General features: G+C 49.1%; 36 protein-coding genes and 1 pseudogene (1 of these 37 cut by a window edge). 11 read left to right on the plus strand and 26 right to left on the minus strand.

What is annotated here, in order from left to right:
* Nucleotides 1-626, minus strand: the 5' portion of a protein-coding gene (locus tag BM257_RS10390) for a PhoH family protein (RefSeq protein WP_092072042.1). Its footprint begins 352 nt before the window's first position; 626 of the gene's 978 nt are visible here — the first part of the coding sequence; the start codon lies at nucleotides 624-626; its stop codon lies off the left edge, out of view.
* Nucleotides 627-776: 150 nt separating this feature from the next.
* Here BM257_RS10390 and BM257_RS10395 point away from each other — a divergent pair, with 150 nt between their 5' ends.
* The gene (locus BM257_RS10395) at nucleotides 777-1,532 is read left to right on the plus strand and encodes a DUF5715 family protein (RefSeq protein WP_092072045.1); all 756 of its coding nucleotides are present in this window, start codon (nucleotides 777-779) and stop codon (nucleotides 1,530-1,532) included.
* Between the two features lie 41 nt (nucleotides 1,533-1,573).
* Here BM257_RS10395 and thrC read toward each other — a convergent pair whose 3' ends face one another.
* From thrC to BM257_RS10440, 9 genes are all read right to left on the minus strand, one after another.
* Nucleotides 1,574-2,917, minus strand: coding sequence for a threonine synthase (gene thrC, locus BM257_RS10400; protein WP_092072048.1), 1,344 nt, complete (start codon nucleotides 2,915-2,917; stop codon nucleotides 1,574-1,576).
* Nucleotides 2,914-4,158, minus strand: a complete 1,245-nt coding sequence (locus tag BM257_RS10405) for a cofactor-independent phosphoglycerate mutase (RefSeq protein WP_092072051.1) — start codon at nucleotides 4,156-4,158, stop codon at nucleotides 2,914-2,916. The genes thrC and BM257_RS10405 overlap by 4 nt, the downstream gene beginning before the upstream one ends.
* A 97-nt stretch (nucleotides 4,159-4,255) precedes the next feature.
* Nucleotides 4,256-6,733: a bifunctional aspartate kinase/homoserine dehydrogenase I gene (thrA, locus tag BM257_RS10410; RefSeq protein WP_092072054.1), complete on the minus strand. Its 2,478-nt coding sequence runs from the start codon at nucleotides 6,731-6,733 to the stop codon at nucleotides 4,256-4,258.
* Nucleotides 6,734-6,920: 187 nt separating this feature from the next.
* Nucleotides 6,921-8,582, minus strand: coding sequence for an AMP-binding protein (locus BM257_RS10415; RefSeq protein WP_092072057.1), 1,662 nt, complete (start codon nucleotides 8,580-8,582; stop codon nucleotides 6,921-6,923).
* 11 nt (nucleotides 8,583-8,593) lie between these two features.
* Nucleotides 8,594-10,252, minus strand: a complete 1,659-nt coding sequence (locus BM257_RS10420; RefSeq protein WP_092072060.1) for an AMP-binding protein — start codon at nucleotides 10,250-10,252, stop codon at nucleotides 8,594-8,596.
* Between the two features lie 124 nt (nucleotides 10,253-10,376).
* Nucleotides 10,377-11,999, minus strand: a complete 1,623-nt coding sequence (locus tag BM257_RS10425; RefSeq protein ID WP_092072063.1) for an ABC transporter ATP-binding protein — start codon at nucleotides 11,997-11,999, stop codon at nucleotides 10,377-10,379.
* Nucleotides 11,996-12,265 (minus strand): PqqD family protein, encoded by a 270-nt coding sequence (locus BM257_RS10430; RefSeq protein WP_092072066.1) that lies wholly within the window; start codon nucleotides 12,263-12,265, stop codon nucleotides 11,996-11,998. The genes BM257_RS10425 and BM257_RS10430 overlap by 4 nt, the downstream gene beginning before the upstream one ends.
* Nucleotides 12,262-12,690: a S24/S26 family peptidase gene (locus BM257_RS10435; RefSeq protein WP_255405755.1), complete on the minus strand. Its 429-nt coding sequence runs from the start codon at nucleotides 12,688-12,690 to the stop codon at nucleotides 12,262-12,264. The genes BM257_RS10430 and BM257_RS10435 overlap by 4 nt, the downstream gene beginning before the upstream one ends.
* 3 nt (nucleotides 12,691-12,693) lie before the next feature.
* Entirely contained in the window at nucleotides 12,694-13,554 is an 861-nt protein-coding gene (locus tag BM257_RS10440) for a hypothetical protein (RefSeq protein WP_255405756.1), read from the minus strand.
* A gap of 559 nt (nucleotides 13,555-14,113) precedes the next feature.
* On the opposite strand from BM257_RS10440, the gene BM257_RS10450 reads away from it, so the two are divergent.
* From BM257_RS10450 to BM257_RS14590, 3 genes are read left to right on the plus strand one after another with little or no spacing between them, the layout of a single operon-like run.
* A complete protein-coding gene (locus BM257_RS10450) occupies nucleotides 14,114-19,252 on the plus strand; it encodes a hypothetical protein (RefSeq protein WP_143096827.1) in 5,139 nt (1,712 codons plus the stop codon).
* Between the two features lie 26 nt (nucleotides 19,253-19,278).
* Nucleotides 19,279-21,648, plus strand: a complete 2,370-nt coding sequence (locus BM257_RS10455) for a hypothetical protein (protein ID WP_143096828.1) — start codon at nucleotides 19,279-19,281, stop codon at nucleotides 21,646-21,648.
* Between the two features lie 13 nt (nucleotides 21,649-21,661).
* On the plus strand, nucleotides 21,662-21,841 hold the full coding sequence (locus BM257_RS14590; RefSeq protein WP_143096829.1) for a hypothetical protein: 180 nt from the start codon (nucleotides 21,662-21,664) through the stop codon (nucleotides 21,839-21,841).
* Nucleotides 21,842-22,736: 895 nt separating this feature from the next.
* Here BM257_RS14590 and nifJ read toward each other — a convergent pair.
* From nifJ to BM257_RS10490, 7 genes are all read right to left on the minus strand, one after another.
* Nucleotides 22,737-26,315: a pyruvate:ferredoxin (flavodoxin) oxidoreductase gene (gene nifJ / locus BM257_RS10460; protein WP_092072078.1), complete on the minus strand. Its 3,579-nt coding sequence runs from the start codon at nucleotides 26,313-26,315 to the stop codon at nucleotides 22,737-22,739.
* 91 nt (nucleotides 26,316-26,406) lie between these two features.
* Complete coding sequence (locus BM257_RS10465) at nucleotides 26,407-27,594, minus strand: ATP-binding protein (RefSeq protein WP_092072081.1); 1,188 nt, start codon at nucleotides 27,592-27,594, stop codon at nucleotides 26,407-26,409.
* Nucleotides 27,595-27,734: 140 nt separating this feature from the next.
* Nucleotides 27,735-30,233 carry a TonB-dependent receptor domain-containing protein gene (locus BM257_RS10470; RefSeq protein ID WP_092072084.1) on the minus strand — a complete coding sequence of 833 codons (2,499 nt, stop codon included), beginning with the start codon at nucleotides 30,231-30,233 and terminating at the stop codon, nucleotides 27,735-27,737.
* Nucleotides 30,230-31,060 carry a sensor histidine kinase gene (locus tag BM257_RS10475; RefSeq protein ID WP_092072087.1) on the minus strand — a complete coding sequence of 277 codons (831 nt, stop codon included), beginning with the start codon at nucleotides 31,058-31,060 and terminating at the stop codon, nucleotides 30,230-30,232. The genes BM257_RS10470 and BM257_RS10475 overlap by 4 nt, the downstream gene beginning before the upstream one ends.
* Before the next feature lie 3 nt (nucleotides 31,061-31,063).
* Nucleotides 31,064-33,913, minus strand: a complete 2,850-nt coding sequence (locus BM257_RS10480) for a sensor histidine kinase (RefSeq protein ID WP_092072090.1) — start codon at nucleotides 33,911-33,913, stop codon at nucleotides 31,064-31,066.
* Nucleotides 33,910-35,475 carry a WD40 repeat domain-containing protein gene (locus tag BM257_RS10485; RefSeq protein WP_092072093.1) on the minus strand — a complete coding sequence of 522 codons (1,566 nt, stop codon included), beginning with the start codon at nucleotides 35,473-35,475 and terminating at the stop codon, nucleotides 33,910-33,912. Before BM257_RS10485 ends, BM257_RS10480 begins: the two co-directional genes overlap by 4 nt.
* Nucleotides 35,472-36,641, minus strand: a complete 1,170-nt coding sequence (locus BM257_RS10490; RefSeq protein WP_092072096.1) for a PP2C family protein-serine/threonine phosphatase — start codon at nucleotides 36,639-36,641, stop codon at nucleotides 35,472-35,474. Before BM257_RS10490 ends, BM257_RS10485 begins: the two co-directional genes overlap by 4 nt.
* Nucleotides 36,642-36,751: 110 nt before the next feature.
* Between BM257_RS10490 and BM257_RS10495 the strand changes: the two genes are divergently transcribed.
* On the plus strand, nucleotides 36,752-37,846 hold the full coding sequence (locus BM257_RS10495; RefSeq protein ID WP_092072099.1) for a hypothetical protein: 1,095 nt from the start codon (nucleotides 36,752-36,754) through the stop codon (nucleotides 37,844-37,846).
* On the plus strand, nucleotides 37,843-39,534 hold the full coding sequence (locus tag BM257_RS10500) for a glycoside hydrolase family 43 protein (protein WP_092072102.1): 1,692 nt from the start codon (nucleotides 37,843-37,845) through the stop codon (nucleotides 39,532-39,534). Before BM257_RS10495 ends, BM257_RS10500 begins: the two co-directional genes overlap by 4 nt.
* On the opposite strand, the gene BM257_RS10505 is transcribed toward BM257_RS10500, so the two are convergent.
* Genes BM257_RS10505 through BM257_RS10515 form a run of 3 tightly spaced genes read right to left on the minus strand, consistent with a single transcriptional unit; the run spans nucleotide 39,527 to nucleotide 41,613 of the window.
* Nucleotides 39,527-40,180 (minus strand): MBL fold metallo-hydrolase, encoded by a 654-nt coding sequence (locus BM257_RS10505; RefSeq protein WP_092072105.1) that lies wholly within the window; start codon nucleotides 40,178-40,180, stop codon nucleotides 39,527-39,529. The genes BM257_RS10500 and BM257_RS10505 overlap by 8 nt on opposite strands.
* Nucleotides 40,174-40,794 (minus strand): 16S rRNA (guanine(527)-N(7))-methyltransferase RsmG, encoded by a 621-nt coding sequence (gene rsmG, locus BM257_RS10510; RefSeq protein WP_092072108.1) that lies wholly within the window; start codon nucleotides 40,792-40,794, stop codon nucleotides 40,174-40,176. Before rsmG ends, BM257_RS10505 begins: the two co-directional genes overlap by 7 nt.
* A 24-nt stretch (nucleotides 40,795-40,818) precedes the next feature.
* Nucleotides 40,819-41,613: an RsiV family protein gene (locus BM257_RS10515; protein WP_092072111.1), complete on the minus strand. Its 795-nt coding sequence runs from the start codon at nucleotides 41,611-41,613 to the stop codon at nucleotides 40,819-40,821.
* A 194-nt stretch (nucleotides 41,614-41,807) separates the two neighbouring features.
* Here BM257_RS10515 and BM257_RS10520 point away from each other — a divergent pair, with 194 nt between their 5' ends.
* The 3 genes from BM257_RS10520 (at nucleotide 41,808) to feoB (ending at nucleotide 45,922) form a co-directional block, all read left to right on the plus strand.
* A complete protein-coding gene (locus BM257_RS10520; RefSeq protein WP_177216090.1) occupies nucleotides 41,808-42,323 on the plus strand; it encodes a DUF4890 domain-containing protein in 516 nt (171 codons plus the stop codon).
* 73 nt (nucleotides 42,324-42,396) lie between these two features.
* Nucleotides 42,397-43,458 (plus strand): UDP-N-acetyl glucosamine 2-epimerase, encoded by a 1,062-nt coding sequence (locus BM257_RS10525; protein WP_092072116.1) that lies wholly within the window; start codon nucleotides 42,397-42,399, stop codon nucleotides 43,456-43,458.
* An 88-nt stretch (nucleotides 43,459-43,546) separates the two neighbouring features.
* The gene (gene feoB / locus BM257_RS10530) at nucleotides 43,547-45,922 is read left to right on the plus strand and encodes a ferrous iron transport protein B (RefSeq protein ID WP_092072119.1); all 2,376 of its coding nucleotides are present in this window, start codon (nucleotides 43,547-43,549) and stop codon (nucleotides 45,920-45,922) included.
* Between the two features lie 21 nt (nucleotides 45,923-45,943).
* Here feoB and BM257_RS10535 read toward each other — a convergent pair whose 3' ends face one another.
* Nucleotides 45,944-46,573 carry a hypothetical protein gene (locus BM257_RS10535; protein ID WP_092072122.1) on the minus strand — a complete coding sequence of 210 codons (630 nt, stop codon included), beginning with the start codon at nucleotides 46,571-46,573 and terminating at the stop codon, nucleotides 45,944-45,946.
* Nucleotides 46,574-46,771 (minus strand): annotated as a pseudogene (locus BM257_RS15315) (hypothetical protein); the annotation flags it as partial. It abuts the gene before it with no gap.
* A 207-nt stretch (nucleotides 46,772-46,978) separates the two neighbouring features.
* Here BM257_RS15315 and BM257_RS10545 point away from each other — a divergent pair.
* Together BM257_RS10545 and BM257_RS10550 are read left to right on the plus strand one after the other, a co-directional pair.
* The gene (locus BM257_RS10545; protein ID WP_092072127.1) at nucleotides 46,979-48,166 is read left to right on the plus strand and encodes an ATP-binding protein; all 1,188 of its coding nucleotides are present in this window, start codon (nucleotides 46,979-46,981) and stop codon (nucleotides 48,164-48,166) included.
* Nucleotides 48,167-48,184: 18 nt separating this feature from the next.
* Complete coding sequence (locus BM257_RS10550) at nucleotides 48,185-48,766, plus strand: hypothetical protein (RefSeq protein WP_092072130.1); 582 nt, start codon at nucleotides 48,185-48,187, stop codon at nucleotides 48,764-48,766.
* 40 nt (nucleotides 48,767-48,806) lie between these two features.
* On the opposite strand, the gene BM257_RS14895 is transcribed toward BM257_RS10550, so the two are convergent.
* The 4 genes from BM257_RS14895 to BM257_RS15035 all read right to left on the minus strand — a co-directional run.
* Nucleotides 48,807-48,896, minus strand: coding sequence for a smalltalk protein (locus tag BM257_RS14895; RefSeq protein WP_177216091.1), 90 nt, complete (start codon nucleotides 48,894-48,896; stop codon nucleotides 48,807-48,809).
* A gap of 38 nt (nucleotides 48,897-48,934) precedes the next feature.
* Entirely contained in the window at nucleotides 48,935-49,402 is a 468-nt protein-coding gene (locus tag BM257_RS10555; RefSeq protein WP_143096831.1) for an HU family DNA-binding protein, read from the minus strand.
* 392 nt (nucleotides 49,403-49,794) lie between these two features.
* Nucleotides 49,795-50,967, minus strand: coding sequence for an ATP-binding protein (locus BM257_RS10560; protein WP_177216092.1), 1,173 nt, complete (start codon nucleotides 50,965-50,967; stop codon nucleotides 49,795-49,797).
* A gap of 140 nt (nucleotides 50,968-51,107) precedes the next feature.
* The coding region (locus BM257_RS15035; protein ID WP_218154505.1) for a hypothetical protein at nucleotides 51,108-51,323 on the minus strand (216 nt) is incomplete at its 5' end.

A 51,323-nucleotide genomic window follows, 5' to 3' on the forward strand; every position in this document is an offset into this window, starting at 1 on the left:
ATCTGGATGATATGTTTCTCCATCATCTCCTGCAACTTCATCTGTGGCAGCATGTCCTCCAGTGCGTCGTACAGCGGTTGCAGATACGGGTCAATCTTATCCTTCATATCACCGGGGAGGAATCCCAGCTTCTCACCAGCCTCTACGGCAGGGCGCGAGAGGATGATCTTCTTCGCCGTCTTCTCCTTCAGAGCCTTTACGGCAAGGGCGATGGAGAGGTAGGTCTTTCCCGTTCCGGCAGGCCCTACGGCAAACACCATGTCGTTCTGCTCGTAGGCATCGATGAGCCGCTGCTGGTTCTCCGAGCGTGCCTTGATAGGTCGCCCCGACATGGTATAGCATACGACACCCTCCGGCACCTCGTCCTTCGTGCGATGTCCCTTCACGATGTCCAGGATGTCCTCCTCGTTCAGCGCATTAAACCGCAACACGTGCTGGCGCAGTTTCTCGGCACTCTCCTCGAAGGCAGCCATCTGCTCCTCGTCACCCAGGATGCGGATGACATTGTCTCGTGCCACGATGCGCAGCTTTGGATACAGAGCCCGCAACATCTGCAAATGCCCGTTCCCTGTCCCGTAGAACACGACAGGGTCAATATCCTCTAATACAATATGTTTCTCTATCATAATAATGGTTGCAAAGATACGAATAAGTGAGAAGAAAACCAAATTTTATTTGGGTTTTCTCGAACTGAAGTATCTTTGGTGAAACCAAAGTTACGAATATTTTGGGAGAAATTCGTTTTTCCGCGAGAAAATTTGTACCTTCGCAGCCAAATGAAGATAACGAAGAATAAATATTTGCTTGGATTCGCCGTGGCAGTGGTGCTTTTAGCCATTATTAGGGCGGTATTTCCAGGGGTTGACAATAGTCAGCAGACAACAGATAATAGTCAACAGACGGAAATTGACAGTCAAGAAACGTCAACAGATAACGCTCCCTTGTCAATTGCCAACAGTCGACATACTATTTTTACAGGCAAAAAGCACCGCATTTTAGGTGTCCATAATTATAAGGAGTCGTTTCCTGACAGTCAGGCAGTGCAGATCGTAGCCGCGGAGAAATGGGGGGTGCGTCCCGTCAAGAACCGTGAGGATGCGGAAAAGCGTATGAAGGAGTTGGTGTATGTGGGGGCAAGTCCGTACTATCATATCGACCCGTTGTACAGCAGTATTCCGTATCTGGTGCCTCGTGCCGCTGTGTTACTGCAGGACATCGGTCAGGCATTCTACGACAGCCTGTATGTGAAGGGTGTCCCCTTCAACCAGTTGATAGTTACCAGTGTGCTGCGTACGGAAAACGATGTAGTAAAACTGCGCCGAAGAAACGGCAACGCAACGGAGCGCAGTTGTCATCTCTTCGGCACGACTTTTGATATTTGCTATAACCGGTATCACCCTGTTACTCAACCTGTTCGTGACGACACGTTAAAGTGGGTGTTGTGCGAGGTGCTGAGGGATATGCGTGAACAGGGACGCTGTTATATCAAGTATGAGGTGAAGCAAGGTTGCTTCCACATGACCGTTAGGTAAAAGCCTCACCCCCAACCCCTCTCCTTCTGAGAGGGGAGTGATTATCTTGACATGAGGAACGCCTTGAAGTCTTCGAAGTTCTTACTGAGTTCAACACTTTGTTTCTGACCTCTCATGAAAGCGGCAAGGCGTTCAGGTATCTCAACGTCACCACCGATGATGCGGTCTACAGTCTCCTTGAACTTAGCAGGGTGGGCAGTCTCGCAGAACACTCCGACCTCACCATCTTTCAGTCCTTCCTGTAAGGCACGATAGCCACAGGCACCATGTGGGTCGAGGGTATAGCCCGTCTCCTGATAACACTGGCGCATGGTCTCCTCAATCTGTGCGTCACTATAGGTGGCACCACTGATCAGGCTGCTGATGCGCTCGTGGCTCTTGCCGTAGAGGTCGTAGATACGGGCGAAGTTAGAAGGGTCGCCCACATCCATCGCATTGGCAAGGGTCTGCACGGAAGGTTTCGGCTCGTACTTTCCTGTCTGCAGATACTTATAGAAGATATCGTTGGCATTATTGGCAGCAATGAAACGCTTGATGGGCAGTCCCATGGCATGTCCGAACAGAGCGGAACAGATATTTCCGAAATTACCAGATGGCACACACATCACGAGGTCTTCCTCAATATTTACATTATTACATTTTCCAGTTTTTACATTTTCCTTCATGCGGGCATAGGCATTGAAATAATAGAATGCCTGTGGCAAGAAACGGGCGACATTGATGCTGTTGGCAGAGGTGAGTCTCATGTGCTTGTTCAGTTCCTCGTCCATAAAGGCGTTCTTCACCAGTGCCTGACAGTCGTCGAAGACACCGTCCACCTCCACGGCAGTGATGTTCTTGCCAAGGGTGGTAAACTGGCTCTCCTGAATCTTGCTGACCTTTCCCTTAGGATAGAGCACATAGACGTGGATGCCGTCCACTCCGAGGAAGCCGTTGGCAACAGCACTTCCCGTATCGCCGCTGGTGGCTACGAGGACGTTGACCTCTTTGTCCTCCTGACTCCTGTCTCCTGACTTCTTGATAAAATACTGCAACAGTCTTGCCATGAACCTGGCACCCACATCCTTGAAGGCGAGGGTAGGACCATGAAAGAGTTCCAGCGTGTAGATATTATCTTTCACCTTCACTACGGGGCAGTCGAACGACAGTGTGTCATAGACAATCTTCTTCAGTGCCTCTGCCTCTACATCCTCACCGAAGAAAGCATCGGCAACGGTATAGGCTATCTCCTGGAAACTCTTCGTCTCGATGGTGTCGAAGAACTCTTTGGGCAGTTGTTTGATACGTTCGGGCATGTAGAGTCCCCGATCTTCTGCCAGTCCTTTCACGACGGCTTTCTGCAGGTCGGCAATGGGTGCCTTCCCATTTGTGCTATAGTATTTCATATCTTCATAAATTCGTTCATAAATTCATTTAATCTCAGCAGACCGTAGGAACCATTGACACATGAAACTTCGTCATACTCTTGTACGTCATCGGGCTCAATGCCACGATGCCATATCAGGAACGGAACGGGCTGACCGACGTGGATGCGCTGCTCAACAGGTGTCAAATGGTCGGGGAGTACAGCGATACAGACATCATCCTGCCAGTCCTTCACCTCATGATAGATAGGGGCAATAAGTCGTTGGTCAAGATACTCGATGGTCTTGAGTTTCAAATCAAGGTCACCATCATGACCAGCCTCGTCACTTGCCTCCACATGAACAAAGACGAAATCGTCTTGTCGGAGTGCGTCAATAGCAGCCAGTGCCTTTCCTTCGTAGTTGGTATCAGCGAGTCCTGTGGCACCAGGAACTTTGATGATACGCAGACCAGCGTATTTGCCAATGCCTTGGATCAGGTCGACAGCCGAGATAACAGCACCACTCTTGATCTCAGGATATTGCTGCATCAGTGTCTCCATGGACGGACGATAACCTCCGCTCCACGGCCAGATACTATTTGCCTGTCGTTCACCCTTGGCAGCCTTTGCAAGATTGTAAGGGTGTTTGGCAAGAAGTTCCTGTGATCTCAGGATGAGGTCATTGATGAGGTCGGCAGTTTGTTGAGGGGTGAGACGGGAGTTCTCAGAGTTCTCAGAGTTCTCGGAGTTCTCTGGTTTTACAAGTAATGGTCTCCACTCCTCATTCGGATGGTCATGGGGTGGGGCACAAACGATGTGCTTGTTACCTCCCTTGATGACCAATAGGTGACGATATTGAATACCGGTAATGAACCTCACACGGTCACTGCCTAAGTGTTCGTTGAGATACTCAATGAGAACACGGGCATCATCTGTCTCTAAGTTGCCACCATTATGCGTGATAATTTTTCCATCCTCAATGGTGATGATATTACAGCGGATGGCGAAATCGTCATCAGCCATCTCATAACCGATAGAGGCAGCCTCCAAGGGACCACGCCCTTCATACACTTTATTTAAGTCATAGCCAAGAATAGCGGTGTTAGCCACCTCACTACCGGGAGGAAACCCTTCAGGTACAGTCACTAATCGTCCACAACGACCTTCCTTTGCCAGTTGGTCCATCATCGGCTTATGGGCATATTGCAGCAACGTCTTTCCACCGAGTCGCTCGACGGGAAGATCTGCCATACCATCTCCTAAAATTATTACTCGTTTCACTTCGTAATGATTTTACAATTTAATAATTATAAAATGTAAAAATTACAGTTTGGCATTCTTACATTTTTAAATTATATCATTTTTACATTGTCAATCGCTAAATATTAGCGATTGACATGATGTTGGCGAAGACACCAGCGGCAGTCACAGCGGCACCGGCTCCATAACCCTGGATCAGCATCGGGTACTCCTTGTAACGCTCAGTGGTGAGCAATACGATGTTGTTAGAACCTTCCAGTCCATAGAAAGGATGACCATAAGGAACTTCCTTCAGTGCGACGCTCGTCTTGAAATTCGATGGGTCGTTCTCGTCGGCTTCCATCGTTGCGACGAAACGCCAGCGCTTATTCTCGGCTTCCAGTCTCTGACGGCGAGTCTCGAAGTCAGCATCGAGTTCCGGCAGTTTAGCCCAGAAGTCATCGAGACTTCCCTCAAAGTAACTGTCAGGAACGAAGAGGTGTTTCTCCACGTCAGCCTGTTCCACTTTATAACCAGCCTCACGGGTGAGGATCACCAGTTTACGGATCACGTCCGTACCACTGAGGTCTATACGTGGGTCAGGCTCAGAGTAACGCTGCTCCTTGGCACGACGTACCGTCTCAGAGAAAGGAACGTCTGCTGCTATCTCGTTGAAGATGAAGTTCAGCGTACCACTCAGGATTGCCTCAATCTTCAGAATCTTATCACCAGAATTACAGAGGTCATTGATGGTACCGATAATCGGCAAACCAGCACCTACGTTCGTCTCATAGCGGAACCAGACACCACGATCACGGGCCGTCTGTTTCAGTTTCAGATAACTGTCGTAGTCACTGGAGGCGGCAATCTTATTGGCAGCCACCACGGATATATTATGCTCCAAGAATGTCTGATAGAGTTGTGCGATCTGACGACTTGCCGTACAATCGACGAAGACGCTGTTGAAGATGTTCATCTTGATAATCTCCTCACGCATGTGCTCTGTGTCTGCCTTGAATCCTGCACGCAGGATCTTCTCATAGTTGTCAAGGTCAATACCATCGCGATCCAGTACGAAGTTGTCCACATCGGAGATACCCACCACATTCAGTTTCAATCGTCTTGACTGCATGAGGAACTGCTGCTGGGTACGAATCTGTTCGAGCAGCATACCCCCCACGGTACCAATACCACAGATGAAGATGTTCAACACCTTGTATTCTGACAGGAAGAACGAGTCGTGCAGTACGTTGAGTGACTTGCGCAGGAACTTGCCGTCCACTACGAATGAGATATTCGTCTCAGAGGCACCCTGAGCACAGGCGATCACACTGATACCAGAACGTCCGAGGGTACCGAAGAGTTTACCAGCGATACCTGGTGTCTGTTTCATATTCTCACCCACGATAGCGATGGTAGCAAGACCGCTCTCCACCTGCATGGGGAACATGGCACCCGTCTCAATCTCCTTGGCGAACTCAGCGTTGAGTACTTCTGCAGCGGCAGCGGCATCCTCGTCACGTACACCAATAGAGGTGGAGTTCTCAGAAGAAGCCTGTGATACCATAAACACAGAGATGCCTTTATTGGCAAGGGTGGTGAAGATACGGCGGTTCACACCGATGACACCCACCATCGACAGACCAGTGACAGTAATCAAAGAAGTACCCTTGATACTGGAGATACCCTTGATAGGTTTCTGGTCGTCGTCAATCTTTGCCTTGATAAGTGTTCCCGGATGCTCGGGATTGAAAGTGTTCTTGACCCTGATAGGGATATTCTTGACACAGACAGGGTATATCGTCGGGGGATAGATGACCTTCGCACCGAAGTTACAAAGCTCCATCGCCTCGATATAAGAAAGCTCATTGATGGTATAGGCTGTCTTGATGACTTTCGGGTCGGCAGTCATGAAACCGTCCACATCCGTCCATATCTCCAGACATTCAGCATTCAATACAGCGGCTATGATAGAGGCGGTATAGTCTGAGCCACCACGTCCCAGGTTTGTTGTCTCATGGGTATCACGGTCGCGGGCAATGAAGCCAGGTACCACATACACCTTGTTTGTTGCGGTAGGGTCGCTACCTACTGAACTGAAAGACTCCTTTACCAGTTGTGTGGTCAGGTCAGCGTCAATCACATGCTTGCCCTGTTTACGCTCTGTACGGATGAAGTCACGGGCATTCATACGGATACCGTTCTTCACCATGGCGGCGACGATGTGTGACGACAGACGCTCACCATACGATACGATGGTGTCCTCTGTCTTCTTCGACAGGTCGTGAATGAGATACACACCATAGTAGATACTCTTCAACTGGTCGAAGAGCTGGTCTACATTGTTGAATAAGTCTACGCGCTTTTTGTCATCGGAGATGATGGCATCAATCATCTGGTGGTGGCGTGTCACCATCGCGTCGAATTCCTCACGATAGCGGTCGTCGCCCTGTTTTGCCATCTGTGATGTGGCGATCAGTTTGTCGGTGATGCCGTCAAGTGCACTTACTACTACTACGACAGGTTGCGTCCGAGCCTCTGTCTCCACAATTTTCTTCAAGCTAAGAATGCTTTTTACGGAACCTACGGACGTTCCGCCGAATTTCATTACTTTCATATCTCTATGCAATTTATCTTGCCAGACGGTACCCTTTAACAAGCAGGGCTTACTCCATTGGCGGTGCAAAGGTAATGAAAAATGTAATAATGTAATAATGTAAAAATGTAAAAAATGTAAAAATGCGAGTTTCCCCGCATTTTTACTTATTAATTATTGCCTTTTATAATTTTCTAATTTTTACATTCTAACTATACAGGAAACGTTTGATACTACGCTTGGGGGTCTTGGCGAACTCCTCCGTGCGGATCTCTATTTCCGTAATCTTCTCATAGGCAGGCAACTGTTCGTTCAGTTGCTGACGGTTCTGTTCCATGATATTCTTGATATCCTCCTCGTTGAAGTTCATGTTCTTCGCCTCGTCATAGTCGGGATATACCAGTCCGACGAGTTTCGTGTCACGCTGTACCACAACACTCTCGACGACCAGTGTCAGAGAGTTCAGCTTGTCCTCAATCTCCTCTGGGTAGATATTCTGTCCATTAGGACCTAACAGCATGTTCTTTGAACGTCCGTTAATAAACACATTTCCGTCATAGTCCATCGTGCCGAGGTCACCAGTATGGTACCAGCCTTCCTCGTCGAGCGTCTCCTTGGTGGCTTCCTCGTTCTTATAGTAACCCAGCATCACATTAAGTCCCTTGGCGAGAATCTCACCAGGTTTATGGGCAGGGTCGCTGGAGTTAATCTTCACCTCCATGTGGTAGGCAGCCTGTCCACAGGAGCCCTGTGCGAAGGTCTGCCAGTCACGGTAACAGATAATCGGGGCACACTCTGTAGCGCCATAGCCGACAGTATAGGGGAACTCGATTTTCTTCAGGAAAGACTCCACCTCCTGGTTGAAGGCAGCGCCACCGATGATCACCTCATAGAGCTCGCCGCCGAAAGCCTTCACCACCTCTTTGCAGATCATCTGTCGTACCTTCTTCGAGATGACAGGCATCGACAGCAGCAGTCTCATGCGGTTATTCTGTATCTTGGGGAATACCTTCTTACGGATAATCTTCTCGATGACCAGTGGTACGGCGATGATAATCTTCGGTTTGATCTCCGCAAAAGCCTGTGCGATGATGGCAGGTGAGGGGATGCGGTTGAGATAATATACATGACAGCCATGCAGGAACTCAAAGATAAACTCGAAAGCCATACCGTACATGTGTGCCATCGGGAGGATGGAGATGATACGGTCTCCCTTGTCGATAATCTTGCCTAACACATACTCCGCGAAGTCGTAGTTTGACCAGAGGGCACGATAGGGTACCATGACACCCTTCGAGAAACCTGTTGTGCCGGAGGTGTAGTTGATCATTGCCAGTTCCTCGCCACTCTCCTCTATATAATAATGTACGTGTTCCTTACGGAAATATTTGGGGAATTTCTTGCCGTACAACTCATTCAGATGCTCTCGGGCATAGGTCAGCTTGTCCGTGCGTGACAGCATCAGCGAGTAGTCGGGGTTGTTGATGATACCCTCCAAATGTGGCATCTGTGTGGGGTCAATCTGTGTCGCTACATGATCACCTACGAAGAGCAGCTTGGAATCCGAGTGGTTGACGATATTATGAATCTGGTCTGCCATGAACTCATGGAGGATAGGTACGGCGATAGCTCCGTAGGTCAGGGTGGCAAGGAAAGCCACAGCCCACTGACTGGAGTTACGTCCACAGAGGGCTATCTTGTCGCCCTTTACCACACCACAGTTCTCAAACAGGATGTGCAGTTTCTCTATCTTACGTGCCACGTCATGGAATTGCAGGGTGGCTCCTTTGTAGTCAGTCAGTGCATCGAGGTCCCAATTGTCGATGATGCTCTGCTGTATAAGTTGATTAAAACTGGGTACGTTTTCCATATCGATTACGGTTATTTGTATAAGTAACGTTTAATGCTCTTCTTCGGTGTTTTCTCGAACTCCTCCTCACGGAGCTCAATCATGTTGAGACGACTGTATGGTGGCAGTATCTCATTGAGTTGCTGACGGTTTTGTTCCATCACGTTCTGCAGGTCCTCCTCAGAGAATCCCATCTCCTTTGCCTCGTCCATATCAGGGTAAACCAATCCGACGAGATGCTCACCACGCTGTACGATGATACACTCACTGACCAGTGTCATGGAACCGAGCTTATCCTCGATCTCCTCCGGGTAGACGTTCTGTCCGTTGGCTCCCAACAGCATGTTCTTCGAGCGTCCACGGATAAACAGATGACCATCCCACGACATCGTGGCAAGGTCGCCGGTATGATACCAGCCGTCCTCGTCGAGTGCCTTACGGGTAGCCTCTTCGTTCTTGTAATAGCCCAGCATCACGTTGGTGCCTCGCGTCACAATCTCCCCGGCAATCTCCTGTGGGTTGCTGGACAGGATCTTCACCTCCATATGGTCTACTGCTGTTCCACAGGAGCCAGACACAAAGTCATGGTAGTCGCTATAGGTAATCAGTGGTGCACATTCTGTGGTGCCATAGCCGACAGTGATAGGAAACTCGATGTCCATCATGAATTTCTCGATCTCCTGGTTCAGAGGAGCACCACCCACGATAACCTCATAAGCCTCACCACCAAAGGCGGCATATACCTCCTGACAGATACGCTCCTTCACTTTCTTGGAGACGACGGGCATCTGCAGCAGGATCTTCACGGCATTGCTCTGTATCTTTGGGAATACCCGTTTGCGGATAATCTTCTCGATAATCAAGGGAACGGCAACCACCAGATGGGGTCTTACCGTCTTGAAAGCCTCTGCGATAATAGCTGGGGAGGGTAGACGAGTCAGGAAAAACAGGTGGTAACCTGAGCAGAAGGGGAAGAGGAACTCAATAGCCTGTCCGTACATATGTGCCATAGGCAGGATACTCAGCATACGACTGTATTTCGGTATCTGCATTCCTAAGCGTTTGATACAGAAATCCACGTTACCCCATAGAGCACGGTAGGGTATCATCACACCCTTCGAGAACCCAGTCGTACCACTCGTATAGTTGAGCATACACAACTCCTCTGGGTCGTCGACGTACCAGTTGATATGCTCAGCACGGAACGCCATGGGGTATTTCTCACCGAACAACAGGTTGAGGTGCTCACGGGCATCCATCAGTTTCTCGTTTCTGCAGGTGTGTAGGGAGAAGTCAGGAAGGTTGAAGATTCCCTCCAGTTCTGGCATCTCCTTCGGGTCGATGAGGTTGACCACATAGTCGCCTACGAATAACAACTTGGATTCGGAGTGGTTGACGATATTATGTATCTGCTCTCCATTGAACTCATGGAGGATAGGCACGATGATGGCGCCATAGGTGAGGGTGGCGAGATAGGCTACAGCCCAATGGGCGGAGTTACGTCCACAAACGGCGATGCGGTCACCTTTCTCTATTCCCGCAGCCTCCATCATGATATGCAGTTTCTCTATCTTGCGGGCTACGTCGTGATACTGCAACGTAGAACCTTTATAGTCTGTCAGCGCGTCGAGCAGCCAGTTCTCCTTAATCGTCTTAACGATATAGGAGTTGAAACTTGGTATGTCGTTCATTGCACAATCTTCAAAATTTTGTGCAAAGGTAATATCTTTCCTGCACATTCGCAAAAATTTTGTGCAGTTTTTTGAAGGTTCAGGTAAAAATATTACAAAAAAGGTAAAATGGGACAAATAATCCTCACAATCGTATGACCTCGTCGCATAATTCACTAACTGTTTTGCGATGGGTGATAAACAACATGGTCTTCTCCTTGCAGTTAGTGAAGAGTCGTTTGTATAGCTCTTGTTCCGTAGGTCCGTCGAGACTGCTGCTGATCTCGTCAAGCAACAGGATATTACCGGGACACAGCAGTCCACGGGCAATGGCGATGCGTTGGGCTTGTCCCTCACTGAGTCCCTTGCCCCGTTCTCCCAGCTCGGTACTGAGTCCTTGTGGCAGGTCATTGATGAAATCAGCGCAAGCGGTATGGAGCACAGCCAACAGCTCATCGTCTGTGGCATTGGGCTTGGCGAGTTGGAGATTATAGCGGATGCTGCCGCTCATCAAGGTGTTTCCTTGTGGTACAAAGACGAAGTTAGGACGTGTCTGGATACCTATCATGTGCTCCCTGTCGTTGGTATACAAGGTGATACTCCCTTCTGTGGGCTTGATGAAACCGAGCAACAGTCTGAAGAGTGTTGTCTTGCCGATGCCTGTCTCTCCCATGATAGCGGTCTTGCTGCCTGCTTTGAAGTCATGACTGAAATGATCGACCACCAGACGGTCGCCGTCAGCATAATGGAATGACGTATTGTTAAAACGGATACCTGGTACCTCTTTCTCTGGTGTGCGCCCCTCAGTGGTAAACTCCTGCTCTGTCTGGTCCAGTTCCTCCAGCCTGTCGATACTTGCTGTGGCGTGGATGATGCCAGGAACCATGTTCAGCATCTGCAGGATAGGATGTTGTATCATACCCACCAACTGCAGGAAGGAGGTCATCACACCAAAGGTGATGGTACCGTTTCGCAGTCCGATACCTCCCCATACGAAAGCCATCAGGTAGCCCAGTCCGAAGACACAGCCCATGATCAGTCGGGTGATGACGGTGAAACGGGTCCGTCGCATCACATTACCTTGCAGACGTTGCTGCATCGTGTCCAGGCGCTCTGTCACCCATTGCTCACTGCCCAGGGAACGTAACACGGCATTATGCTCCATGGTCTCCTGCACCTGCATCTGTATCTTACTCTCGTCTTGTCTGATGTCGAGAGTCATCTTCCGTAATTTCCTGGCGATGAGCTTTCCGAAGATGATGGCAACGGGGGTGAGTATGAGCAAAGCCCATGCGAGACGGGCGTCAAACCATCGCATCATCAGGAAGGCACCACAGAGCTGTATCATGGTGACACTCATCTGGGGTATGGAGTCTGTTGTCACAGAGCTCACCGTGTCAATGTCCTTGGCAAGTCGTGAGGTGATATCCCCGGAGTGCATGGTCTTGTCACCAAAGAGCTGACGGTGGAAGAGTCTGCTGAATATCCTGAGGCGCAGCATATTGGTCTGGCGCACATTGGCGGTGGTCGTCATGTAGTAATATACCTGTCGTAATACCACACCGCCTACCACTGTCATGACCAGCCATAATACCATTTGCATGACATCCTCGGCGCTCCCGGAACGGATGGTCTTGTCAATAAACACACGGCTGAGCCATACCATCATCAGTCCGAGTCCTACTTGCCCGATACCGATGATGACACGCATCGCTGTGTTCCAGCGGATGCCCCTCATGTTAAGCCACAGCCATGTGACGTATTTCATTCAATAACTCCTTCTTTTTGCCATTGATTGATGATTTTGGCAACATCCTCTTTTGCGACATCGTTGCTAACCTCATATTCCTCGCAGAGCTTGTCGGCAAGTTGCTCGACGGTGAAGTCGCCCATGGCGTCTGCCTGCTTCCACAACCATGCCGCCGTCTCATTGAGGGCAAGCAGTCTGCCGAAGTTGACAGCGGCAAGTCCTTCACCAGTGATGACGTGCTCACCACAAACCTCACGTAGTACAAATTCTTTTTTGATTCTCATAATCTTCTGTATATTGCTAATATATATCTTCTAATAGGTCGCAAATACCACCAGAGCCTGGTGGCACGCATGCGCCATTTGCTGTATAAGTCATGTCGCTTGCCGTCAGCACTTACCACATGAGTGGCTATCGCACAGATGTCGTCAATCTTACAGTGTTCTGTGCCGATGATGTTGCCATCACCCATCAGTACCACGTCATGACCGTCGATCTTGATGATGCGGTGTACCACATAACGACAGTTCTCCACCCAGGCGAGTACCACATCACCCACCTTGGGATGATCTGGTTTCTGGAGGATGACACTCTCCTTGCCACCAATAATAAAAGGAAGCATGCTGTTGCCTTTGACGGGTAACGTCACACTCAGCCCCTCTTTTGCCAATCGGGTCGCCTCCTCTAATATCTCATGATCACTAATCATCTGTCAACTCTCAACTGCCTCCTGGCAAACCTTAGCCGCTTCCTCATCGGGCAGACACTCAAGATGGAAGACGGGTGTCGTCATGGCAAGGGCATTCTCTGTCTGATGCAGTCCGTCAGCAACATGCTGGTCCCACCGCTTACCACTAATACTGGGTACTAATGATGCGTAGGCCTCGATACCTTTCAGACGACGTATCTTGTTATAGGGTGCCTGACTGAGCAGCACGATACCACCCAACGGGTAACAGACATTTCGATAACAGGGGGTCTTGCCGCTCCAAGGACTGCCATAGACCGTTGCGCCATCATGCTGGATGCGTACCACAGGGTTGTCGTCGTTTACCAATGCCGTCCCCTCAATATATTTCAGCCATAGACGGGCATGGGTGCTCTTCCCCGTACCGCTCTTACCTAAAAACATATAAGCCTTTTCTTTGTGACTCACGACAGCGGCATGGAATAATACGGTGTCATGCGGTGCTGTGGCAAGAGCGTATAACACCATCAGCGCATTGTCAATGGCGAGCTTGCGATATTTACCTGTCATCACCAACAGTCCTTCGTGGTAGTCGTCAGGACATACCAGCCAGCCGGCTGTCTCGTATTGCCAACGGAACTCAAATACCGACTTGCCATCGGCTGTCTTGCCACAGAAGATTTCCTGACCTTCCTCTTCCTGACGCAGCTCCTCGGTATAGTCGATACGCTCACCGTCCTCGATGGTCAGAATGAATAATGCTGTGTCTTTGTCCCAACAGAACGGCTCATAGTTCCGCATCAGCGCAAAGTCCTCAACAGCTGTTTGTATGCCAAACACATGGTCAGCAACCTTGTAATATCTGGTCGTTATCATTGTCATCATCACTGCTGCACGATGTCAGCATACTTGCGCCGCAAATCATGAGGATGGCGGCTATCGTCCAAAACTTTATTTCTCTCATAATGTTTACAAACACGCTTTTTATGCGCTTTTAGACCGCAAAGGTACGAAATATTTATGAGAACATCAAAAAAATAGAGTAACTTTATGACATTCGACTTGTAACCTGTGAGCACAGATTATGCGGATTCAAATGTCACTTACCCGTCCTATGACATATTCTGCAACTATGTGGAACCATATATCTTTAAAAAATCCATTGAAAGATTTGCTACTTTCAGAAATAATCTTTATCTTTGCACTAAGCAATAACTTAAAACAAATATAATACTATGTTCCGAATACTTACTTCCCCAAGTGGATAATACAATCATCGACAAGGGCACTTACTAGAGCAGAAACACCTTACGCTTACCTCATAAAGATACATCCCTATGAGCATATGAAAAGGAGTGAAACGCTCACCTGTCCCTAGTGTTCCAAGCATCACTGACTATGGGGAAAATAGTATATTTGTGCTATGATTAATTAAAACCTGAATATGAAAAAGTTACTACGAAAATCGTTTTTAGCATTATTGCTGTTTACTTATGGAGCGAATGCATTGGCTGATGACTTTACTGTGGAGCGTGCAGTAAATTTGAGTCAGTTGGATTCATGGACAGACATAAGTAAGTTCCAATGGGAGGAAATCAATCAGTTCATACAGGACAACGGCGCCGAGATGGATGCCCTCAAGGAGGTCTTCCGCGACCCTGCTCCAAAGGATACCGTGGGCTTCTACAAGCAGATCTTCGACGCCCGCGACAACCAGTACATCGTCTTGCGTCTGGACAAGGCTCAGGGCAACCGGCCTTTCCACGTCCGCGTGACCTGCATCAAGAGCACCACAGACCCCTCGCTGAACAACACGAAGGTGTTTTCCGCCAATAACTATGCCTACATCATGCCGCCCATCACCGAGAACCAGATTGAGGTGAAGATATGGCCGCAGGGTCAGGGTGAGGAGACGGCGAAGACCTTCACCTTCAAGAGCCACAGCTACGGTTCGGCCTCCGTGCGTTCGGTGATGCTCGACAAGAGCCGCATCGTCGATGGCGACTATACCCTGCAGCTGATTCGCTACAACAGCGACACACAGTTGAGCGACACGGCCTACATTAAGAACATGGTGGTGGACAAGCTCTACACCTTCTACGACTACGACGGCGGCGACCTGGTTGAAGCCTATCTGATGGCTGACAATTTCAAGCGCATCAAGCTCAACCACGAATGGTGGGCCAGGGACGCCGTGACCCATGTGAGTGACAACACAGTGTCGGTGTCGACGGGTGCGAGTATGCCTTATAACAAGCACAAGCATCTGGAAGCACCGAACCCCACCTATTTGGATTCGCGACTCTTCTCGTATCACGACACACTGTGGGTGCATCTCTTCTGTGATAACGAGCCTTATTACGATACGGACGACCTGACAATGAACGCCGTGCGCTCCGACACAATCAACACGCCGATTGGTGAGCAACTGCTCAAGTGGGGCAAGGATCCCATGACGGGCCGTCTGTATGTGCTCACTGAAGGCGAGCCCGCCACCATAGAGTGCTACCGCGACGGCTTCCTGCCGAAGCTCTGCATGTATCCCGGCTCATACAACCATGCGACGGGCATCATCGACAGCGACAGGGAGGAGGTGGACATCTTCCTGGAGAGCATCCCCGAACCCGTCACTTCGCCCAGGGTGACCTCGTCGATACTCTCGACGCTGACGCCTACGCTCGACCGTCGCGGCGACTTCTACGTGAGCAGCATACAATCTTCGGACATCCTGCCCGTTCAGACCACCGAGACGGTTTACTACGACGAGTATGCCTCACACAAGGACACGATGAAGCTGGCAGACGACAAGATGTATTATCGCTTCGCCCGGATGGAGGTGGCCATCGTCGCACCCAAAACCTATGAAACCTCCGCTGCCATCACACTCATGAAGGCGAAGAACGATGCCGAGGAGAACGCCATCCTCAATGATAACCTCTCCGGCGACACGAGGCCTATCACCAGCCCACTCTTCGACTACAAATACTGGATCACGAGGTTTAATCTGAACGGATATCTCGACATCAACACCTCAGGCCGTCCCGCTGTTGCCTTTGCCGGCGACTCAGTGCGGGTTCTGCCCATCCTCTACAACAAGTATCTCGACCTGGAAAAGATGAAGGCTGACGCCCTCGCTAACGCTGCGGAGCGCCTCCAGGGAGACGAAGCGCAAAAGGCGGCAGAAGACTGGACGAAAGAAATGGCGCCAGCCGCCTATCCTCAGTTGACCTTCAACGTTCCCATGAAGAAGCCGTTCTACGCCCGCATCGGTCTCGAACTCGATTTCTTCAAGACCAAGAAGCTTCAGACGACGCTGACCCTCGGCGTCGGCACCGAAGAAAAGTACGACTTAATCGAAACAAGGAGCAGATGCTGGCCTAACGAGATGGAATCGAGCAAGTTGCAGTTGAAAAAGGCCGGTGAATACGATTTCGAAAATCAAGACTTATCGGCCGACCTGGTGTTTCTGCAGAGAGGGTCTGCTAGAGATGAGATATCGAGACCCGTGGGCGACCTGCAGTATAGTGCCTATGCGGAGTTGTATAGTAAGTTCTCCCTTCCGCTGTCGTTGGAGGGCAACGACTGGAAACACTGGTTCCGCGGCATGAAGTACGTCGATGAGGTCGGCTTGCGTGCAGAGGCTACGGCGAGTGCTAACTTCACCCTCGATTTCAGAGAATTGCTCCAAACCCTCAGCAAAATAAAGGGCATGCCCGATATTGTCAAGAAATTTAATGCTATAGCGAATCTACCGAAGGTGAAAGATCTCGTCGACTTTTTCGTTCCGAGGGTGCAAACCCACGCAGCCGTGAATGTCAGTGTTAACACGGGGCTCTATTCTTTCCAAAACACGCTGAATCTCCCCGACCCGCTGAAGAACCACGCCTTGGCCTTCAAGTTCTTCGGCCAGGCAAGCATCAACGGCTCCACCGGGACCGAAGTACCATATATCGTGGCGGTGCCGGCTGCTATTCCTTTTCCCACCCTGATTCCAGTATTTGGCGACGTTGGTTTCGAACTGAAGGCGGGTGCCGGCGCTGGCTTCAAGTATGCCCTAGGCTCCCGATTGGATTTCCAGAACGAATTCTCGGGCAGTGCCTGGAACTGGTTTGCCAACGCAAGTGCCAAATACTGGGTGAAGCTTTTCTTCTGGAAAGTACACCAACAGAGTTATGGTTGGGAAGGTGGCAATGAGCATCTCCTCACGCCGACAGACTTCTCGAACCCCTTCCACAAGAATTTTGCCTACTACCTAAGCGATGATGTCGATCCCGACAATAATCAGGCTCGCGCCGCCGCTCTTCCAGGCGATGCAGTAAGCAGTCAAGCCGACATAGAAATGCCGGTGAAGTTCATCTCAGGCGGTGAGAACATCATCTATCAGGGCAACCAGGGCGATCCCGATGACCCAAACAAGACGACGGTTGAGGTGGCCTCTCTGGGCAACCCCTCCATCATCTCCGACTGGCGTACGGGCGGATGCAGCGACTACGATGCAGCCTCAGTGCCCGGTCTTGACCTGGCGGTGATGGAGCAGGCTACTGCGACAGTCACCAAGGAGCAACTCGAGGATTCGCTGACGCTTGACGTGACGGTGAACCAGGTCAGCCGCGTCTATGACCTCTACTACACCAAGAAGACCTCCGGCACCAAGTGGTACCAGCCCAAGCCTATCTACAGTTCTCCCGAGACCGCTTCCTACAGGCCGCGTCTGGCTATGGCCGACGATGGCAAGGCTATAGTCATCTGGCAGGAGGGCACCATAAAGAAGGGCAGCTGGGTGCAGGAAGGAGACACCGTGCAGCTGTCCGACCTCATGATGAACGGCCATCTGATGATGTCGCGCTTCGACGGCAATGAGACATGGTCGGAGCCCGTGAAGCTGGTGGAGCTCAACGAGGACTTCTGCCTGAAGGACTACCGCGTCGCCTACGACGGCACTTCGGCCTTCATCGTGGCGCGCAGAAGTATCTCCAGCGTTCAGTATGAGAACGTCGGCATCATGGTGGACGGCAATAATATAGTTACGACGCAGACCATGGACGACATCGTAGGGGCCGTGGGCATGCACCGTGTGGGCGACTACAACTTGGTGAGCTGGATGACGATAGCTGACAGCACCAAGAACGAGATGTGCGTACGCATCAAGAGCTTCGGCATTGACGGTAAGGAAAAGAAAGGCATCAACTCCTCACTCATCATGAGCGGCTCCAACATCGACGAGTTCGTCATAGTACCCGACATGGAAGCCAAGTCGCTGAACAATGTGGCGCTGCTATGGCGTGAACAGGTTCTCGAAAACGACACCGTGCGTATGTGTATCCGTGCTTCGCGTCTGGTGCCCAACCAAGACGGCAGCTTCCATCTGGGTACACCTGTCACCGCTGTGCAGACGGAGGCGAACGGCATCATCCACAAGTTCGATGGCTACATGACCAAGGAGAAGATTGACGTATGCTTTGTGGGAACCGACCAGGAGGGCAACACCCAGCTCAACCGCAAAGCGGTTTACTTCGGCAACGCCTTTGGCTACACCGTTGACTTCGACCCGCAAGAGAACCAGGGCTTCCAGAGCCACAAGGATTTGATCACGCTGCTCGTCACCGTCACCAACTACGGCACCTCGACCATCAAGAACTGTGTGCTGAAAGTGGGCAATGACAAGACCTATCCGCTCAATATGACCGTCGCTGCCGGCCAATCCGTACCGGAGCGTGTTAATATACCTTATACTATGGGCGCCGGCATTGACACCAAAATGACGGTGGAGTACGACGATGTGCTCGGTCTCAACGACAAGGAGGAGATATCTAATAGTTCATCCAGGGCAATGGCTGAAGCAGGTCAGCGTGGGGAGAACATCCGCGAGCAGAACACTGCCCTATTCTTCCCCTACAAACCGAAGCTGAAGTGCTTCGTGGTGGCTCAGAAGGTAGACAAGAACGGCGACAACTACATCACCATCTGCGTGCGCAACTACTCCCGCCGCCGCCTGCCGAAGAACTTTGCCATCATCGTGGGCCTGAAGGAAACGTCCTACGGCTCGATTGTTTACACCACGAAGGGCAACGACCACATCAAGTACGAGACCAAGACGCTGCTCTGCAACTTGGAAGACACCAACAAGGGCGACGGCTACATGTACGACTGCGGCAGCTACCGGGCTGGCTACGTCACGCTCAAGGTGCCCGGTGTCACCGAGAAGGAGAAGATGTATGTCGGCGCCACGCTGGGCTACAAAATCCCGCTCATAGACCAATACGTGGGTCTTAGGGGAGGCACCTTCTGCGGTAGCGACAACAGCGGCGTGGTAACGCTCAGTCCCTCGTCCCAGGTGGTGTCTGTGCAGCACGTCTTCAGCAACGGCGACAAGGCCTCCCGGATGCACGTTAGCCGCAGCGGCGACCATCTGGTGGTGAGCGGCGTAAGAACTGGTGAGAATGTACGTCTCTACCAAGCCAACGGCACCGTGCTGGCTCGCAAGACAGCCGGAGAGGACGGCAAGGCAGTCTTCCCCATGATGCAGCACCGCGGGGTTGTGCTGATTTCGTCCGGCGACGAGACGGTGAAGTTTGCGTATTGATAAAGGATAATTGAAACCTGATAATTATGAAAAAGATTATATTGACATTTTTAATGACAGCTTTGGCGTTTGTGTCGGTCGGAGCGGTGGACATCACCGACCCCAATCTGATCTGGGACGGCAAGAAGACAGAGGATTTCAAAGCGTATAATGACACCAAGACCATCTACATTTATACGCCCGGCCAGTTCATTGCCCTCCACCACAAGGCGGAGGACTTTGAGAACGGACACCACAGTTACGACGATTGGACCATCTACCTGATGAACGACATCGACCTGAACAACCACAACATCCAGCCCTGGACCATCGGCTGGACTGACAGCCACCGCTTTGCCGGCCGCTTTGACGGGCAGGGCCACACCATCAAGAATATCTATATCGACGGCGGCGTGGACAACCGCGGACTCTTCGGATGGATATGCGGCGGTGATATTGTGAACCTCAGGTTGGAGAATGTCGTCATCAAGGCCGGCGACGGCGGTAACGAGCATGTGGGTGCCCTCTGTGGCAGGATGGATAACCACAGTCTCATCTCCCACTGCGCAGTGGTCAACTGCACGGTGAAGGCGATGGATGTCAACGACGGCGATGAGATTGGCACTTTCTGCGGCTATGTGGCCAACGACTGTAACGAGATTGAATATTGCTACACCGACGGCTCCGTGGAGGGCAGAAGCCAGATAGGCGGCATCGTGGGCAAGATGGAGAGCGGCGGCGACGGCTCCAGTGTGCAACACTGCTACTTCAACGGTAAGGTCATCGGTCACGACAAAGACTACCGCTACATTGTCGGTGAGATTAACGGACAAAAGGTGGCTAATTGCTTCTATCTTAATCGCCACGACGGCGTCGATGGTGGCGGCGGCACGGCATGCACGGAGGAGGAGCTGAAAGCGCCCATGCTCTTCGGCGAAAACGATGCCGAGTGGGTCTATCCTATTAACGGTTATCCCGAGCTGAAGGTGTTCTTGCGCTATAATCCAGGCGACTCGTTCTACACGACGAATGTGGGCCACATAGACAATTACGAGGCTATCGACCTCCCTGGCTACCTCAGTGTGAGAAGCAAGACGGAGGTGGAGAGGATGAAGTATGTGGAAGAAGACATTATCAAATGGACGGAGGTCACCTCTGCCAACGTAGTCCTAGAGAAAGTCATCGGTGCTGCGGCCTACGACGACTTTATCGTCAACAGCAACCAGCAATCCTATTTCAGCCCTATTACGCTCACCAACACCGCTCTCGGCGCCAACGCTTTCGAAAAACTTAGAGCAGTGAATGGAGTGTCGCTTCCTGAAACAATCGACAGCATCGCCTTTCCGCAGCGCCACGAGGTGCAGCATACCATTGTGCTCAGCAACGACCTCTCTGGATGCGCCGTGAAGGACAATGCCCTCTACGACATGAATCACCGCTACCTGCTCACGGCGGTTAAGGCACCGGCCACTCTGACCATTCATCAGGAATTTGCCGATAGCATTGCAGACTATGCCTTTGAGAATATGAAGGATCTGAAGACGCTCTATGTGGACACTTGGGTAGAGGCAGGTCTCGAGGTGGACGACGGTGAGAACCGCCCGCCAGTCCTTAAACTGAAGGGCGGACATGCATTCGACGGCTGTCCGGAAGAGCTCGACATATTTATCAAGGACGGCACCCAGTATCAGCTCTTCCTCGGCTATCAGGCCTCCGGCGGCTACGGCTACAGCAATGCCGACTATTGGAACCTGTTCTACTCCGACTATCAGGACGTCCCCAACCACATGTTTACATACTTCCCCATCAATCGTAACGAGGGCGGCATGTCCACCATGATACTGGGCTATCCAGTGGAACTGCCTGAGGGAGTAACAGCATGGTGGGCCTCCTCACTCAGCAACGGCAATGTCAATCTGCAGAAATTAGGCACACAGATAGTACCCGCGTTGACCCCTGTGCTGCTCACCTATGAGGGCACCGGACCACTCTATCTCTCACACTATGAAGGCGACAATCCAGGCGCTGCAACCGATTATGAAAACAATCTCTTCAAGGGCAGCGTTGATCCAGGTGGCCACAATATGACATCATCCGAACTGATGAGTAACTTCTTCACGTTAGGCCGCCCTGCAGGCGACGACAGCTACAATAAACTGGGCTTCTATCAATATCACCCCAAGAACAACATACTGCCCGCTTATGTCGCCTGGCTTGCCAACAATGACATACCTTCAGAAATGCGGTTGCTGGCTAATTTCAACGACGATGCCACACTGATTAACAACAGCACGCTTAAGCCATCACTCAACGGCGAGAAGCAAGTGTACACCATGCAGGGCATTCGCATCGACCCGTCAACCATGCGCAAAGGTAACATGTATATCGTGAATGGCAAATTGGTAATCAATCGATAAAAAGACAACAGCTATGAAAAAGAAAACATATATATCACCCCTCTGCAACATCGTCAACGTCCCACAGATGACATTACTCAGTGGCTCGCCTAATACAAAAGTTCCCTACGATCCAAACATAAATACAGGCGAAGCCCTGTCACCATTTCTGGAAACAGACGAATTCATCGACATTGAAAAACTGTTGAACTGATAACAAACAAAAAAGCCCTGAAGATATTGCATCCTCAGGGCTTCTTTTAAAGAGCACAAGGGTCACCCCCTGTGAGCACAAACCCCAAGGCACCATCGAAGATGCCACAGCGACAGGTGAGTGACAGAAGATGTGAAGAAAATTTGGGGACTGAATGATCCAAAATAAGATACTCAGTTTTGTTCTTATTGAATAACAGTTAACAAATAACAGTTCCGATTTTCTGATTCGGTTTTCAATGATTGATTTCAGATTTCAGTAAGTCATAAGACATTGAATGCTATGACAAATGACGGATGACAGTTAGTGAAAGTCAACCTTTCTAGTAAAAGCGTCAACGATTCCCAGGGTAGGGTGTCAACTTCTTCCGTATGGATCATGGCAGTCACAAATCACAGATCACAGTTAAGGGTTATATCAAATATCAAATATCAGTTTATTAATTTGCAAAAAACCATGATATTAAATTTATTATATATATATTATATATAATATATATATAATAATATATATATATAGAATATACAGCCTTTATATTGTTTGTGTCTTTCACTAAACTGATATTTGATATTTGATATAGATTCGGCCAATCTCTCAAAACAAATAACTGTGATCTGTGATCTGTGATTGTTTCGCAAACTGTAATCTGTAATCTGTAATGCGAGGAGATCCCGGTATCTGCGAAGGCTTGATCCAATATCTCCTTCACCTTGTTCCAATATCTCCTTCACCTTGTTCCAGTATCTGTTATAGGGGTATTCCAGGCATTGGAATAGGGGGATGGGAGATACTGGGATGAGGGATAGGAAGTATCAAGTTATAGTAATTGTATTGTTACATTAAAAAAAGGGGCATCCGGTAGTGGGTGCCCCTTTGAATATGGATAGGATAGGGATTAGTCTTCCCAGTTCTCCTGAGTCTTACGAACATAGCTCTTGTAACGGAGCTGTGCCATCTTCTGAGCCTCAGCGAAGAGTTCCTCAGCCTCGTTAGGATAAGCCTTCTTAACAGACAGGTAACGAACCTCACCGAGCAGGAAGTCGTGGAAGTTCTCCCAGTTAGGCTCCTTAGAGTCGAGAGAGAACGGATTCTTGCCTTCCTCAGCAAGTGCTGGGTTGAAGCGCCACAGGTGCCAGTAACCGCACTCCACAGCTTTCTTCTCCTCAGCCTGGCTCTTACCCATGCCGCCCTTAGCCTTCAGACCGTGGTTGATACATGGAGCGTAAGCGATGATGATAGAAGGTCCGTGCCATGCCTCAGCCTCGCGGATAGCCTTCAGTGTCTGAGCGTGGTCAGCACCCATAGCGATCTGAGCGACATAGACATAACCGTAGGTGGTAGCGATCATACCGAGATCCTTCTTGCGGATGCGCTTACCCTGAGCAGCGAACTGAGCGATAGCGCCGAGAGGTGTAGCCTTAGAAGCCTGACCACCGGTGTTAGAGTAAACCTCAGTATCGAGCACGAGGATATTCACGTCCTCACCAGAAGCAATCACGTGGTCGAGACCGCCGTAACCGATATCGTAAGAAGCACCGTCACCACCGATGATCCACTGTGAACGCTTCACGAGGTAGTGATCGAGGGTCTGCAGCTCCTTGCAAATCTCGCAACCCTTAGCAGCGCAAGCGGCGATTTCCGCACGCAGTTTAGGAGCAATCTCCTTGGTCTTGTCGGCATCGTCCTTGTTGGCGATCCACTCCTCGGCGAGAGCCTTGTATTCGGGAGTAACGTCGCACTTCTCGCAAGCCTCAGTGAGCAGCTTAGCCACGCGCTCCTTCATCTTCTTGTTACCCAGAGCCATACCGAGACCGAACTCACAGAAGTCCTCGAACAGAGAGTTGTTGAAGCATGGACCCTGTCCCTTCTCGTTCTTGGTGTAAGGAGTAGAAGGAATAGAAGCAGAGTAGATAGAAGAGCAACCAGTAGCGTTGGCGATCATCTGACGGTCACCGAACAGCTGGCTGATCAGTTTCACGTATGGAGTCTCACCGCAACCAGAGCAAGCGCCGGAGAACTCAAACAGAGGCTGTGCGAACTGTGAGTTCTTCACGTTGCTGCGGATGTCAACGAGATCCTGCTTAGACTTAACCTCCTTCACGAGATACTCCCAGTTCTTAGCCTCCTGCTTCATGTCAGCAGCGTCAGGATTGAAGGCTACCATGGTGAGAGCCTTACCCGTCTTAGGATTACCTGGGCAGATATCAGCACAGTTACCACATCCGAGACAGTCAAGAACAGAGGTCTCGATGCGGAAGTGCATACCCTTCATAGCGGCAGGAGCCTTCATCTCGATCGTGTCGTCGGCGGCAGCGAAGCCCTTGATCTCGTTCTCGTCGAGGACGAACGGACGGATAGCTGCGTGAGGACAGATATAAGCACACTGGTTACACTGGATACAGTTCTCTTTGTTCCATACGGGAACGAAAGCCTCCACACCACGCTTCTCGTAGGCGGCAGTGCCAACCTCCCAAGAACCGTCGATAGTGCCGTGCTTAGCGAAGTCAGAGACTTTCAGCAGGTCACCAGCCTGTGCGTTGATAGGACGAACGAGCTCCTTAACGAATGCGGGAGCGTCATCCTGCTTCTCAGCATCGTCTGGCAGGTTAGCCCACTCAGGTTTCACGGTCAACTTCACATACTCACCACCACGGTCGATAGCGGCGTAGTTCTTGTCAACCACATCCTGACCCTTTGCTCCGTAAGATTTCAAGGCGGCAGCCTTCATCTTCTCAACAGCGAGCTCTACAGGGATGACCTCTGTGATACGGAAGAAAGCAGACTGCAGGATGGTGTTGGTGCGGTTGCCCAGACCAATCTCCTGTGCGATCTTCGTAGCGTTGATGGTGTATACGGTAATATTGTTCTGTGCGAAATAACGCTTTACCTTGTTAGGCATGAACTTCTCCAGCTCGTCGGCGTCGAAGATGGTGTTCAGCAGGAACTGACCGTTCTTCTGCAGACCACGGGTAACGTCGTACATGTGGAGGTAAGCCTGGACGTGGCAAGCCACGAAGTTAGGTGTGGTCACCAGATAGGTAGAGCGGATAGGTGTGTCACCGAAACGCAGGTGAGAGCAGGTGAAACCTCCTGACTTCTTAGAGTCGTAAGAGAAGTAAGCCTGGCAATACTTGTTGGTGTTGTCACCGATAATCTTCACGCTGTTCTTGTTAGCACCAACGGTACCGTCAGCACCCAGACCGAAGAACTTAGCCTGGAACATACCAGCACCACCGAGTGCAATCTCCTCAACCTCAGGCAGTGAGGTGAAGGTAACATCGTCTACGATACCAATGGTGAAGTGATCCTTCGGAGTTGGCATAGCGAGGTTGTTGAACACAGAGATGATCTGTGCGGGAGTGGTGTCATGAGAACCCAGTCCGTAGCGGCCACCCACGATGAGAGGACGGTCCTCCACATCATAGTAAGCATCCTTCACGTCGAGATACAGAGGCTCACCATTAGCACCGGGCTCCTTCGTGCGGTCGAGAACGGCGATGCGCTTCACTGACTTAGGAACAGCGGCGAGCAGGTGCTTCACTGAGAATGGACGATAGAGGTGTACACTGATCATACCAACCTTCTGACCGTTAGCGTTCAGATAGTCGATAGCCTCACGGGCAGCGTCGGTGGCAGAACCCATCAGGATAATCATGCGGTCAGCATCCTCGGCTCCATAGTATGAGAAGAGGTGATACTCACGACCCGTGATCTTGGACAACTCGCCCAGATATTTCTCTACAACCTCAGGTACTGCATCGTAGTAGGGGTTGCAAGCCTCACGGTGTGTGAAGAAGGTCTCGGGGTTCTCAGCGGTACCACGGGTGATAGGACGCTCAGGTGACATAGCACGGTCGCGGAAACGCTTGATGTACTCTTCCTTTACGAGAGGACGAACATCCTCCTGGTCGAGCAACTCAATCTTGTGATACTCGTGAGAGGTGCGGAAACCATCGAAGAAGTTAACGAAAGGTACGCATGTCTCCAGAGAGGCAAGGTGAGCGGCAGCGGTCATATCCATTACCTCCTGTACGGAACCCTCACAAAGCATGGCGAAACCAGTCTGGCGGCAAGCCATGACATCCTGGTGGTCACCAAAGATACAGAGAGAGTGAGAAGCCAGCGTACGGGCAGAAACGTCAAATACGCAAGGAATCAACTCACCGGCAATCTTGTACATGTTAGGAATCATCAGCAACAGACCCTGAGAGGCAGTGAACGTCGTGGTGAGCGCACCAGCCTGCAATGATCCATGTACAGCACCTGCTGCACCTGCCTCTGACTGCATTTCCTGAACACTGACGGTCTGACCCCACAGGTTCTTACGACCACGGGCAGCCCACTCGTCAACATGCTCCGCCATAGGAGATGACGGAGTGATGGGATAGATAGCAGCAACCTCAGAGAACATATAGCTCACGTGAGCCGCAGCCTCGTTACCATCACATGTGATAAACTTTTTTTCTTTTGCCATTTGTTTAGTCAATTAAAATTAATAATTTTCGATATTTCGATATTTCGATATTTCGTGATTTCGTTATTTCGGGATTTCGTGATTCCGGGATTTAATAGAGGAACCCCAACAACCATAACGGGATCTGATTGTCTTTCCCTATCTCCGTGTTATAACGGGCATAGATGGTGTCGGGTGCGTACCTTATTTTAAAATGAATATTCGCATCACAGATGCGGAACTTGATTTTCTCGTCTACGACATAGATAGAGTCACGGGCTCCTTGGTTGACCTTATGGTCTTTCCACAGGGAGTTGACGAAGAATGTCTCCATGGCGTTCTGCTTCTCCACATGAATGGGGTAGATGGCATAGAGCAGGTTGGAGTTGTGAAGCATCACTTTCGCGGGCTTCTTGGGGAAGTCCTGTCCAACGGGGTAAATCATATTAAGCAGACGGGCATCCGTCAGGTACTTGATATAGTTCATGACGGTGGCACGACTGGTCTCGATGTCTTGTGCCAGTTTACTGATGTTAGGGGCTTTGGGACCTTCCGCTGCCAGTTCGTAGAACAGTTTTTTGATCTTCGTCAGGTATTTCAGCTCGATCTGCTTGATGAGCAGGATGTCCACCTCGGTCATCATGTTCATTGTCTTCAGCAGGTTCTCGCTATAGTTACGCTGCTCCTGGAAGAAGGGGTAGAAGCCATGATGGATGTAATCCTGAAAATACTTGTTGGGTGATACTTTGGGAAGTATCTGCTTGATAATCTGCTCGTGGTTGTGCAGGATCTCATCAAGGGTGTAGGGCTTGAAGTCATTACCCGTCATCAGGTTGATGAACTCACGGAAGGAGAACCCGCGCAGGTTATAGCTCTTTACAATACCGTTGAGTTCTGGATTCTCCTCTTTCAAGCGCATCACGCTGGATCCGGTGAATACAATCTTCAGTCCAGGATGCTCGTCATAGCATCGACGCAACTCTTCCGACCAGTCAGGCTGTTTGAACACCTGGTCAATCAGCAGGACACGACCGCCATTGTGGTAGAACTCACCAGCAAAGTCGGCAATGCCACGCCCCTGGAAATAAAAGTTGTTCATGTTGATGTAGAGACACTGCTTATCCTGAATGTCAAAATGCTCCTTGGCATACTGGAGCAGGAAGGTGGTCTTTCCTACACCTCTCGTCCCCTTGATACCAATCATGCGGTCACTCCAGTTTATCTCATCCATCAGGGTGCGACGAACAGGGGCATTGACATGCTCTACCAGGTAACGATGCGTACGAAAAAAAGCCTCCATTAAATTAGATTTGTTTTAAAACAGATGCAAAGGTAATACTTTTCCTCCAAATTGCAAAGCAGAGATTGCAAAATCTTGTGAAAATGCATTATTTTTGTTCTATCTAAATAAGAAAAGGAGCCTTTGCAGCTCCTTTCTCCTTAGAATTTATAGCCGATGGTTCCCATGAACCATAGTCCTTTTTGTGGAATCAGACCTGTGGACATACCGCTCTGTGAATACTTGTGATTGAAGAGGTTATGGATGTTGAAGGTCAGTTCCAGGTTATTAATGGTGTAGCGTGCTCCCAAATTGACAAGTAGTCTGGCGGGGTAGTCTTTCTGGACTGTAATCTCTTCCCCTATAACCGATAGACGCTGTCCGATTATTTTTAAATCCTGTTCAATCTCTGTAGTGGGATTAACCATGTATTGCTCGTATAATGTGGCGTAATAGGTTGCGAGTTGTATGTAAGTGGAATAGGATTTAGCCTCCAGGTGGTATTCTTCTTGTTTGCTGTAGAAAGACATATGGGTGTGCAGCTCAAGGTTCTTCAAGGGAGTCTTCCATGACAGTATTGAATTAGCCATGAATCTTGGGGTATTCGTAAGACGATCCAAATCTTTTCCGTAGATTTTGTTTTTGAAGACATCCTGAAAGGTCGTGTTGAAATGAACGGAGAACCGTTTCGCCTGATAGCTTCCTGAGAGTTCCAGTCCATAGGAATTCATCTCACCAGCGTTATCATGACTTGAGAACATCAGGAAGATAAGGTCCTTGGCGCGGTTGTAGAATGTGTTGATCTCGAAATTGAATCCCTTGAACCATTCCACAGCGTTGAAGGTTAGCTGCAGGGAGTGTAGCGACTCTGGGCTAAGGTCGGCGGAGACACTGGTGTCCTCAAAGAATTTCGCTAGTACGAAGTTTGTCTTACGATATAAATAAGGAGCATCGATAAACGATTTCGAGTAACTGAGTTTCAGGTTCCACTTGGGTTGCATGTAGATTAAGGCTACACGTGGTGAGAACTCACGGATATGCGAGTCATCGTAACGTTGCTTATAGTCGAAGCGCAGTCCCGCGTTCAGGATGAAGTTCTTCCATTGGTGCTTGAGTTGTATAAAAGCGTTGAGGTTGCTCTCGTGTCCTGTTCCATAATCCTGGATCTCTTTCATTTCAGGGAGTGTGTTGAAGTACTCATAGCCAAAAGTATAGCGCACGTCCTCCAGCTTGAAATAACTGTATTCCGATCCAAAGGAGAAATTACCTTTATGGTTCTTGTTACTGAGATAGTTCCAGTCTCCCTGCAGTTTGACACCTATGGTGTTCTCCTGACCATTGATATAACGGTAGATGCCTGCTTTGTCCTCCAACATCTTCTGGACGGTTTCATTGAAAGGGAGCAGTGATAAGACGGATGTGGTAGGCTCCTCGGTAATGACCTGGTAATGTGTCAGGTCACTGTTGTCGTATGTCACGGTACCTTTCAGCCATACCTTACCCAGTTGTTGGTTGTAGCTGATATTCGCATGGTGTGAAAGGGTCGTGTAACTGGGACGGATACCATTGAAAGTCTTGTACTTCTCTATATCATATGGTGAGTAGAAGAACATCATGGTCAGGGGGGCTTGAACCTGTGAGTACTGAGTGTTGTAGAAGAATTCCAAATGCTTGTACTTGAGAGACAGTCCAATATCAAATGACGGCTTGTTACCGATACCGCCAATTGTGATATCGCCAGAGTCGAATTTCATACCAGTATCTTCCTTGTCGATATAGCGTTTCTCACCCTTCGCTTTGTATATACTTCCCCATAACAGGAAGTCCACGTCGAAGTAGCGCTTACCGAGCATGGCATCAGCACGGAGTTGTCCGAAATTACCGATACCAGCCTTCACTTTTACTCCGTCGATGTCTGCGCCCTGCCATGTGATGATGTTGACAACGGCAGTCAGTGACACACCACCATAAAGTGAGGATGCAGGACCACGCAGCACCTCTATCTGTTTGACCTTCTCCAAACTGATACTATAGTCAGGTGCGGCGATGTTGGTACAATAGCTGTTCAGACGGTGTCCGTTGACCATGATGAGGATCTTCTCCTGACTATTACTGTAGATGCCACGCATAGCGATGTTGATGTCATCATTACAATCGATGACATGCATACCGGGGACGTAAGCGGCAAGTACTTCCTGCAGGTTTGAGGCTCCGCAGCTGCGTATCATCTCTGTCGTGATCAGGGTGGTGGGCACAGGAACCTCGTTCAATGTCTCCGACTGACTGGATGCCGTGGTGATGGTAGCCATTCGTCCTGACTTGATACGCTCCACCATATCAATAAAACGTTGGGGGTCATTGGCGTTCGTACTGAAGTAAGGATTCTCCGCCAACAGGAATCTGGTCCTTTCCTCAGCCTCCTCATCCTGGTCCTTACCCAGACTGCATAAGGCGAGCAGTCTGTAGGCACTCTGCAGGAGGTTGCTGGGGAATCTTTTCAGATTCTCCGTCAGTATCTTCTCAGCCTCGTCTAATCTTCCGATATTGTAGCTCTCCTCCGCATTATCATAGATACTACGCAGTTGATCGTACTCATTCTGAGCAGAGACATGATAGTGACATCCTATTAATAATAATATGGTGAAGATGATCTTTTTCATGATTTCTTAATTGGTATAGTAATATGGAATGTGGTACCTTGTCCTTCCTGTGTGTCGAAAGACAGTGTCCCTCCATGCTTGTTCTCGATGAGATCTTTTATAATCGCCATACCCAGACCTGTTCCTTGTCCTGCGGGCTTGGTGGTGAAGAAGTTGTCGTAGAGGTGTTGCTTTACTTCCTCTGTCATACCCTCTCCGTTATCCTCCACATCGATGAGCAATGTATCATTGGACATACTCACTTTGACAGTGATGACAGGCTTATAGTCATCACCCAGTCGCTGACTTTTCTTCCATACCGTATAACAGGCATTGTTCATCAGGTTCAGGATGGCGCGGCTCAGGTCTTGCGGAATAACCATGATAAGAGGCATGCCCTCTTGGTATTCCTCATGGATACTGATGTTGAAGCTCTTATTGTTGGCACGCATGGCATGATAGGAGAGCCATACGTATTCCTTGACGATATGTGGGATGTCAGAGGGGATGAACTCATTCTCCTTGCCTCTTGATACCATCAGGATGCCTTGTATGATACTGATGGCACGCTCTCCATGCTCCACGATTTTCGCCATGTTCTCCTTAAGGTCGGCGACAATATCCTCCACCTCCTCACAGTCTTCCTCGGGAAGCTTGTCCTTATTGTCTTCCACAATCTCCATCAGGTCTCTCAGTAACTTGTCTGACATCTTACTGAAATTGATGACAAAATTCAGCGGGTTCTGTATCTCATGGGCGATACCAGCGCTAAGCATACCTAAAGATGCCAATTTCTCTTGTTGCTTTAACTGCTGTTGTAAAGTGTCAATCTGTTTCTCCATAGCCATCCGTTATTTAAGAATTGGTAATATAATGGAAAATTCTGTATATTCGTTTTTCTCTGATGTCACAGTGATGTCACCTCCGTAGTTCTGTATGATCTCACGACTGAGATAGAGTCCCACACCAGATGCCTCACCAGTGGTCTTGGTGGTGAAGAAGGGGTCGAAGATCTTATTGATGATCTTATCCTCGATACCAGTACCGTTGTCACGGATGAGTATCTGCACCTTGTCATCATTCTGTGTCATGGTAAAGTCAATCTCTGGTGTCTCCTGGGCTTGTTGGCGTTTCGACTTTTTAACCACGGCGTATATAGCATTACCCAGCAGACTCATGAATGTCTTGCTGAGCAACTCTGGATTTGCTAGTATATAAATAGGTGTGTCGGGATAATTAAATTCCGTCTTGATATGATATGTTATAATATCTTTCTCATAGTATTTCCTCATCATCTCCATGTCTTGCTTGATCAATGAGCTGATGTCCATCTTGATGACGCCACCGGAACGGTCTTTCAGCATCTCCTCCATCGCCTTCAGGGTACGGGTGGTATTGGCACCATGCTCTCCGACCTTCTTCAAGTTGCCTTTCAACATCCCGAGGATGTCAACGGTGTCCTCGTAATTCTCCGGGTTCATATGCTCTTTCTCATCCTCGATGTTGGCAGTGACATCCTCCACCAAACCTTCAGACAGTTTCGAGAAATTGTTGATGTAGTTCAGCGGGTTGAGGATACGGTCGATAAGACCCTGGGTCAGTTTACCTACCGTCGCCATCTTCTCCTGTCGTACCAGCTCGTTCTGAGTCTCACCCAGTTCTGCCAGCGCCGTCTCCAGTCTCTTTGATTTCTCCTCAATCTCGTCTTTCTGCTTGACGACCTCAGCCGTACGGTCTTGGATGATAGTCTCCAGACGTATCTTCTCCTTTCCTAACTGACGGATACGCCATAGCACGGTGGCATAGATGAGCAAGGCGAACAACAGTAAGTAGAGGATCTGCGTGTACCATCTGAGATAAATAGGAACCTCTATCTCGAAATTCATTTTGATGATGTTCGATAAGTTTCCATAGATGTCACGTGCCTGTACCTCAAAGACGTATTTGCCATAAGGCTGGTTGTTATACTCCGTATATGCGTCATTGTCCCATCCGCTCCATCTGCCGCCATTGATACGGAATCGGTATTGGGTGTGCAGCAACAGGGAAGGATAGTCTACGGCGTATGTGATTGTAAGCTGTCGCTCATCGCTCTTGAAACGGAAGGTACTGGGCATCTCACCGAATCCTCCCCACACAAGACTATCGTCGTTGATCGTCACAGAGCGAAAGAATACTTTCTGTTTGATGTCCCTTGTCGGATCCTTAACGGAAGCGTCTGCCACATAAATACCATTGGAGCCTCCCAGCCAGATCTTATTCTTGTCACGATATAAGGCAAGGATGGAGTAATCCATCAGCGGATATACCAGCTTACTCCATTTGTTGTCGTTGGAACCATCTTGAAGGGCGTAAAGATTCTTTCCCTGACTATTCGTCAACCAGAGGATACCGTTTGGGTCGGCATAGGAGAACAAAGGGTAGGGGAACGGGACGGTCGTACTGGCGGTGATCACGGTAGGCTGATCGTTATATATCACGAGAGTCGCCATTTCCTCCTTTCCTCCATCTTCCGTCACGATATTGAATGAGCCCTTCTGGTTATTCCAAATTCTTCCGTAGAGGTTCTGAAACCAGATGGTTCCTTTCTTGTCTTTGATGATTTTAGTGACTTTCTCTGCGTCAGAGACTTTAACGGGGGAATTGCCAGGGGTATGGAAATACACACCATCCATCTCACCACAATAGAATCCGTTGCCTTCTGGTAATACGGAAGTGGCGGTGGCGGTACTCAAAGGGGTGGTAGTTCCATTGGGGGAGATCCTATAGACACCATTCGAGGTGGCAGCCAAAAGAGACTCACCTTGTGTGGCGAGTTGCCAGCAAGCATGTGTCATCTTCGGAATCTGTTCGAAGGTGTTCCCACTATGGTAGAATATACCACCTAATGTTCCTGCATAGATGCGTCCATTGAGCATAGCAAAGGAGAGAACGGAGTTACGCAATCCGTTGTCTTGAGAGAAAACCGTATAGGCAGAAGGGACAGACACGGAGAAAATACCGTTGTCCGTGGCTCCCCATAGCATGCCATGTCCGTTATAGGCTATACGACTCACGTTGTTAGAGCATAGTCCGTTGTCCTCATGCAAATGAAATAAGACCTGTCCTTTATTGTTAAAGATGAACAGTCCGTTACCATTCGTGGCGACAGCCGTCATGCCGTTGCCGATGACGATTTTCTGTGTGACGATGACTCCGGAAAGAGGAGTGGATAAGTCGGGTTGTGGTATCTGCGCGGTTGGCGATAGGAAGATGCTGTATTGCTTGGCGGTATAGATGTTGCCGTTGCTGACAGAGAAATAAATATCTCCTTTATGTTCCCAGATATTTTGTACCTCTCCCCTGAACGCATGCTGCTCGTCCTGATCTTTCAGTACCAGTTCTCCCTTCTCATTTGCTTTTACATATCCGAAATAATTATAGCCACCAATCCATATCTTTCCTTTGGAGTCCTGATAGACAGACGTGATGCGGGTGATGCCTTTGGTATAGATGATACGCCATTCGGCATTGTCGTAATAGAGTAGTCCCTCAAAATTGGCGACATAGACAATACCTTCCTTATCTATAGTAATGTCAAAATTATATTTGTGTCCTCCATATTCCTTTACGTCAATATTCTGGAAGAACGGTACTTCTTGTGCCGTCGCGCCAATGAGTGTGACAAGGGTCAGGAAGAGGGTCAGTAATAGTCGTCTCATGGTCTTGCCTCCTTTCTGAAAAAGGTCTCATAAGGGATGTTCCTGCCGATATAATAGTTCCATTCCTCTCGTGTCAAGTCACGCTTCAGCTTCGCTTTCAGCTGCTGCTGCATGGCTTGTACGGAGATCAGTGCTCTGGAGACGTTTCCCCCCTGGTCACCTGCCCATATATAGTTCTTCTTCAGGTCGAAGGTGAAATTAATGATCCATCCTCTGGACGTATACAACGTCATCGGTTCTATCTTCGACTGGTTGGTCATCCACATGTTGATCGCCCCGTCATAACTAGAGGATGAGAGTCGGTGGCCATTGACCTTGAGTTTGGTGATCCTTGAACGGTGTCCCACCAGTTTGGAAATCTCTCCTTTCCTGTTAACAAAGTAGATCGTGCCGTCGCTCATCCCGTAGAAGTAAGTCTTCTGGTTCTTCGACTCAGCGAAAGCTGTCACCTGTCCCTTAACAGGAGTCTGTGTTGTCTCCAGCTTATTGAAACTCTTCACCAGATGCATCCTGCCTTGGCGGTCGAAGATGACAGGGTAGTTCTGAAAACGGGAACTGGTCTCTACGACAAAGGGTAATAGTTTTTCTGCTATTATGATCTCCTTTTCCGTGTCGAAAAGCGCCATGCCTCGCTCACCAAAGAGAATGAACTGATTATCGGCAGTGTCCATCGCCTTCAGCTTAGGGATGTTGACTTTGATGTTCTTGATCTGTTTTCCCCTGATGACCAGCAGCTCACCCGTACGACTCAAAGCATAGATGGCATTGGTATTACGATTGATAAAGACATCACGGAAGTCGTATCTGGGATCACTGATGAGGGTGGTGGAGGACAGGTTGTTTCCGGAGATGGTATGTCGCATCACCTCCCCATAGGTGCTGCAGGTCACGATATATCCGTCTTTTGCATCAGAGAAGGCGATATCCGTCACACTTCCCTTGTGCCTGTTCCAGATGGTCTTGTTCTGACTGGTCATCGCCAGCGCTTGGTAGATGCTGGGATGATAGATGTCTCCGTGATAACGGTTCGTAAACTCACAGACGACATTCGCCAACAAATCAGCTAGCTCGTGGTTGCCGGCGTTATATTGGGTGATGGCGGTATTGGCAAGGGTTCGTGATAATGATATGTAACTCAATGTGTCGGCGACACGCTTGGAGTGTTCCGCCTGTGTCCGCTCTTTCTCAGCGATAGCCTGTTGCTTTTTCGCCACCTGTGATGCCTCAAGGGCTTTTTGCTCGGCAATCAAAGCGTTGCGACGTTCCTCCTCAGCTTTCGTCCGTTCCTTCTGAGCCGCTTCAGCCTGCTCCTCAGCTTCCTCACGCTGCTCGTCACTGATGATACGCTGTTGGTTGGCTATCTCCTCCATTTGTGCATTGACACTCTGCATGACGACCGCCTGTTTCTCTTTCTTAGAGAGAATAGCAAGCTGTCGCTCCAGTTCTTTGACCTTCAACTGCTCCTCGGAATAGTTCTCATGCATCTTCCAGGCGGTAACTCCTACTAAGATAAGAGCACAGCCGGCAATGGCAGCAACTATTATTTGGGTGATTTTTTTCATGCTTTACGCTTCAGTGCCATCATGGTGATGTCGTCACTCTGTTCCGCATCCCCTACAAAGGTCTTGACATCCTTCAACTGTTCGTCGATAATCTCTTTACAGGACATGCCGTTAAGGGTTTTCAGCTTTTGTGCCATCCGCTCGTCTCCATATTCCTCGAAGGCATTATTGGTTGCCTCGTTGACGCCGTCGGTGTACAACACTATTGTGTCACCGACTCCCAGCTTGGTGGTCTCTCCATGATACTCCATCCCCTCTATTGCTCCCACAATGGGGTTCTTGCTGAGCGGCAGAATCTCTATCTCACCGTTGGCATGCAGGATATAGGGGGAGTTATGACCTCCGTTACAGTATTCCAGCTCCCCTGTGTCAAGATGGTAGATGCCATAGAATACTGTGACGAACATACTGTCTACAGACTCTGCGCTTAACAACTCATTTGACTTCGTCAGACATTTGCCAGGGGAGTAGTCCTGTAGTCCCACCGTGCGGATGAGGGTGCGGCTGACAGCCATGAAGATGGCTGCGGGAATACCTTTTCCGCTGACATCCGCTATCACCATACCGATACGGTTTGCGTCGATGCGGAAGAAGTCGTAGAAATCACCTCCCACATCCTTCGCAGGTGTCATCTGTGCCGCAAGGTCAATCTCCTTCTCATTCTCCGGGAATGGCGGGAAGATGCGGGGCAGGATCGCCTGTTGTATCTCACGGGCAACGGCAAGGTCTGTTTTCAGCGACTCCAACTGGGAGTGCTCTGCCTGTGCCTTCTTGATATAGTCGATCTGTTCGATGGCTTTCTCGATGGTCACACTCAGGTCATCCAAGTCGATGGGCTTGGTGGCGAAGTCGAAAGCACCGTTATTCATGGCGGAGCGGATGTTCCCCATGTCGCCATAAGCGGAGACCATGATGCATTTCATGGCGGGGTTCTGCATCTCGTTGATCTTGGTGAGCAAGGTCAGTCCGTCCATCTCTGGCATGTTGATGTCGGAGAGAATGATATTGATGTCTTTCTCCCGCAACAAGACGGTGAGGGCTTCCAGACCGTTATGGGCGAAAAAGAACTCATATTCGCCCTTGCGGATTTTCCTTCTGAAATATTGTGTCAAGAGGAGTTCGAGGTCCATCTCGTCGTCCACACTGAGAATTTTAACTGGTGTCATAATTCGGTTTAATTTAATAATGTGGCAAAATTAACGATATTTTTCGAAATACACAAATGTTTTGCCAATAATTTGGCTCTTCTCTTATTTTTTCGTAACTTTGCCATCAGATGGCGACTTTACACATATTCAATCCTGAGCATGATATCGCTTTGGCGAGCAATATCAGCAATTTCACGGCTCCGCATGCTGGCAGACAACTGCGTGCTGACCTGGGGTTCCTCCCTGCCTTGTGGGCGGAAGAGGGGGATGTCGTACTGGTGGAGAATGTGGAATATGCCAGAAAGAAATGGGAAAGACTCAGGCAAAGGTTTGTTCCATGGCGTGGAACAAAGTGTTCCATAGGGTGGAACAACATGTTCCATGGCGTGGAACAAAGTGTTCCATGGGATGGAATAAAAACGATATCCCCATGGGGCTGGGATAAAGCCATCAAGCGAGAGCTGGAGAGGAAGGGCGTGCCGTCTTCGTTACTACCCTCGGACAGTCAGTTGGAACGGATTCGCACCTTGTCCCATCGACAGACAGCGGCGCGTCTGTTGCCTCTCCTTCAGACGGAGGGTACGGTAGGTGAGGCAGTACTGTGTGAGTCGGTGGATGCGGTGGAGCAGCAGTTGAGGCTTCATCCTCGTCTGGTGTTGAAAGCACCGTGGAGCTCCAGCGGTCGTGGTATCCGTTTTATTGACAAAGAAATGAATGACTATCATTACGGCTGGCTTCGTAATCTGTTGAAGAGCCAGGGTGGAGTGATGGCAGAACCATACTATGAAAAAGTAAAAGATTTTGGTATGGAGTTTGAGGCGACAGACGAAGGAATACGTTATCTGGGATTATCTCTTTTCCACACAGCAAATGGTGCTTATACGGGAAATATCCTGGCTACGGAGAATGCGAAGCGAGAAATGATAAGTCGCTATATACCAATTTGTTTGATAGATGAGGTAAAAGAAAAGATTTGCGACATGTTATGGCTTGAGGACTATCGTGGTCCCTTTGGTGTTGACATGATGGTCGTTAAAGAAAACAGTCAATTGTCAAACCGTCAATACTGTCAACTAAAACTACATCCGTGTGTTGAGATTAATCTAAGACGTACGATGGGACATGTGGCACTTGCTTTATCACCTAAGGATGATGATATCCGCAAGGTGATGCGCATCGTTTATGAAGATAATATTTACAAACTACGAATACGAAAACTATGAGAAAAACTTTACTAGCAATACTGTCGTTTGTCGTCTTGACGATGAACGCACAGTATAAGTCGGAAGTATGGTCACCGGATAATGGTGACGGTACCTTTACCAATCCTGTGATCAATGCCGACTATTCAGATCCGGATGTCTGTGTGGGAGCCAGCGGTAAGGATTTTTATATGACGGCAAGTTCCTTTAACTGTATCCCGGGACTGCCCATCCTGCATTCCAAGGACTTGGTGAACTGGGAGATTATCAATTACGCCATTGACGCCCTGCCACCTCTGGAACGCTATAATGTGCCACAGCATGGGAATGGAGTGTGGGCACCGTCTATCCGTTACAACGAGTATAATCAGACCTATTATATATATTGGGGAGACCCCGATCTGGGTGTCTTTGTCGTCACAGCCAAAGACCCTGCCGGGAAATGGTCTGAGCCCGTCTGTGTTATCGAGGGCAAGGGTATGATAGACACCACACCTCTTTGGGACGAGGATGGTCGTTGCTATCTGGTCAATGGCTGGGCAAACTCCCGTTGTCATTTCAATTCCGTGCTGACCGTTCGTGAGATGTCCGCCGACGGTATGCGGCAGATTGGTCATCCCGTCATCGTGTTCGACGGCAATGGAACCCCCAACCGTACCGCAGAGGGACCGAAGTTCTATAAGCGTGATGGTTGGTATTGGATCATGTGTCCCGCAGGTGGCGTTCCCATTGGTCATCAGCTTGCCATGCGTTCCAAGTCACCCTATGGACCCTACGAGTGGAAAGTGGTACTCGACCAAGGGAAGACTGCTGTTAATGGTCCTCATCAGGGGGGCTGGGTACATCTGAAGAGTGGAGAGGACTGGTTCCTGCATTTCCAGGACAAGGAGGCGTATGGTCGTGTGGTATGGTTGGAGCCTGTGACATGGAAAGACAATTGGCCTGCGATGGGACAGCATATAAAGAACTACTGTGGTGAGCCTGTGCTGACCTATAAGAAACCCAATGTGGGGAAGACCTATCCTGTTCAGAACCCTGTGGAGAGCGACGAGTTCAATAGTATCACCCTCGGAAAACAATGGCAGTGGCATGCTAACTACCAGCAGACCTTCGGGATGCCTACTCCGTATGGGGTGTTCCGTCTGTTCTGTCACCAACAGAGTGCCGACTTCAAGAATCTTTGGGAGACAGGCAACCTGTTGTTGCAGAAGACACCTGCCGACAACTTCACTGCTACCACGAAACTGCGTCTCTCTGCGAAAGACGACGGACAGTATGGTGGTATCATCGTGATGGGTATGGACTATTCCTCTTTGGTGTTGCGTCGTGTCGGTGACCAGTTCGAGTTGCAGCAGATCACCTGTAAGAATGCCGACAAGGGGAAGCCGGAGACCATCATGAGTCTTGCCACCCTAAAGCCGACGGCTGTCGATCAGGTCGACTATCAACCAGCCATCCATTGTGACATCTACCTTCGTCTGCAAGTCAGTTATATCGGTGGAAAGAACAGTGACGGCACCAATAAGCACGAGGCTGCCGTTCGTTTCTCATGGTCAAAAGACGGTAAGACATTTACAGAGGTGGGTGATGCCTTCACGATGCGTCAAGGTAAGTGGATCGGTGCCAAGATCGGACTGATGGCTGCCGAGCCTGCGGGGAAGAAAGTACGCGGATGGGTCGACGCTGACTGGTTCCGCGTCACTAAATAGCAGTATCTCGCATATAAAGATTATACTGTCGTTCTTCGGCAATAGTGGTCTGTGGACCGTGTCCGCAATAGACCGTGGTATCGGCGGGGAGTTTCGCAAGTTGTTGCAGGCTCTCCGCCATTTCCTGCCAACTGCCTCCCTCGAAGTCTGTACGTCCGATACTCATACGGAAAAGGGTGTCACCTGTGAAGGCGACATGCTCGTCAGCACAATAGAAGACACATCCCCCTGGCGTGTGTCCGGCAGTATGCAGGATGTCGAAATGATGAGTGCCGAAATGGATCTGCTCCCCTTCAGTGAAATAGTGACCGACGGGAGCCTCCTCTTCGTTGAGGTCAAAGCCAAACAGATCGGACGCCTGCTTACCTAAGTGTGCGATGAGGAACTCATCCTCGGCACGTGCCTCTACCTTCAGTCCGAACTCGTTGAAGAGGGCGATGTTCCCCCAGTTATGGTCGAGGTGTCCGTGTGTCGCCAGCAGATGGACGGGCTTGAGGTTCTCTTCCTTGATATACTGACTGATGGCATCACGCTCCTCTTGGTATTGCGCCCCACAGTCTATGATGACACACTCCTTCGTCTCGTCACTCACCACGTAGCAGTTTTCCTGCAACATGTTACACATGAATCGCTTGATTTTCAGCATGGCAGATAGATGATGTTTTTCTCTTGGAACCATTCCTCGTCGAAGAACTGGTTGATGTCTGTGATATCCACGATGTTACGGTAGGGACGTGTCTCCTCTTGCAAGTCACCGCCCTTCAGACAGATGATACCGTTCGGCAGGGCGTTACGCTGTTCCTGAGAGATGTTTTTACGTACAATCTTATAAAGGTCGGGTAGGGGCATCACGGCACGGCTCACCACAAAGTCGTATTTCCCTTTCTCCTCCTCACCACGCAGATGCTCCGGGTGACAGTTCCTCAGTCCGATGGCATTACATACTTCCTGTGCCACTCGTATTTTCTTACCTGTGCCGTCAATCAGTTTGAAGTCACAGTCAGGGAAGAGGATGGCGAGAGGAATTCCAGGGAAACCGCCTCCCGTTCCGAAGTCGAGGATCTTAGAGCCGGCTTGGAAACGGATGATCTTGGCAATCGCCATCGAGTGTAGCACATGATGCTCGTAGAGATGATCGATGTCTTTGCGTGAGATGACGTTGATCTTCTCGTTCCAGTCACGGTAGAGAGCATCCAGTGCCTCCAGCTGTTTCCGCTGCTCGTCCGTCAGCTCTGGGAAATATTTCAGTATCTGTTCCATAAACTGTCAATTGTCAACGGTCAACTATTTCAGGATTGGCTCTAAAACCTTGTAGGAAAGTGTCAGTTCTGTGTTCCCCTTGTCGTAAGGAGCGATCTCATAGGGGTTATAGATAAAGGTGATCTCGTCGTCGCCGAGGATGAAGTTCTGGGGGGCATAGATATCCATCGTCAAGAGATAACCTTTCTCATGTAACTCATCAAGGGTGTTGGTGTCTGTCTGTTTCCTCAGCTCCTCCAACAACAACTCACGCAGCCTGTATGAATAACCCTGTACGAAGAGGTCGTCATAAGTGATCTGCTTACCCGTCTTCTCATCGAAGTTCATGACGAGCTGTTGACGGATACCGTGGGCACCACCCTCATACATGTCGAGGTCGATGATATACACCAGACAGTCGTCCTTGCCACGACGGGTGTCAGTCTCTATGACATATTTATATTGGTACCATGCTCGTTTCGTCTCGTCGGTACGGTCCTCGCGATACAACGGTGCCATGTTCCTCTGGTACTCTTTCGTGTAAAAATTGGCAAAGGAGTCGACAGCTTGCTGCATCGCCAGACTGTCGAACATAAACAGTCGTTGCTCGATGGCATGGTTGATGTTGCGGGCACGCTCGTCGTCCCCTTTCACGTATTTCACCTGCAGGCTCACCTGGCATTGGGGAGCGTTGCTCTCGTCAATGACACTTGCTACCTTCTGTGCCTTCGCTTCCGCTATGTCTATGCTGGAGCCTCCGAAGATACCCCCGCCGTTACTGCCTCCACAAGCAGAGAACAGTATGGCTGTCAGTCCGATCATCAAATAATATTTCTTCATATTGGCTGCGAAGGTACGAAGAATTTTTCTGAATTCCAAATATTCGTCATCAAATGCGTGTCGATTCGCTGAAGAAATCAGCCAGTTCGCTGAAAACGTTCCCGTGGCGATTAAACTTTCCCTATCTTTGCAACGTCAAACAAATGACTTCGGTCGAAAAGAACATAAATACAAACTTATAAAAATTGATGAAGATGAAAAAGATTGTTTTAACACTGGTGGCACTCCTGTCGATGACAGTGATGCAGGCACAGAACAATGAGAAGTGTGAGTGTAAGAAAGAGCAGAAAGCTCGTAAGCAGATGACCCCGGAGCAGATGACGGAGAGAATGACAAAGACGCTCTCTCTGACGGATGAGCAGAAGACGAAGGTTCTCGCACTTAACAAGGAGTATAAGGATGTACTCGCCAAGGGACCACGTATGCACGGACAGCGTCCTTCAAAGCCTCAAGCTGATGCGGAGACTGGTGCTACGGAGCAGCAGCGCCCGGAACGCCCACAGCTCACCGATGCGCAAAAGGCTGAGATGAAACAGATGAAGGCTAAGCGTGACGAGTACAACAAGAAACTCAAGAAGATACTTAATGACGAACAGTATGAGAAGTACGAGAAGATGCAGAAGCATCACGGTCGTCATGGACATGGAGGACATCACGGACATCACGGCGGACCACGTGGACCTCGTCCGGATTTTGAACCACAGGATTAACGAAAAATTAAGGTGAAAAGATTGTGTATGTCGCAGATATTTCGTATATTTGCGACATATTTTTATAATTGATATGATACAAAAGGTTTGTATATTCACTGGGGCTCGTCCTAATTTCGTGAAAGTGGCCCCGATTATCCGTTCCATCAAGAATACGGAGCGTATAACGTATCAGTTGGTATATGCGGGCAAGGCTGACGACCCCACCTTGGAGAAGTCGTTGTTCGACGATCTGCAGATGCCGCTTCCTGACGTCTTCCTGGGTGTTGACTGTGAGAACCTGAATGAGTTGACGGGCAGGGTCATGTCGGAGTTCGAGCAGTATCTGGAGGCCCATGAGACGGATACGGTCATTGTCGTGGACGACCTCGCCTCAACGATGGCTGCCGCTATCGTGACGAAGAAGAGGGGACTCCGGTTAGCTCATCTGGTGGCAGGAACCCGCTCGTTTGATATTAACATGCCCAAGGAGATTAATCGTCTGGTGATAGACGGATTAAGTGACTTGTTGTTTACGGCTGGAGTCAGCTCAAACAGTATTGTCACTCGTGAGGGCGCCGAGATGCATAAGATTTATATGGTGGGTAATATCCTCATGGACTCCTTGCGATATCATCACGACCGTTGGCAGCGTCCTGCCTGTCTGGAGGGTATCGAGGATGGCAAATACCTTGTGCTTACGATTAACCGTAAGGCTTTGCTTGCGGACAAGGAGAACCTGCAAAAGATGCTGACGGTCATCATGGAGGTGGCTGGTGACATTCCCGTGATCGCTCCCCTGCGTCCATCCGTCAGCACTCAACTCTCAACGCTCAACGCTCAACTCTCAACTGTCAACTCCCTCCCGTATCTTGAGTTCGGTTACCTGACCTCTCATGCTATGGGTATCATTACGGATTCTGGTAATGTGGCAGAGGAGGCGACGTTTAATCATGTACCTTGTATCACACTTAATAGCTATACGGAACATATCGAGACGGTCAAGCAAGGCACTAATGAGTTAGTAGGGGAGGATGCTGATCAGTTGCGTACAGCCTTGGGCAAGATGATTGCGGGGGATTGGAAGACTGGTTCCCTTCCAGACCGCTGGGATGGCAGGTCGGCAGAGCGTATCGTCCAGATCCTGATGGGATAGCCTATCCTTATTTTTAGGTATTTCGATGGAATGATGTTGAAAATATGAGGAATAATTCGTACCTTTGCACGAAATAACTAATTAGGTGATGAAATTATCGGAACTGAAAACAGGAGAGCACGGTGTCATTGTGAAGGTGCAAGGACACGGGGGATTCCGTAAGCGTATCATAGAAATGGGTTTTATCAAAGGCAAGGATGTGGAGGTGTCACTGAACGCTCCTTTGCAAGACCCTGTGATCTATAAACTGATGGGCTATGAGATCAGTCTGCGCCGTCAGGAGGCGGAAATGATAGAGGTGGAGGTACTGCCTCAGACAGAAGGTACAGAAGACCAGCCGTCCTCGTCAGCGACAAAGGGGCTCTCTGGAGATCAGCCGATCAAACTGAAGGATGTCATCAAAGTGGCATTGGTGGGTAATCCGAACTGTGGAAAGACTTCCTTGTTTAACTTTGCCAGTGGTGCTCATGGTCATGTGGGTAATTATAGTGGTGTGACGGTGGACGCCTCGATGGCTCATGCTTCTTTCGAGGGATATGAGTTTGACCTGACAGACTTGCCGGGCACCTATTCCTTGTCGTGTTATAGTCCTGAGGAGCTATATGTCCGTGAACACCTGATGAAGCAGCATCCTGATGTGGTCATCAATGTGATTGACTCTTCGAATCTCGAGCGCAACCTTTACCTGACGACGCAGCTGGTGGATATGAATGTGCGTATGGTATGTGCCCTGAATATGTATGACGAGTTTGAGCGCAGAGGTGACTTCGTACATATCAAGACACTGAGCACCCTGTTCGGTGTTCCCTTTGTTCCCACCTCGTTCAAGTCGGGCAGGGGAGTCCAGGAACTGTTCCATGAGGTCATCAGCGTCTATGAAGACAAAAGTTCGCTGGCACGTCATATCCATATCCCTCATGGTCATGAGCTGGAGGCGGGTATCGTGCATATCCAAGAGCATCTGAAGGAGGACGAAGAGGTACGCCCCTTGTATTCCACGCGTTATCTTGCCATTAAGTTGTTGGAGAACGACACCTCTGTGGAGCGTTATGTCAAACAATTGCCGAATGCTGATGAGATCATCGAGGCGAAGGTGATGGCGGCGGAACGTGTGAAGGAGGAGATCAAGGAGGATTCGGAGACGGCTATCATGGATGCGAAATATGGTTTTATCCATGGTGCGTTGACAGAGGCGGAGTTTCGTAAGGGAACGAAGGAGGACACCTATCGCATGACACATCTTATAGATGATGTGTTGTCGAATAAGTATCTGGGCTTCCCCATTTTCTTCCTGATCCTCTTTGTGATGTTCCAGACGACCTTCTCATTAGGTCAGTATCCGATGGACTGGATAGAGGCTGGTGTGGAATGGTTGGGTGACTTGGTGGGCAGTACAATGCCTGAGGGTCCTTTACGCTCGATGCTGGTGGATGGCGTGATAGGTGGTGTGGGCTCTGTCATCGTGTTCCTGCCCCAGATACTGATATTGTATTTCTTTATCTCTTTGATGGAGGACTCGGGGTATATGGCGCGTGCCGCCTTTATCATGGATAAGCTGATGCATAAGATGGGACTGCATGGAAAGTCTTTCATCCCGTTGATCATGGGTTTCGGGTGTAATGTCCCTGCTGTCATGGCGACTCGTACGATAGAGAGTCGTCGGTCCCGTCTGATTACCATGATGATCCTGCCGTTCATGTCATGCTCGGCGCGTCTGCCTATCTATATCATGATTGCGGGGACGTTCTTCTCTCAGCAATACCGTTCGTGGGCGATGATCTCCTTGTATCTGGTGGGCATCCTTGTCTCTATCATTGTCAGTAAGATATTCTCCACGTTCGTGATCAAGGGGGAGGATACTCCTTTTGTCATGGAACTGCCTCCCTACCGCATGCCGACGACGAAGGCTATTGGTCGTCATACGTGGGAGAAAGGAAAAGAGTACTTGAAGAAGATGGGTGGCATCATCCTCGTGGCAAGTGTCATCGTATGGGCACTGGGCTATTTCCCCCATAATGACAGTCTCAGTGTGCCGGAGCAACAGGAACAGTCGTATATCGGCAGGGTGGGTAAGGCAATAGAACCTGTCTTCGAACCGCAGGGCTTCAACTGGAAACTGGATGTCAGCTTGATAGCCGGAGTGGGTGCCAAGGAGATTGTCGCCTCTACCATTGGTGTGCTCTATAGTGGTGATGACTCGTTTGCCGATGATGACTCGTTCAGTGACGACAATGAGAAATACACTCACCTGCGTCAGTTGATGCTTGCTGAGGGAATCACACCTCTTGCCGCCTACTGCTACTTGTTGTTTATTCTGCTCTATTTCCCTTGTATCGCCACCATCGTCGCCATCAAGAACGAGACGGGCTCCTGGCGCTGGGCAGGATTCGCGGCAGTCTATACCACTATCGTTGCATGGGTAGTCAGTGCCGCCGTCTATCAGATAGGACTGTTGTTGTTCTGAAAAGACTAATGTGATTGATTCCTAAAGGATCACAATCTGTCCTCCATCTTTGCCAAAGATATCGTCACCGATGACTTTGATGGAGGCTGGAAGGTATAAGACTAGATATCCTTCATGGAATAAGAATGCCTGGTCGCAGATTGTCAGCGTTCCGTCAGGAACGATGTATTCACTCTCTGTGAAACCGTATCGTGCATAGAGGAGACGCTTCCGGTCCATCGAATAGACGACATCGTGTTCATCGATGTAAACCTCATAGTCTGACCACGTCTCATTGGGGTCTAGTTCTTCTGGTACATAAGGCTTGTCCCAGAAACTAATTGCTCCAACAGTGTCTGTTCCTCCTAATATGGCATCAAAGGATTCTTCTGGGAGCGTATAGGGTAGATAAAGACATTCTAACTGGTCACACCCAATGAAAGCCAGCTTATCTACACTTTCAGTACCTTCCCTGACCTTGTAACACTTTACATCTGCACATTTCAACAGTCGTTTGCCGTCTTGACTATAGACGGCACCATATTCGTCAACGAACCCGTTAGATATCTCTGCCTCCAACGCTTCGCTGCGAATACAATTCTCTGGATAAGGCCAGTTCCAGTAGTTGACTTTCAATCCTTTTGGCGCATAACGCATGGCTGTATTACTCATGAGTTCGTCAGTATACCATTCAACAGTATAAGGAATATCAACCTCTTTGAGATGAGGGCGGTTTTTAAAGGCCGTTTCGTTTATTTCCTCAACACCCTCTGGAATACGATAGTGAGGGATGTCTGGAACTTTAAAGAGGGTCTTCCCGTCATTGGAAATGATGGCACCGTCTTCATCATACAGGTTTCTATAGATGATAGAGTCCTACTGTCAGGCAGAACTCCTCGCCAACAAGAAAGAGCGTCACCATATCACCGGCTTCTCGGCGTAGTGGTGCGCCCATTTTTGATGAAATTCTTTGTTATTTCATTCAATAAAAACCGATAAATATTTGCAAGTTCATAAAACAATTCGTATCTTTGCCCTGAGTAAAATTACTCACACCACTGAGTAAAATGTTTAGATATGTACAAAAGAGCTGAATATCAGGTAATTAAAGAAAGACTTGAAGAGCCAAGAAAGTTCATTCAAGTGGTTATGGGTCCTCGTCAGGTAGGTAAATCCACAGTTGTCAAGCAGGTACTGCAGGATCTGGACATCCCTTTTCAGCAGTTCTCTGCCGATAATGTTCCAGCCACTAATACCGCATGGGTATCCAATTGTTGGGCAGCCGTTCGTAGCCTGAAAGAAAGCAAAGGTTTTGAGAGTATTATCCTTGTTATCGACGAGATTCAGAAGATCTCCAACTGGAGTGAGGTTGTCAAGAAAGAATGGGACGATGACACTTTCCACGATCGTAATATCAAAGTGTTATTGCTTGGTAGCAGTCGAGTACTATTAGAGAAAGGTCTTTCTGAATCACTTGGAGGGCGTTTCGAGGAAATCCGCATGACCCATTGGAGTTACCCTGAGATGAAGGAATGCTTCGGATTCACACTCGACCAGTTCCTCTTCTATGGAAGTTATCCTGGTGCTGCGGAGCTGATAAACGATCCTGATCGTTGGGAGCAATATATCCAGTCAGCCATCATCGATGCAACGATCAACAAGGACATCCTGATGAATACTCCTATCAGCAAGCCTGCCCTTCTGCGACAGACGTTTGAACTTGGCGCCTCCTACTCTGGCGAATTACTATCATTGACAAAGATGCTTGGTTCTCTACAAGATGCTGGTAACACCGTTACCCTAACAGGTTACATTAATCTGCTTGACGAAAGCGGATTGCTTTGCGGTCTTCAGAAATATAGTATTGATACAGCCCGTCGTCGCGCCAGTATTCCTAAATTCCAAGTTTACAACAATGCCTTGAAGATGGTTTATAATCCACACACCTTCGATCAGGCCATTATGGACCGTAAAGGTTGGGGACGCATCTTTGAGTCTGGCATTGGAGCATGGATTGTCAGTCAAGCTTTCGTTCATCGCTTGGAGGTGTTCTATTGGCGCGATCGTAATGACGAGGTCGATTTCATCCTTCGTAAGAAGGGTACTGTCATAGCCGTCGAAGTCAAGAGCAATGCAGAAAAGAATACCAATGGTCTTGCCACTTTTCGAGAAAAATTCAATCCTAATGCTGCCTTTATCGTGGGTGATGGTGGAATCCCTGCCGAAGAATTCCTGTCAATGGACATCGTATCATTATTCAAGTAAACAATCATTTATCATCAAATGACAGTCAAAGAAATATATGACAAGATAGGTGCGATGCACCTTAGATTTCAGGATGACGAAGACAACTACGTCCAGTTGGTGAATCTTCTGATGGAGTATCAAGAGCAGTCCGACCAATATGGTCAGATGGTTTCTGCGGCACTGAAGGACGGACTGAAAAATTATGAACGCTATTTAAAACTGGATAGTGCTCTTTCACCAAGATCCATTATCATTGAGAAGAAAGGCGATCCCGCGACGAAAAAGGTCAAAAAGTCCGATGCTGAAGGCTATTACCGTGTAGCCTTTATCATGGATGATGGCAGTCTTACGCTTAAGGACAACCTCTGTGCGCGTCCTTGTCAGTCGACCGATTGGAACCTTCGCTACCGCGAGGCACTTGAGACGCTCAAACGTCGTGCAGAAGAGCGTCAGTACGGACTCGGTCGCCTCACCGCAGAACTCCATCAGATGCTTCTCGACGGCTATACCACTTCCGACTTCGCACGCAGTCACAAGCTCACTGAATCACAGATGAAACGCCTCTTCGCCATCCTTCATGAGGAGGCGGCGTCCTCCCTCCTTACTATGGCTGCATAACCATTAAAAAAGCCTGAGCAATATGCCCAGGCTTCCTTCTTTACATGCAACTCGTGACTCCGAGTGTCGTAGCTAATGCGGTGAGTATGCTTATCAGCAATTGAATCACCATTCTCCAACTATTCTTCATAACTCTCACATCTTACATCATACATCTTACATCATACATCACTCTCCACCTCCTCCTTCGGAGGGAGTCTCGAACCCAGCGTACTCCTTCGTCTCCTCGAAGACGACGTCCTTGACGAGGTTCTTTGCTACGGCGAACTTCTGGGCTACGGTGCCGTTGGCACGGTGGGTGACACCCGTCACGACACGGACGGTCTCAGGTGAGAACAAGACTCGACGTGTGGTGATGTTCTGGGCACCTACGTCCTCAGGTTTCTCGGCACCGATGCTGGAGAAGCCCACCTTGAAGATACCGATACCCTCCAGTTTCACCTTCTGACCCATCTCGAAGAAGTGCTTCATGGCACCACCGAGTTCGTCGAGGACGGCGATGACGTCACTTCGTTTCACACTCGCCTGTGTCTGGATGAAGTCCGCAAGACTTTTGGTACCTACGAAGTTCTTGTCGTAGACAGCCTTGGCGAAGTACTTACCGCATGCGCTGGAACGAGCGTTTGTGTTTTTCATTTTAATAAATTTCTGACTCATGGTTTTAAATTTTTAAAGGGTTAATGATAAGGTTGGTTGTCAAGTGCAATTGCGGTGCAAGGTAAATGCAGAGCCGAGCTCGCTCGAGCTATGCTGAGCCGCAGCCCGCAATCGCCGTCGCATCTTTATTGCGACGGCAAAGGTACAACATTCCCATTGCGGTCTACGAATTTTTGGGTAACTTTTTTCAAAAAATTTTGAAAGTGGTCATGAAGGTCATGAATGTCACGTGTCATTAAGGATTTCTGAATTCCCTAAAAATATCATAATATAAATATATATTTATATATATTATATATTATGGCAGAATTTCGCATCAAAAATCCTTAATGACACTCGTGACACATGACACTCATGACCACATTCCGATATTAATACAATAGCCCGAACATCCAAAGGGGGATGATCTGCGGTGTCGCGTATTCTATCTCATCGCGCACTACATAACCATTCTCCACGTCCGAGATCTGTTTCTTTCCTTTCTTCTTGCCTCCCACTTCAAACGTGTAGTCATCAACACAGAAATCACTCACACGAGACGCTATCACATCATGTTTAACATGCAGTTGGCTATAGAAGAATGTCTCGCGCACATTACCTATCTCTGCATTCTCGCCTACCAAGGTATATTGTATATTCGTGTTACCAAGGAAAACTTTCTCCACTTTGCCTAAGCCGCGCATGCCTCCAGTATCGTCCCGCAACTGACCTATCATCTCTGCCTTCTCCATGAACAGCAGGTAGTTCGGCACATCGTTGCGACTGATATGAAGTTCATTAGCCAGCGATTGCGCTTCCGGCTTATAGGGTGCACTCTGCGCTACAATAGACAACATTTGACGCAACTTGCGACCAGTAGCAGGACTCATTCTGGCATAATGCGGGATATCTGACTCCATCGTTTGACGAATCACATTCTGCATTCGCTCTTGGAAATCACCCTCCAATGCAAAAGGATAATATCCGTCACGCAGATACTGGCGGAAAATCGGTAACGGATGCTCCAACTCCTTCATCTGCACCTTCCCTGCCAACACGTCCTCCAAACGATACACTGGCACATGTATCTTATGCACCAGTTCCAAATACTCTCTGAATGACATGCCGTACAGATGTTTCATAACTATGCGCCTACTCAAGTCAGCCTCTCCATCCAACAAGTCGAGAATGGAAGAACCAGTGATGAACACTTTCAGTGCCGGGTGCGCGTCATATATCTGTTTTATCTCACGACTCCATCTTTCGTACTTATGTATCTCATCGATATACAGATGCTCGCCACCTTCTTTCACGAACTTATCTGCCAGTTCAATCAGCGTATGGGTCGTGAAATAACTGTGATCGGCAGACACATAGAGGCTGTACTCATCAGGAGTCTCTATGATATGCTGCTTTACCATTGTACTCTTACCTACACCCCGTCCGCCTGTCAGGCATAGAAGGCGATTGTTCCAATTTATCTGGTCGTACAGATAACGCTTGAAATCCAGTGATGTCAAGTTCAATTGCTCCCGCATGTACTGCAATAATGCTCCTTCTATCATATCTTTAGTTGTTTAATTTGCACTTTCTAAGGTGCACATTCTTGTATTTTATGCACTATGCACGGTGCAAATTTACCTATTTTATTTCATATATGCAACAAACAATCTAACTTTTTGCAAAAACTTTACCCTACTAACCCCTAACCTCTAACCCTTAAACCATAACCCATAACCCCTTTCCAGTATCTGTTAAAGGGCGTTCCAGTATCTCCCATAGGGGTATAACAGCCTTTAGTATCAGGCATACCAGCCTTTAGTACAAGTGATGGCAGATACTGGAGTGGGGGATAGAAGGCATCGGAATCAATAACCCCATTTTTATGCGTGACAGTGACAGTTGTGACAGTAAGTTTTGG

Origin of the sequence: Prevotella sp. tf2-5, assembly GCF_900115435.1 — a bacterium.
GTDB lineage: Bacteria > Bacteroidota > Bacteroidia > Bacteroidales > Bacteroidaceae > Prevotella.

Bases quoted from the DNA above. Each gene is read 5' to 3' on its own strand.
- BM257_RS10395 (WP_092072045.1), top strand. From the start codon at position 777: ATGAAGATAACGAAGAATAAATATTTGCTTGGATTCGCCGTGGCAGTG.
- thrC (WP_092072048.1), bottom strand. From the start codon at position 2,917: ATGAAATACTATAGCACAAATGGGAAGGCACCCATTGCCGACCTGCAG.
- thrA (WP_092072054.1), bottom strand. From the start codon at position 6,733: ATGAAAGTAATGAAATTCGGCGGAACGTCCGTAGGTTCCGTAAAAAGC.
- BM257_RS10415 (WP_092072057.1), bottom strand. From the start codon at position 8,582: ATGGAAAACGTACCCAGTTTTAATCAACTTATACAGCAGAGCATCATC.
- BM257_RS10420 (WP_092072060.1), bottom strand. From the start codon at position 10,252: ATGAACGACATACCAAGTTTCAACTCCTATATCGTTAAGACGATTAAG.
- BM257_RS10425 (WP_092072063.1), bottom strand. From the start codon at position 11,999: ATGAAATACGTCACATGGCTGTGGCTTAACATGAGGGGCATCCGCTGG.
- BM257_RS10430 (WP_092072066.1), bottom strand. From the start codon at position 12,265: ATGAGAATCAAAAAAGAATTTGTACTACGTGAGGTTTGTGGTGAGCAC.
- BM257_RS10435 (WP_255405755.1), bottom strand. From the start codon at position 12,690: ATGATTAGTGATCATGAGATATTAGAGGAGGCGACCCGATTGGCAAAA.
- BM257_RS10440 (WP_255405756.1), bottom strand. From the start codon at position 13,554: ATGATGACAATGATAACGACCAGATATTACAAGGTTGCTGACCATGTG.
- BM257_RS10450 (WP_143096827.1), top strand. From the start codon at position 14,114: ATGAAAAAGTTACTACGAAAATCGTTTTTAGCATTATTGCTGTTTACT.
- BM257_RS10455 (WP_143096828.1), top strand. From the start codon at position 19,279: ATGAAAAAGATTATATTGACATTTTTAATGACAGCTTTGGCGTTTGTG.
- BM257_RS14590 (WP_143096829.1), top strand. From the start codon at position 21,662: ATGAAAAAGAAAACATATATATCACCCCTCTGCAACATCGTCAACGTC.
- nifJ (WP_092072078.1), bottom strand. From the start codon at position 26,315: ATGGCAAAAGAAAAAAAGTTTATCACATGTGATGGTAACGAGGCTGCG.
- BM257_RS10465 (WP_092072081.1), bottom strand. From the start codon at position 27,594: ATGGAGGCTTTTTTTCGTACGCATCGTTACCTGGTAGAGCATGTCAAT.
- BM257_RS10470 (WP_092072084.1), bottom strand. From the start codon at position 30,233: ATGAAAAAGATCATCTTCACCATATTATTATTAATAGGATGTCACTAT.
- BM257_RS10475 (WP_092072087.1), bottom strand. From the start codon at position 31,060: ATGGCTATGGAGAAACAGATTGACACTTTACAACAGCAGTTAAAGCAA.
- BM257_RS10480 (WP_092072090.1), bottom strand. From the start codon at position 33,913: ATGAGACGACTATTACTGACCCTCTTCCTGACCCTTGTCACACTCATT.
- BM257_RS10485 (WP_092072093.1), bottom strand. From the start codon at position 35,475: ATGAAAAAAATCACCCAAATAATAGTTGCTGCCATTGCCGGCTGTGCT.
- BM257_RS10490 (WP_092072096.1), bottom strand. From the start codon at position 36,641: ATGACACCAGTTAAAATTCTCAGTGTGGACGACGAGATGGACCTCGAA.
- BM257_RS10495 (WP_092072099.1), top strand. From the start codon at position 36,752: ATGGCGACTTTACACATATTCAATCCTGAGCATGATATCGCTTTGGCG.
- BM257_RS10500 (WP_092072102.1), top strand. From the start codon at position 37,843: ATGAGAAAAACTTTACTAGCAATACTGTCGTTTGTCGTCTTGACGATG.
- BM257_RS10505 (WP_092072105.1), bottom strand. From the start codon at position 40,180: ATGCTGAAAATCAAGCGATTCATGTGTAACATGTTGCAGGAAAACTGC.
- rsmG (WP_092072108.1), bottom strand. From the start codon at position 40,794: ATGGAACAGATACTGAAATATTTCCCAGAGCTGACGGACGAGCAGCGG.
- BM257_RS10515 (WP_092072111.1), bottom strand. From the start codon at position 41,613: ATGAAGAAATATTATTTGATGATCGGACTGACAGCCATACTGTTCTCT.
- BM257_RS10520 (WP_177216090.1), top strand. From the start codon at position 41,808: ATGAAAAAGATTGTTTTAACACTGGTGGCACTCCTGTCGATGACAGTG.
- BM257_RS10525 (WP_092072116.1), top strand. From the start codon at position 42,397: ATGATACAAAAGGTTTGTATATTCACTGGGGCTCGTCCTAATTTCGTG.
- feoB (WP_092072119.1), top strand. From the start codon at position 43,547: ATGAAATTATCGGAACTGAAAACAGGAGAGCACGGTGTCATTGTGAAG.
- BM257_RS10535 (WP_092072122.1), bottom strand. From the start codon at position 46,573: ATGAGTAATACAGCCATGCGTTATGCGCCAAAAGGATTGAAAGTCAAC.
- BM257_RS10545 (WP_092072127.1), top strand. From the start codon at position 46,979: ATGTACAAAAGAGCTGAATATCAGGTAATTAAAGAAAGACTTGAAGAG.
- BM257_RS10550 (WP_092072130.1), top strand. From the start codon at position 48,185: ATGACAGTCAAAGAAATATATGACAAGATAGGTGCGATGCACCTTAGA.
- BM257_RS14895 (WP_177216091.1), bottom strand. From the start codon at position 48,896: ATGAAGAATAGTTGGAGAATGGTGATTCAATTGCTGATAAGCATACTC.
- BM257_RS10555 (WP_143096831.1), bottom strand. From the start codon at position 49,402: ATGAAAAACACAAACGCTCGTTCCAGCGCATGCGGTAAGTACTTCGCC.
- BM257_RS10560 (WP_177216092.1), bottom strand. From the start codon at position 50,967: ATGATAGAAGGAGCATTATTGCAGTACATGCGGGAGCAATTGAACTTG.